Source organism: Pseudoduganella sp. GCM10020061, assembly GCF_042683405.1.
GTDB lineage: Bacteria > Pseudomonadota > Gammaproteobacteria > Burkholderiales > Burkholderiaceae_D > Telluria.
The window spans coordinates 1-44008 of sequence record NZ_JBHUJS010000007.1; the positions used below are offsets into that span (position 1 = coordinate 1).

General features: G+C 64.5%; 39 protein-coding genes and 1 tRNA gene. 23 read left to right on the forward strand and 17 right to left on the reverse strand.

The window, feature by feature from the left end; genetic code table 11:
- Window positions 1-141: 141 nt before the first annotated feature.
- Entirely contained in the window at window positions 142-1080 is a 939-nt protein-coding gene (locus tag ACFSQR_RS12820) for a LysR substrate-binding domain-containing protein (protein ID WP_377730229.1), read from the reverse strand.
- A gap of 105 nt (window positions 1081-1185) precedes the next feature.
- Between ACFSQR_RS12820 and ACFSQR_RS12825 the strand changes: the two genes are divergently transcribed.
- The 4 genes from ACFSQR_RS12825 (at window position 1186) to ACFSQR_RS12840 (ending at window position 4381) form a co-directional block, all read left to right on the forward strand.
- Window positions 1186-2400, forward strand: coding sequence for a urate hydroxylase PuuD (locus ACFSQR_RS12825; RefSeq protein WP_377730230.1), 1215 nt, complete (start codon window positions 1186-1188; stop codon window positions 2398-2400).
- The gene (locus ACFSQR_RS12830) at window positions 2397-3626 is read left to right on the forward strand and encodes an ArgE/DapE family deacylase (RefSeq protein ID WP_377730233.1); all 1230 of its coding nucleotides are present in this window, start codon (window positions 2397-2399) and stop codon (window positions 3624-3626) included. The genes ACFSQR_RS12825 and ACFSQR_RS12830 overlap by 4 nt, the downstream gene beginning before the upstream one ends.
- Before the next feature lie 96 nt (window positions 3627-3722).
- A complete protein-coding gene (locus ACFSQR_RS12835; protein WP_377730235.1) occupies window positions 3723-4166 on the forward strand; it encodes a hypothetical protein in 444 nt (147 codons plus the stop codon).
- Window positions 4166-4381, forward strand: a complete 216-nt coding sequence (locus ACFSQR_RS12840; protein WP_377730236.1) for a helix-turn-helix transcriptional regulator — start codon at window positions 4166-4168, stop codon at window positions 4379-4381. Before ACFSQR_RS12835 ends, ACFSQR_RS12840 begins: the two co-directional genes overlap by 1 nt.
- A gap of 34 nt (window positions 4382-4415) precedes the next feature.
- On the opposite strand, the gene ACFSQR_RS12845 is transcribed toward ACFSQR_RS12840, so the two are convergent.
- The 3 genes from ACFSQR_RS12845 to ACFSQR_RS12855 all read right to left on the reverse strand — a co-directional run bounded on the left by ACFSQR_RS12845 (window position 4416) and on the right by ACFSQR_RS12855 (window position 7964).
- Window positions 4416-4859: an acetyltransferase gene (locus ACFSQR_RS12845; protein ID WP_377730238.1), complete on the reverse strand. Its 444-nt coding sequence runs from the start codon at window positions 4857-4859 to the stop codon at window positions 4416-4418.
- Between the two features lie 72 nt (window positions 4860-4931).
- Window positions 4932-7289, reverse strand: a complete 2358-nt coding sequence (locus tag ACFSQR_RS12850) for a prolyl oligopeptidase family serine peptidase (RefSeq protein WP_377730240.1) — start codon at window positions 7287-7289, stop codon at window positions 4932-4934.
- 114 nt (window positions 7290-7403) lie between these two features.
- On the reverse strand, window positions 7404-7964 hold the full coding sequence (locus ACFSQR_RS12855; protein WP_377730242.1) for a hypothetical protein: 561 nt from the start codon (window positions 7962-7964) through the stop codon (window positions 7404-7406).
- A gap of 80 nt (window positions 7965-8044) precedes the next feature.
- On the opposite strand from ACFSQR_RS12855, the gene ACFSQR_RS12860 reads away from it, so the two are divergent.
- From ACFSQR_RS12860 to ACFSQR_RS12875, 4 genes are all read left to right on the forward strand, one after another.
- Window positions 8045-8401 (forward strand): winged helix-turn-helix domain-containing protein, encoded by a 357-nt coding sequence (locus ACFSQR_RS12860; RefSeq protein ID WP_377730244.1) that lies wholly within the window; start codon window positions 8045-8047, stop codon window positions 8399-8401.
- 263 nt (window positions 8402-8664) lie between these two features.
- The gene (locus tag ACFSQR_RS12865; RefSeq protein WP_377730246.1) at window positions 8665-9366 is read left to right on the forward strand and encodes an RNA polymerase sigma factor; all 702 of its coding nucleotides are present in this window, start codon (window positions 8665-8667) and stop codon (window positions 9364-9366) included.
- A 48-nt stretch (window positions 9367-9414) separates the two neighbouring features.
- Window positions 9415-9927 (forward strand): DUF4142 domain-containing protein, encoded by a 513-nt coding sequence (locus ACFSQR_RS12870; protein WP_377730248.1) that lies wholly within the window; start codon window positions 9415-9417, stop codon window positions 9925-9927.
- An 8-nt stretch (window positions 9928-9935) separates the two neighbouring features.
- The gene (locus ACFSQR_RS12875) at window positions 9936-10247 is read left to right on the forward strand and encodes a cupredoxin family copper-binding protein (RefSeq protein WP_377730249.1); all 312 of its coding nucleotides are present in this window, start codon (window positions 9936-9938) and stop codon (window positions 10245-10247) included.
- A gap of 121 nt (window positions 10248-10368) precedes the next feature.
- Here the strand turns inward: ACFSQR_RS12875 and ACFSQR_RS12880 are convergent, their stop codons facing one another.
- The 3 genes from ACFSQR_RS12880 to ispB all read right to left on the reverse strand — a co-directional run bounded on the left by ACFSQR_RS12880 (window position 10369) and on the right by ispB (window position 14196).
- A complete protein-coding gene (locus tag ACFSQR_RS12880; RefSeq protein WP_377730250.1) occupies window positions 10369-12900 on the reverse strand; it encodes a sulfatase-like hydrolase/transferase in 2532 nt (843 codons plus the stop codon).
- A gap of 191 nt (window positions 12901-13091) precedes the next feature.
- Window positions 13092-13168 (reverse strand) — tRNA-Pro (locus tag ACFSQR_RS12885).
- Window positions 13169-13209: 41 nt separating this feature from the next.
- Entirely contained in the window at window positions 13210-14196 is a 987-nt protein-coding gene (ispB, locus tag ACFSQR_RS12890; protein ID WP_377730252.1) for an octaprenyl diphosphate synthase, read from the reverse strand.
- Between the two features lie 282 nt (window positions 14197-14478).
- On the opposite strand from ispB, the gene rplU reads away from it, so the two are divergent.
- The 5 genes from rplU to proB all read left to right on the forward strand — a co-directional run bounded on the left by rplU (window position 14479) and on the right by proB (window position 17847).
- On the forward strand, window positions 14479-14790 hold the full coding sequence (gene rplU / locus ACFSQR_RS12895; RefSeq protein WP_377730253.1) for a 50S ribosomal protein L21: 312 nt from the start codon (window positions 14479-14481) through the stop codon (window positions 14788-14790).
- Between the two features lie 38 nt (window positions 14791-14828).
- Window positions 14829-15101 (forward strand): 50S ribosomal protein L27, encoded by a 273-nt coding sequence (rpmA, locus tag ACFSQR_RS12900; RefSeq protein WP_377730254.1) that lies wholly within the window; start codon window positions 14829-14831, stop codon window positions 15099-15101.
- Between the two features lie 98 nt (window positions 15102-15199).
- Window positions 15200-16309 (forward strand): GTPase ObgE, encoded by a 1110-nt coding sequence (gene obgE / locus ACFSQR_RS12905; protein ID WP_377730255.1) that lies wholly within the window; start codon window positions 15200-15202, stop codon window positions 16307-16309.
- A 19-nt stretch (window positions 16310-16328) separates the two neighbouring features.
- Window positions 16329-16769 (forward strand): hypothetical protein, encoded by a 441-nt coding sequence (locus ACFSQR_RS12910; protein WP_377730256.1) that lies wholly within the window; start codon window positions 16329-16331, stop codon window positions 16767-16769.
- Window positions 16729-17847 carry a glutamate 5-kinase gene (gene proB / locus ACFSQR_RS12915; RefSeq protein WP_377730257.1) on the forward strand — a complete coding sequence of 373 codons (1119 nt, stop codon included), beginning with the start codon at window positions 16729-16731 and terminating at the stop codon, window positions 17845-17847. Before ACFSQR_RS12910 ends, proB begins: the two co-directional genes overlap by 41 nt.
- 113 nt (window positions 17848-17960) lie before the next feature.
- On the opposite strand, the gene ACFSQR_RS12920 is transcribed toward proB, so the two are convergent.
- The 7 genes from ACFSQR_RS12920 to ACFSQR_RS12950 form a co-directional block, all read right to left on the reverse strand.
- Window positions 17961-18770, reverse strand: a complete 810-nt coding sequence (locus ACFSQR_RS12920; protein WP_377730259.1) for a S1 family peptidase — start codon at window positions 18768-18770, stop codon at window positions 17961-17963.
- 115 nt (window positions 18771-18885) lie between these two features.
- On the reverse strand, window positions 18886-19602 hold the full coding sequence (gene nth / locus ACFSQR_RS12925) for an endonuclease III (RefSeq protein WP_377730261.1): 717 nt from the start codon (window positions 19600-19602) through the stop codon (window positions 18886-18888).
- The gene (gene rsxB, locus ACFSQR_RS12930; RefSeq protein ID WP_377730262.1) at window positions 19599-20306 is read right to left on the reverse strand and encodes an electron transport complex subunit RsxB; all 708 of its coding nucleotides are present in this window, start codon (window positions 20304-20306) and stop codon (window positions 19599-19601) included. Before rsxB ends, nth begins: the two co-directional genes overlap by 4 nt.
- A gap of 139 nt (window positions 20307-20445) precedes the next feature.
- Window positions 20446-21681, reverse strand: a complete 1236-nt coding sequence (locus tag ACFSQR_RS12935; RefSeq protein WP_377730263.1) for a polyhydroxyalkanoate depolymerase — start codon at window positions 21679-21681, stop codon at window positions 20446-20448.
- A 264-nt stretch (window positions 21682-21945) separates the two neighbouring features.
- Window positions 21946-23037, reverse strand: a complete 1092-nt coding sequence (locus ACFSQR_RS12940; RefSeq protein WP_377730264.1) for an NAD(P)/FAD-dependent oxidoreductase — start codon at window positions 23035-23037, stop codon at window positions 21946-21948.
- 101 nt (window positions 23038-23138) lie between these two features.
- Window positions 23139-23462 carry a ferredoxin FdxA gene (gene fdxA, locus ACFSQR_RS12945; protein WP_377730265.1) on the reverse strand — a complete coding sequence of 108 codons (324 nt, stop codon included), beginning with the start codon at window positions 23460-23462 and terminating at the stop codon, window positions 23139-23141.
- 180 nt (window positions 23463-23642) lie between these two features.
- A complete protein-coding gene (locus tag ACFSQR_RS12950; RefSeq protein WP_377730267.1) occupies window positions 23643-25085 on the reverse strand; it encodes a hypothetical protein in 1443 nt (480 codons plus the stop codon).
- 172 nt (window positions 25086-25257) lie between these two features.
- Between ACFSQR_RS12950 and ACFSQR_RS12955 the strand changes: the two genes are divergently transcribed.
- Window positions 25258-25533 (forward strand): polyhydroxyalkanoic acid system family protein, encoded by a 276-nt coding sequence (locus ACFSQR_RS12955; protein ID WP_377730268.1) that lies wholly within the window; start codon window positions 25258-25260, stop codon window positions 25531-25533.
- A gap of 70 nt (window positions 25534-25603) precedes the next feature.
- Here the strand turns inward: ACFSQR_RS12955 and ACFSQR_RS12960 are convergent, their stop codons facing one another.
- The 3 genes from ACFSQR_RS12960 to ACFSQR_RS12970 form a co-directional block, all read right to left on the reverse strand.
- Window positions 25604-25858, reverse strand: a complete 255-nt coding sequence (locus ACFSQR_RS12960; RefSeq protein WP_377730269.1) for an acyl-CoA-binding protein — start codon at window positions 25856-25858, stop codon at window positions 25604-25606.
- A 78-nt stretch (window positions 25859-25936) separates the two neighbouring features.
- Window positions 25937-26143, reverse strand: a complete 207-nt coding sequence (locus tag ACFSQR_RS12965) for a hypothetical protein (protein WP_377730270.1) — start codon at window positions 26141-26143, stop codon at window positions 25937-25939.
- A 4-nt stretch (window positions 26144-26147) separates the two neighbouring features.
- Window positions 26148-26504: an FKBP-type peptidyl-prolyl cis-trans isomerase gene (locus tag ACFSQR_RS12970; protein WP_377730271.1), complete on the reverse strand. Its 357-nt coding sequence runs from the start codon at window positions 26502-26504 to the stop codon at window positions 26148-26150.
- Between the two features lie 231 nt (window positions 26505-26735).
- On the opposite strand from ACFSQR_RS12970, the gene ACFSQR_RS12975 reads away from it, so the two are divergent.
- From ACFSQR_RS12975 to ACFSQR_RS13015, 9 genes are all read left to right on the forward strand, one after another.
- Complete coding sequence (locus ACFSQR_RS12975; protein ID WP_377730272.1) at window positions 26736-27548, forward strand: EI24 domain-containing protein; 813 nt, start codon at window positions 26736-26738, stop codon at window positions 27546-27548.
- Window positions 27549-27980: 432 nt separating this feature from the next.
- A complete protein-coding gene (locus ACFSQR_RS12980) occupies window positions 27981-31064 on the forward strand; it encodes a transglycosylase domain-containing protein (RefSeq protein ID WP_377730285.1) in 3084 nt (1027 codons plus the stop codon).
- Between the two features lie 171 nt (window positions 31065-31235).
- The gene (locus ACFSQR_RS12985) at window positions 31236-32627 is read left to right on the forward strand and encodes a TAXI family TRAP transporter solute-binding subunit (protein ID WP_377730287.1); all 1392 of its coding nucleotides are present in this window, start codon (window positions 31236-31238) and stop codon (window positions 32625-32627) included.
- A 220-nt stretch (window positions 32628-32847) separates the two neighbouring features.
- Entirely contained in the window at window positions 32848-34266 is a 1419-nt protein-coding gene (gene glnA, locus ACFSQR_RS12990; RefSeq protein WP_377730275.1) for a type I glutamate--ammonia ligase, read from the forward strand.
- Window positions 34267-34378: 112 nt separating this feature from the next.
- Window positions 34379-34870, forward strand: coding sequence for a DUF4124 domain-containing protein (locus ACFSQR_RS12995; RefSeq protein ID WP_377730278.1), 492 nt, complete (start codon window positions 34379-34381; stop codon window positions 34868-34870).
- Entirely contained in the window at window positions 34867-35946 is a 1080-nt protein-coding gene (glnL, locus tag ACFSQR_RS13000) for a nitrogen regulation protein NR(II) (RefSeq protein ID WP_377730279.1), read from the forward strand. The genes ACFSQR_RS12995 and glnL overlap by 4 nt, the downstream gene beginning before the upstream one ends.
- A 48-nt stretch (window positions 35947-35994) precedes the next feature.
- On the forward strand, window positions 35995-37410 hold the full coding sequence (gene ntrC, locus ACFSQR_RS13005; RefSeq protein WP_377730281.1) for a nitrogen regulation protein NR(I): 1416 nt from the start codon (window positions 35995-35997) through the stop codon (window positions 37408-37410).
- A 219-nt stretch (window positions 37411-37629) separates the two neighbouring features.
- Complete coding sequence (locus ACFSQR_RS13010) at window positions 37630-40581, forward strand: carboxypeptidase regulatory-like domain-containing protein (RefSeq protein ID WP_377730283.1); 2952 nt, start codon at window positions 37630-37632, stop codon at window positions 40579-40581.
- Window positions 40582-40933: 352 nt separating this feature from the next.
- Window positions 40934-43816: a TonB-dependent receptor plug domain-containing protein gene (locus tag ACFSQR_RS13015; RefSeq protein WP_377730284.1), complete on the forward strand. Its 2883-nt coding sequence runs from the start codon at window positions 40934-40936 to the stop codon at window positions 43814-43816.
- The last annotated feature ends 192 nt before the right edge of the window (window positions 43817-44008 follow it).

Here is a 44008-nt window from a genome sequence, read left to right on the forward strand (position 1 = left end):
CTGACCCACAGGCTCGCAGCCTTAAGCACCATCGGTGTGACTCTGCCCGACCGGAAAAACAGCAGAAGTATCTGCCGAATTGCAGGCGGTATCAATATACGAGGCACCAGGGGGAAGCCGTGCCTGACCCCGAGGGTGGTGTTACGGCTGGGTAAGGGCGGCGGCGGTTGCGCTGACCTGGTCGCGCAGCCATTTGTGCTCGGGCGCGGAATGCACGCGCTCGTGCCACAGCTGGTAGAAGCGCATCGGCGGGAATTTGACCGGCACGGCGAAGGTCTTGAGCGGCAGCGTTTTTTCGTAGGAGCGGATGAACTGGCGGCCGGTCGTCAGCACGAGGTTGGTCTGGGTCAGCATGTGCGGGATCAGGCCGAAGTAGGCCGATTCGACGGCGACGTTGCGGCGCAGCCCCTGGCGCTCGAGGAAGGTGTCGATGACGCCATGGTAGCCCGGCAAAATCTGCGACGGGGCGACGTGCGGCAGCGACAGGTAGTCGGACAGCGTCATGGCGTCGGCTTTGGTGCGCCGCGCGTACGGGCAGTCGGCGCGCATGGTGCAGACGATCGGGTCTTCGAACAGCTTGGAGATGTGCAGGTGCGCCGGCGGCTCGTCCCAGTTGGCGATGACGAGATCGAGTTCGCCGTCCGAGAGCATGCGGTTGTAGTCGACGCCCGGTCCCAGCGAGTGGATGACGATGCGGCTGCGCGGCGATCCGCGCCGTAACGCGGCAACCACGTTGGGCAGGAATTGGCTGTCCAGGTAGTCCGGCGCGGCGATGTGGAAGCTGCGCTCTTCTTCTTCCGGCACAAATGGCGTCTTTTTGACGAACAGCGCTTCGGTCTCGTCGAGGATGCGCTTGGCCGGCTTGAGCAGGCTCTCGCCGTGCTGCGTCGGCACCATGCCGCGCGCGCCGCGCACGAGCAACGGGTCGCCCGTCAGTTCGCGCAGCTTGCGCAGCGAGGCGGAGATGGAGGGCTGTGGCTGGTTCAGCTTGAGCGCGACCCGCGAGACGTTCTTCTCCACCAGCAGCAGGTACAGGATGCGGATCAGGTGCAGGTCGAGGTGCTGGGGCAGGCTGGCCATTCGAAAGATATATGAAATGCGGTATGTCGAATATACGCGATTTTTCATGTTGTGCGTCTGCCAATCGCGCTATCGTCGGAGAATTCGCTAACTCTGCCCACCCCGATGGAATACCTGATCCCCTACGCCCTGGAGTGGCTGAACCTCCTTTTCCGCTGGCTCCACATCATCACGGGCATCGCCTGGATCGGCGCGTCGTTCTATTTCGTGTGGCTCGATAATTCGATCCGCCCGCCGGCGCCCGGCTCGGACCTGGAGCAGAAGGGCGTCTCCGGCGAGCTGTGGGCAGTGCACGGCGGCGGTTTCTATAATCCGCAGAAGTACCTGGTGGCGCCGAGCCGCCTGCCCAAGGAGCTCCACTGGTTCAAGTGGGAGGCCTATTCGACCTGGCTGTCCGGCTTTGCGCTGCTGTTCATCGTCTATTACTTCAATGCGCAGGCGATGATGGTGGACCGCTCGGTCGCCGATCTCACGAGCCTGCAGGCCAACGCGATTGGCCTCGGCAGCCTGCTGGTCGGCTGGACGGTGTACGACCTGCTGTGCCGCTCCCCGCTCGGCAAGCACGACGTGGCGTTCGGCGCCGTGATCTTCGGCTTCCTGCTCGCGAGCGCCTACGTGCTCACGCATTACCTCAGCGGCCGCGCGGCCTTCATCCACGTGGGCGCGATGATCGGCACCATGATGGTCGGGAACGTGCTGATGCTGATCATTCCGGGCCAGCGCAAGATGGTCAATGCGATGATGGCCGGTGCGCAGCCGGATCCGGTACACGGCATCAAGGCCAAGCAGCGCAGCGTGCATAACAACTACTTCACGCTGCCGGTCCTGTTCATCATGATCAGCAATCACTTTGCGATGACCTACCGCCATCCGCATGCGTGGGCGATCCTGGGAACGATCATGCTGGCCGGTGTGCTGATCCGCCACTTCTTCAACCTGCGCCACAAGGGCCGCGTGGAGTGGAAGTACCCGGCGGCCGGCGTGGCGCTGCTGCTTGCGCTGGCCGTGGTGCTGGCGCCGGCCAGGCCGCAGGCAGCACAGGCTGCGAACGACAGCCGCGCGCAGTTCGCACAGGTCCGCCAGATCATCACGCAGCGCTGTGTGTCGTGCCACGCGGACCAGCCCACGCAGCCAGGTTTTGCAGCCGCGCCATCCGGTGTGATGCTGCATACGCCCGATCAGATCGCGCAGAACGCGCAGCGCATTTACCAGCAGACGGTGCAGCTCAAGGCGATGCCGCTGGCGAACCTCACCAACATGACCGATGCCGAGCGCGCACAAGTCGCCGCGTGGTACGAAGCAGGAGCGAAGCAGGAATGACGAACAAGGAACAGCTGGCGCAGTGGATCGACGCGCATTTCGATGAGGAGGTCGCGTTCCTCCAGGACGTGATCCGCATCCCGACCGATACGCCGCCGGGGAACAACGCGCCGCACGCGGAGGCGGTCGCCGGGATGGTCGAGGCCTTCGGCTGGAGCGCGGAGCGGCACGCGGTGCCGCAGCAGGAGGTGCGCGACTACGGCATGGAGAGCATCACGAACCTGATCATCCGCCGGCCCTATGATGCCGGCGGCCCGACCATCGCCCTCAACGCTCACGGCGATGTGGTGCCGCCTGGCGAAGGCTGGACCAGGCCGCCATACGGGGGCGTGGTGGAAGACGGCTACATCTACGGCCGCGCCGCAGCGGTATCCAAGTGCGATTTCGCGACCTATATCTTTGCGGTGCGCGCGCTGGAGGCGCTCGGCGTGCCGCTGCGCGGCGGCGTGGAACTGCACTTCACCTACGATGAGGAATTCGGCGGCCTGCTGGGCCCCGGTTGGCTGCTGTCGCACAAGCTGACGCGGCCCGATTTCGTCATCGCCGCCGGCTTCAGCTACAACATCGTCACCGCGCACAACGCATGCCTGCAACTGGAGATCATGGTGAACGGCAAGTCCGGCCACGGTGCGATGCCGGAGACGGGCCACGACGCGCTGCAGGCGGCCACCAGGATCCTCAACGCGATCTACGACGAGCTGCCCAGGCTGAAGAAGATCAAGTCCGGCGTACCCGGCATCGATTCGCCGACCATGCTGGTGGGGCGCATCGACGGCGGCACCAACACCAATGTGGTCCCGGGCAAAGTGGTCATGAAGATGGACCGCCGCATGATCCCGGAAGAGGATCCGGTGCAGGTGGAGGCGCACGTGCGCGCGCTGATCGAGAACGCGGTCCAGGGCCTGCCCGGTATTTCGGTCGAGATCCGGCGGCTGCTGCTGTCGCATGCGCTGCGGCCCTTGCCGGGACAGGAGCAGCTGGTCGCGCGCCTGCAGCAGAACGGGCGCGATGTGATTGGCGAGGAGATCACGGCGCAAGGCACACCGCTGTATGCGGACGCGCGCCTGTACGGAGAGGCCGGCATCCCTGCGGTGCTGTATGGCGCCGGTCCGCGCACGGTGCCGGAGTCGAACGCGAAGAAGGCCGACGAGAAGCTGGCGCTGGAAGACTTGCGCAAGGCGACCAAGGTGGTCGCGCTGACGCTCTACGATTTCCTCACCGCTTAGCCGGGAAGGGACGGGCTTCTTAATGTAACCGATGGGTTGCATTATGGGTTGCATGTGTTACACTGGGTGCTCATTCAAACCACTCAGGGGTGTGCCATGCAGTCCAGTAAAGCCAACGTATCCGAAGCCCTCGTCAGCTATTCGCATCGCAGCCTGTGGATCGCGCTCACCTTCATCCTGGTGCTCGGCGTGACGGCGGTGGCGCTGGCCATCCACCCTGGATCGAAGATCACCGGGAACGTGGCGGCGCTGCTGCCGCTCGCCATCGTGTTCGCTGCAGTGGGATTGCGCTCGCGCGGCGGCAAGCTGGCGGCGCAGCACCCCGCCGCGATGAAGGCGATCCGCGACGACGAGCTGCGCCAGCACAGCCTCAGCCTCTCGTACCGCAACGGGCTGCTGGCGGTGCTCGTGGTGCAGCCCGTGCTGGCGTTCGCGCTGGCGTCCTTCCCTGCGTCCTATCCGTTGGTGGTGATGGCCGCGGTGAGCGTGACGACCGGCGCGGCCGTGGTGCTTGCCAGCCTGCTGGCCTACGACCGGTGATGGAAGAGCGCCTGTCCACCACGCTGAAGGTCCAGCGTGCGATGCGCGACCTGACCCAGGCCGACCTGGCCGATATGGTGGGCGTGACGCGCAAGTCCATCAATGCGATCGAAGCCGGGCGCATGGTGCCGTCCACGGTACTGGCGCTGAAACTGGCGCAGGTGCTCGGCACCCGCGTCGAAGAGCTGTTCAGGCTCGAACCCGCTGGCGACTAGCCGCGCCGCTCTCCGCGCACGCGAAGGATGACAGTCAGCCGGCGCCCATCGCCATGTGCAGCAGCGGATACGGCCTGCCGTCCCCGTCGAGCGCGGAGCGGCCCGTGTCATGGAATCCCATCTTGCGGTAGAAGCCCACAGCCTGGGCGTTCTGCTCGTTGACGTCCACCGTCAGCGGACCGCACCTTGCGCGCGCATGCGCCAGCAGTGTCTTGCCGATGCCTTTGCCGCGCACATCCGGATCGACGAACAGCGCGTCCACATGGCTGCCGGTCAGGCCCATGAAGCCGACAGGTACGGCCGCGTCATCGCACGCCACCCACAGCGGCGCCTGCGGGATGTACGCCTCGGCCACGATCCGTTCGATCTCCCTGAAATGCTCCGGCGAGAGGAAGTCATGCGTGGCCAGCACCGACCGTCGCCAGATGTCCACCAGCGCTGCCACATCGCCAGCATGCGACGCTCTTACCTGCACCATTGCGAACCCTCCTGAAAACACTGTCCTCATAAAAAAACCGCCCCGGTCAGGGGGCGGTTTCGCTGTCGCTGATTACTGCTTGAGCGTGCGCTCGAACAGCTGGTAGATGCGGCGGTACTGGTCATACCAGCTCTCCGGCTGCGTGAACGCGTGGCGCTCCAGCGGGTAGCTTGCCATTTCCCAGTTGTCCTTCTTCAGCTCGATTAGGCGCTGCGCGATGCGCACCGAGTCCTGGTAGAACACGTTGTCGTCCACCATGCCGTGCGAGATCAGCAGGTGGCCCTTGAGGTTCTGCGCATACTCGATCGGCGAAGACTTCTTGTACGCCTCCGGATCGATGTCCGGGGTGTTGAGGATGTTGGCGGTGTAGCCGTGGTTGTAGGTGGTCCAGTCGGTGACGGGACGCAGCGCAGCGCCGGCCTTGAACATCTCCGGTTCGCGCATCAGCGCCATAAAGGTCAGGAAGCCGCCGTAGCTGCCGCCGTACATGCCGACGTTCTTCGGGTCGCCCTGGTGGTTGGCGACCAGCCACTTGGTGCCATCGACGTAATCTTCCAGCTCAGGATGGCCCATCTGGCGGTAGATGGCGGTACGCCACTTGCTGCCGTAGCCTTTCGAGGCGCGGTAGTCCAGGTCGAGGACGATGTAACCCTTCTGCACCAGCAGGTTGTGGAACATCTGCTCGCGGAAGTAGTTCGGGTAGCGCTTGCTCACGTTCTGCAGGTAGCCGGCGCCGTGCACGAACAGGACGATCGGGTAGGTCTTGCCCGCTTCCATATTGGCTGGCTTGTACAGCTTGCCCCACACGGGGTCGCCGCCGGCCGACGACGGCACCTGGACGTACTGCGGCTGCACCCATTCGCGCGCCTTGTACTCGGCGGTGCGGGTGTCGGTCAGCTGGGTCGCCTTGCCGCCGTGGCTAGGCTGCGTGGCGATCTGCACCGGCATGTACGACGAGGAGAAGGCGACCAGCAGCTTGCGCTCGTCCGGCGACAGGGCGAAGCGCTCGACGCCGCCATTCATCGCGGTCACTTCCCGTACGTTGGCATCCCGGGCGGTGACTTCGCACACCTCGTAGGTGGCCGGGTCCTTGCGGTTGCAGACGAACCAGGCGGACGAGCCGTCGGCGGCCCAGCGCACGCCGGTCGCTTCCCACTTGCCGGAGGTGAGGGCGCGCGCGCGGCCGCTGTTGTGGGTGTAGAGGTGGGAGTAGCCGCTTTCCTCCGACAGGTACCACAGGGTCTGGTTGTCGGGCATCCAGCCGAAGTCGGACTCGCCGCTCCAGTTGACCCACGCGTTGTCGGTGAGGCGGTGTACCGGCTTCAGCGCGCCGGCTGCAGTGTCGACGGTCGCGATCCAGCGGTCCTTGTTGTCCACCGAGCGCACCATGACGGCGACGTTCTCGCCGTTGGCAGCCCAGGTGATGGCGTCGCCGTTGTCTTCGATGCGCACCGCGCGGTTGCCCTTGAGCGGATCCATCTTCTGTGCCTTGCGCAGTTGCGCCAGCGGGTCTTCGCCGATGCCCGGCAGGACGTCGTACGACAGGTCGCGCACTTTGCCGGTTGCCAGTTCCACCAGCTTGATGGTGTGCGGCGCAGGCATGTTGCGGCCGACGCGGGTGCGCTGGTCGTCGAATTCCTCGTAGCCCGATTCGGTCACGTAGCGCGGCATTTTGCCGACGCGGCCCATGTCGCCGGACTTCGGCGCGGTCACCAGCAGCAGCCATTTGCCGTTCGGGGACAGGGAGCTGGCCTGGATCACGACCTTGTCGCCGAGGTAGATCGGGGCCGGCGCGCGCGTCGGGTCGGCCTGGCGCTCCTGCTCGCTGCGCGCGCGCAGGGCGTCGCGCTCGTCCTTCTGGCGCTGGAGGGTCTGGATCAGGCGCAGCTGCATGGCGCGCAGCGCGTCGTCATCCGGCGCTGCGGCCGGGTCCTTGGTCGCGCGCGGCATCGCCAGCGGCGCGGTGATGCGCTCGGCGCGGTCCCAGCTGTACCAGTCGTGGCCCAGGCGGAACTGGATCGCCTTGCCGTCGGCGGAGTATTGGGGCAGCGCGCGCACGGAAGCGCCGCGGGTCAGCTGCACCAGGCGGCCGGTCTTCAGGTCGCGCTCGAACAGGTCGCCGTTGCGCACCATCGCGGCGCGCGTGCGCTCGCGGTTGAAGATGACCAGGTTGCTGTCCATGTCGGCCAGTTCGCTGTCCGAGACCAGGCGCGGCTTGCCGTTGCTGACCACCCAGGTGTCGCGCAGCGGCGAACCGGCGCGCTTCTGCTTGTAATAGATGGCGCGGCTGTCCAGCCCCCACCATGCGTTTTCGACAGGCGCGCCGATCCAGTCCGGGTCGGCCATGGCCTGGTCCAGCGTGATCGGCGTGGAAGCGGCAGCAGGCAGGGCCAGCGCTGCGGCGAGCAGTGCGATTGAGATCTTGTACATATATCCGAGAGTGATATGGCTGGGTGGAGACGAAGCATTCTAGCCGAGTTCTTGGCAGCAATACACCATGGAAAATGTGCTGCGTCGGCGTTTTCCCGACACCGTAATCGCGCGTCAGCGCTTGCGCCTTCCCAGCGTCAGCAGCGCCTTCGCGGCGTACAGGACGATCAGCGTGCCGGCCAGGTCGCCGGCGAACATCGCGCCCAGGCCCTGCAGCAGGTCGACGTCGTCGCCGTGCATGGCAAACCAGAGGTGGTGCAGCAGGGGGCTGGCCAGCGAGTACGCGATCGCGCACAACAGCAGCCGGCGCGGGGTCAGGTTCGCCAGCGACGGCTTGATGCCGAACCAGGCCTGGGCGCCGCGGTAGCACAGGTAGGGCGCGGCCGCGGCGACGATGCCGCCCACGAACGAGCGCAGGTAATCGTCGGGGAACAGCCAGAAGAAGCAGACGATCCAGGATGCGAGCAGGATGCCGACGGCCCCTGCTTCCGCGAACAGCAGGAGGGCGAGCAGGCGTACGCCCGCGGGCAGGTAGATCCAGTTGATGCCGGGGCCGAACTCGAGGGTCGCGAACAGCAGTTCATTCAATGCCAGCGTGCCGATGAAGATCACGACCGTAAACAGCACCATCGCCACTTCAAAGCGGGTCTGGTGCTCAGGCGCTGGCTGGGACATGAATACTTCCTCTAATTTTGGGCACGCACAGCATAGCCGAAAAGCTTCCGGATTAAAAAAATAATGGTATAAAGCTGCCCATGACACGCCGTTCCCGTCCTGCCGATATCTACGTGCGCTTCCTCCAGTTGACCGAAGCGCTGCGCGGCCTGCCCGCATTGCCCGCGCTCGATCCGCTCGAAGAGCGCATCCTCGCGCTGGTCGCCCGGGCCGGCCAGGAGCAGACGCGCCTGTCGGTGCGCGACCTGATGGCGGTGAGCGAATTCGGTGCGCCTGCCACCGTCCATTCGCGCCTGAAGTCGATGCGCGAGAAGGGCTGGGTCACGCTGACCGATACCGACGATGCGCGCCGCAAGCAGGTCGAGCTGACGCCTGCCGCGCTGTCGCACTTCGACCGCCTGTCCACCTGCCTGCTCAAGGCTGCCAACGGCCAGTAGCGCCGGGGACTGTCCCCTGCAGGCCGCTGAGCGGGTAGTACCGTCCCCTGATCCTTTAGTCCGCATCCCTCCCGCCCATGGTCGACCAGGGCATCGTTCACGCGTCTTTTGGCGGAATCCGCCATAAATGTGGCGATTCCGCCAAATCCGGCTGACAAGCCGGGGACCGCCCCTTCTTCGCACGCGCTCAAAGTTTTTTCGCTTTTTTGGGAACGCGCGCATCATTCCGTTCATCCAATGGTTCGATGACACAAGGACAAGCCATGCTTCCAGCCTCCGCCACACCCGCCCAGCCCCTCTCGGACCAGGACCTCGCCGCCGCCGTCTGTGCGCGCATGCCCGGCGCATTCGAGATGCTGATGCGCCGCTACAACCGCGTGCTGTTCCGCGCCGCGCGCAGCATCCTGCGCGACGACACCGAGGCCCAGGACGTGCTGCAGGAGACCTACCTGCAGGCCTACCGCCATCTGCACGCGTTCCGCGGCGATGCCACCCTGCGCACCTGGCTGACCCGCATCGTGGTGAACGAGGCGATCGCGCGCTCGCGCAAGCTGGCGCGCAGGGCGGAAGTGATCGACCTTCACGCCAGCGGCGACGAACAGGACCAGGGAGCCAGCATGCAGGACCAGCCATCGCACGACGGACCGGAACAGCAGGCGCAGCGCGCCCAGTTCCGCCTCCTGCTGGAGCGCCAGATCGACCGGCTGCCGGAATCGTTCCGCACGGTGTTCATGCTGCGCGCCGTCGAAGAGCTGGGCGCGCAGGAAGTCGCGGCCATCCTCGACATTCCGGAGGCGACCGTGCGCACGCGCTTCTTCCGCGCCCGCAGCATGCTGCGCGAGGCGCTCCAGCGCGAGTTCGATTTTGCCGTCGAAGACGCATTCGGCTTCGATGGCGCCCGCTGCGACCGTATCGTGGCCGGCACGCTGGCTGCGCTGGCGCGCGACGGGCAAGGTGACGCGTAAGGGCATGTCGCCCGTGCGCCTTTCAACATGGAGAAGGAGACTTTGATAATGAAACCGGCAATCCTCATTGCAGCGCTGGCACTCGCCCTCGGCGGAACCGCCCATGCACAGGCCCCGAACGACGCCGAGATCGCGGCGATCGTCGTCGCGGCGAACACCGTCGATATCAACGCGGGCCAGCTCGCCAGGAAGAAGGGCTCGACCAAGGCGGTGCGCGACTTCGGCCAGCGCATGGTCACCGACCATACCGGCGTCAACGAACAGGCGGCCGCACTGGTGAAGAAGCTCGGCGTCACGCCGCAGGACAATGCCACCAGCAACTCGCTGACAGACGGCGGCCGCGCCACCATGGACAAGCTGAACAAGCTAAGCGGCGCGCACTTCGACAAGGCCTATGTTGATAACGAGGTCACCTACCACCAGGCGGTGCTGGACACGATCGACAAGACGCTGATCCCGAACGCGAAGAACGCGGAGCTCAAGGCGCTGATCGTGAAGGTGCGTCCTGCCATCGACGCCCACCTGCAGCATGCGAAGCACATGCAGTCGTCCATGAAGTAAGGGCGGTCATGCGCGCGCACTCCCTGCTCCTGCTGGCGCTGATGCATGTGTGCGCGCCGGTCGCCGCCGGCGAGCGGCACATGATCGTCATCGACGCGATGGAGTTCAAGCCCCGCACGTTGTCCGTGCGGGCGGGCGACACCGTGACGTTCACCAACAAGGATCCGTTCCCGCACACGGCAGCCTCGGTCAAGCCGGCGTTCAGTTCACCCGAGATCCGCAGCGGCAAATCGTGGTCGATGGTCGTGCGGGGGAAGGGCGACGTCGACTACATCTGCACCCTGCATCCCACGATGAAGGCCCGCCTCACCATCCGCTAGCACCAAAATGGGGACAGACCCCATTTCCACCACCAAAATGGGGACAGACCCCATTTTCCGCGGCATCCGACGATAACAAAATGGGGTCTGTCCCCATTTTGGAAATGGGGTCTGTCCCCATTTATTCAGAGGCGCCGACGGCAGTCTGGGCGGGGCGCTCGACTACGCCCAGGATCGTCATCGCGTAGCGTTCCGACATGGCGGCCGAGTAGCCGGCCGGCGCTACGTTCCAGGTATTCCACCGGAACGACCTCGCGGCCGTGAGGGCGCCGATCGCTGGCGCTGCCTCGTGATCGAAACCGATGTCGGTGAACAGCTTGCTGCGGCTGGCCGCTTCGAGATCCTCGCGCAGGCCGGCGCAGACCGGGGCGTCGGCAGACTTGCGGTCCGCCGCGACGGCGCGCGCACAAGGCAAGGCGTCCGTGTCGTCCACGCGGTACAGGGTCGCTACGCCCATCCCCACGAGCCTGGCCGAGCAGGCCTTGAGTTCAGGCGCATTCGCATGCGAGCCGGCCGGGAAATCGACGAGGATCGACTTGCCCGGTTTTCCTTCCTGCTCCAGCTGGGTGGCCAGCGTGTCGCACGAGGCGCCGCTGCGCAGCTCCGGCGCGCGGATCCACAAGCCCATGCGGTTCATGCCGATCACCTTCAGCACGTCCTTGAGGCGCACGCCAGTGTCCTTGCCGTCCGCGCTGGTGATCGTCAGCTTGCCGTCGCCGTTCGCTGCCACGGTGATCTCGATGCAGCTTGCCACCATCCGGCTCCTCACCAGCTTGTCGATGGTGTCGACGCCGGGAACGCACACGCGGCTCGCGCCATTGGCTTTGTTCTTTGACGCGGTGTACAGGCGCGTCGCATCGTCGCTGTGATCGACTGCATGTGCGGCGGCCGGTGCGGCGGCGCCGGCCGGGTTGATGTTCACATAGGTCACGCCGGTGGCGGTTTCGCGCACCACGATCGGTGGATGCCGGACATGTTCGCCGATCACCGGCATTTCAATGAGCTTGCCGCGCTGGTCGGGGCGGATCCGGATATCGGCGAGATCCAGCAGGGTGGAGGGCAGCTGCTCGAGGGTGGCGTCGCGGCCCGCTGCCGCAAGCGCGCGGTACTTGCGGTATGCAGCGGGCATGCGCGCACGCGCGGCATCGTTGAAGTAGACCATGAACGGAATGCGCGCCATCTCGTGGATGAACTGCGACGAATCGTGCGCGCGGCCCGTGTACGCGGACTCGCCGTGGTCCGCGAAATAAACGAACACGATCGGCCTGGACTGCTTGCGCACATACTCGATCGACTGCGAGACGGAGTGGTCGATGTAGCGGATGGCCGCATCATACTTCTCCACGCCGTCATGCACTGAGCCCGGCGCGTCCTTGACGGGGCCGGCGCCGAAACCATCGTCCAGGTACTTGTGGAATGCCGGCGGGATGTTCTCGAAATAGCCGCCGTGGCCGGCGTACGAATGCAGGAACGCCACCTGCGTGCGCGAGTCCGGCCCGGCGAACACCGTGTCCATCTTCTGCTGGAAGAATTCGTGGTCCCAGGGCTTGGTCAGCTTCCAGTCGTTGTTGCCGATCGCGCGGGTATTGCTGCTGTAGGTCGAGCGGGCACGCTGGAAGATGATCGACGACGCCATGTTCCATGTGCCGGTCTGCCCCTGGCTGCTGGTGAGCGTGGTAGCGATGCGGTTTTTCACCAGCAGGTCGACGATGGAAAGCCGTTTGCGCTTTTCGATGGGCAGGTAGTACTCGTTGCGGTCGATGCCGAACGACAGCGCTTCCAGCAGCGATGGGCTGGTGTGGCTGTGCGTCGAGAACACGTTGTGGAAGACCAGCAGGTTGCTGTCGGTGTCGCGCAGCTTCTGCAGCTTTGGCGTGGTGTCGCGCGGGTATCCGTAGATGCCCATGTTCATGGCGGCGGTCGACTCGCCAACGTACACCAGCAGGTCCACGCCTTTGTCGCCCGGGACCAGGACCGGCGCCGCGTGCTGGAAGTTCTTCATCGTTCCCGAATACGCCTGGGTGTTCTCCATGAAGAGTTTCACGGCATTGCTGAGGGACTGATAGAGCGCCGTCCCGATCAATACCACGGCCAGCGCAAGTTTGAGGTGGGAGTATAAGCGCGCCGTGATCGGCAGCTGACGCAACAGGTAGCGCAGCGCCAGGTAGCTGGCCACGCCGGCGGCCATGTAATACCCCATGACTTCCCAGTCGAAGCCGGAGGTGATCGTCGCGCCCAGCGTCTCGAGCCAGAAGCGGGCTTCTGCCAGGTCGAAGTGCTGCGCTTCCGACAGCGAGTCGCCGCCCAGGTTGCCGACGAAGTCCATGATCGAACCATGGTAGCTGGCCCACGCCACGCCGGCGCCGAACACCAGGGGCGCCAGCAACCACCTGTTCTGGCGCAGCAGCAGGAGCGACAGGTAAGTCGTTCCGATGAAGAAGAGATATTCGCCGGAGCGCCACATCGCGATGTCTCGCACAGTGGCCGCAGGTTCCCCCAGGTAAGGCGACAGATCGATGGAGCCGGCTGCGACCAGGGCCATCGTAACCAGCATGGACAGGATCGCAATCAGGAGGGATGCCGTGTTGGCGTGACGTGCGGGCTGCGCGGTGCCTCGTCCGCGCCGCACCGGCGATGGTTTGGTCTTGCTCATTCAGAAGGGCTCAAGATTTCTACAGGGAATTACGGCAAACCTGAGATTCTAGTCCCTGCGGTGGCCATGGAGGTTGCCGGAGCGAACAAAATCTCCGGCAGCGTTGGCAGTCCAGCAACTCGGTCCGCGCCGGTTCCGGGTCGCCAAAGCAAAAAGCCCCTGCGATGAGGGGCTTTGCTGTGAGAACATCCTGGTCGGGGTGAGAGGATTCGAACCTCCGGCCTCTACGTCCCGAACGTAGCGCTCTACCGGGCTAAGCTACACCCCGACGGTGTGCTTACGAATCAATAATTCTAATTCTGCAATTTCTCAGTGGTTCCTGTCAACTGCGAACGTGCAGAGTCTTAACATGGATTGCTTATAGACGCTTTCCGGAAGGTCGGCGATAGCGTCCGCGGCACGCTGGGCGGCCACTTCCGCCTCTCGGCGGGTGTAGTCGAGCGCGCCGCTTTGCGTGATGGCGGTCAGCACCGCGTCGAACTGGGCTTCGTCGCCGTTTTCGATGCAGCTGCGCACCAGCTCGCGCTGGGCGGTGGTGCCGTGCTCCATCAGGTAGATCAGGGGCAGGGTAGGTTTGCCTTCGCGCAGGTCGTCGCCGACGTTCTTGCCGATTTCGGACGCATCGCCCGCATAGTCGAGCACGTCGTCGATCAGCTGGAACGCGGTGCCGAGCGATCGCCCGAACTCGCCGGCCGCTTCGATCTGCGCGTCGGTGGCGCCGGAAATCAGCGCGCCCAGCTGGGCGGCCGCTTCGAACAGCTTGGCGGTCTTGGAACGGATGACCTTGAGGTAGCTTTCCTGGGTCACGTCCGGGTCGTGCATGTTCAGCAGCTGCAGCACTTCGCCTTCCGCGATGACGTTGGTGGCGTCCGACAGGATGCGCATGACGCGCATATTGTCCAGCGAGACCATCATCTGGAACGAGCGCGAGTACAGGAAGTCGCCCACCAGCACCGAGGCGGCGTTGCCGAACAGGGCGTTGGCGGTCTGGCGGCCGCGGCGCATCGAGGATTCGTCCACCACGTCGTCGTGCAGCAGGGTGGCGGTGTGGATGAATTCGACCACTGCCGCCAGCTCGTGGTGGGCGGTGCCGCGGTAGCCGTAGGCGTTCGCTACCAGCAGCACCAGCACCGGCCGGATGCGCTTGCCGCCCGCGCTGATGATATATTCAGCGATCTGGTTGACAAGGCTGACCTCGGAATGCAGCCGCTGGCGGATCACCGCGTTGACGGCCTCCATGTCGGCGGCGATCGCGTGGGCAATGTTGTTCTGGGCGGTGGTGTTGGCGGCGGACAAGGCGGGACCTGCGGTATCGTTAAGTGCCGCGATTATACGACAATGGCAATACTTACGGCTAAGCAGGCCTGGTCATTTCCTCGGCGGGAACCATGCCAAGGCCGACGCCTTTGTCCAGCCGAGTGCCGGTTTGGTGCCGGGGCGGCGGGCTGAGTTGTCGACATACCACGAACTCGTGCGGCTTAACAAGCCTTTTGACTCGAAATCCCATCCCATGTATAATCTGCGGTTCCCCGGCGTCAAGCCGTGGGTCTCGATTAACATTTGATGAGGTTTCAAATCATGTACGCGGTCATAAAAACCGGTGGCAAGCAGTATAAAGTTGTCGCTGGCGAAAAACTTAAAGTAGAACAGATACCGGCTGACATTGGTTCCGAACTCACCATCGATCAAGTCCTCGCAGTAGGCGCAGGCGACACCATCAAGTTTGGTGCGCCTTTGGTTGACGGTGCATCGGTACTGGTGAAGGTTGTTTCCCAGGGTCGCCACGACAAGGTCCGCATTTTCAAGATGCGCCGTCGTAAGCACTACCAGAAACGCCAGGGCCATCGCCAGAACTACACCGAAATCCAGGTCGTTTCGATCAACGGCTAATCGCCGCGATCCGACATTCAGCAATCAAGGAGCACTAAATGGCACACAAAAAAGGTGGCGGTACTACCCGCAACGGCCGCGATTCCGAGTCAAAACGCCTTGGCGTTAAGGTCTACGGCGGCCAGTCGATCAACGCTGGCGGCATCATCATCCGTCAACGTGGCACCCCGGTCCGTCCAGGCACTGGCGTGGGCGTCGGCAAGGATCACACCCTGTTCGCGCTGGTTGACGGCACTGTGAAGTTCGTCAAAAAGGGCATCGGTTCCAAGCAGTACGTGACCGTCGTTGCAGCAGAAGCTGTAGCAGCCTGATAGCACGACCTGTTGTATCCTGTAAGGCGCAAGCCTTCCACTGAAAGGCTCTGCCAACGGTAGGGCCTTTTTCGTTTTCTAAAGCGGTAAAAAATACTATGAAGTTCATCGACGAAGCACGCATCGAAGTCATCGGCGGCAATGGCGGCAACGGCTGCGCATCGTTCTGCCGCGAGAAGTTCCGCCCGTTCGGCGGTCCTGACGGCGGCGACGGCGGCAAGGGCGGTTCCATCTGGGCCGTGGCAGACCGCAACATCAACACGCTGGTCGACTTCCGCTACTCCAAGGTGCACCGCGCCAAGGACGGCGAACCGGGCCGCGGCTCGGACTGCTATGGCAAGGGCGCGGACGACATCACGCTGCGCATCCCGGTCGGCACCCTGATCGTCGATGAAACCAACGGCGAGATCATCGCCGACATGACCGAACACGGCCAGACCGAACTGCTCGCCAAGGGCGGCGAGGGCGGCTGGGGCAATATCCACTTCAAGTCCTCGACCAACCGCGCGCCGCGCCAGAAGACCGAGGGCAAGGAAGGCGAACGCCGCGAACTGCGCCTGGAGCTGAAGGTGCTGGCGGACGTGGGCCTGCTGGGCATGCCGAACGCGGGCAAGTCGACCTTTATCACGGCCGTGTCGAACGCCAAGCCGAAGATCGCCGACTATCCGTTCACCACCCTGCATCCGAACCTGGGCGTGGTGCGCGTGTCGCACGAAAAGAGCTTCGTCATCGCGGACATCCCCGGCCTGATCGAAGGCGCGGCGGAAGGCGCGGGACTGGGCCACCAGTTCCTCAAGCACCTGCAGCGCACCAACCTGCTGCTGCACATCGTCGACATGTCGCAGTTCGATGCGAACGTCGATCCGGTCAAGGAAGCCAAGGCGCTGGTCAAGGAGCTGGAAAAGTACGATCCGTCGCTGGCGCAAAAGCCGCGCTGGATGGTGCTGAACAAGCTGGACGTGGTGCCGGAAGACGATCGCAAGAAGGTCGTCAAGGACTTCGTCAAGCGCATGGGATTCAAGGGCCCGGTGTTCGAGATCTCCGCGCTGAGCCACGAAGGCTGCCCGGAGCTGGTGAACGCCATCTACAAGCACCTGGAAGAAAAGCGCGCGCTGGAACACCGCGCCGAAGAGACCACGATTACCGAAGAAGCGCGCGCGATCAGCTCGATCGATGCGGACGATCCGCGCTTCAAGGTTATCGATTAAACTACTTCGTGAAACCGGCATGACGAAAGCGGCGCTGCGCAAGCATGTGCTGCATGCGGTAGCCACTGCGAGTTCGCTCTCGGCGCTTGTTGCGCTGCTCGATCCGGACCGCGTGGCCGCTGTCATGGGGCTGTTTCTCGTGGGCGTGAATGGCTACAGCCAGTTCTACGCCATCTACGTCGGCGTCAGGCTCGCTACCGCGGTGCTGGCGCTGAGCGCGGTGAAGCAGGGCGACCAGCCGCTGCTGACCGACCTGACCGCGATGTTCCTGCTCGCGCAACCTGCCGGCCGCCTGGCCGTGGCAAGCGTGATCGGACTGCCCCAGGGTCCGCTGCTGGTTGTAAGCGTGGTCGAAATCGCGTGCGGCTTGCTGCTGCTGGCGCTGCGGCCCGCGCCGATCAACGCACCGCGCGACGCCAATGACATCCGTCCTCCACAAAGCAAAACGCATCATCGTTAAAGTCGGTTCCTCCCTCGTGACCAACGAGGGCAGAGGACTCGATACTGCCGCCATCGCCAACTGGGCCGCGCAGGTCTCTGCGCTGCGCCGCATGGGCAAGGAAGTGGTGCTGGTGTCGTCCGGCGCCATCGCCGAAGGCATGCTGCGCCTCGGCTTCGACCAGCGTCCCACCGACATCCACGAACTGCAGGCCTGCGCCGCCGTCGGCCAGATGGGCCTCGCGCAGATCTACGAAACCAGCTTCCGTTCGCATGGCATCGGCAGCGCGCAGGTGCTGCTCACGCATGCCGACCTGGCCGACCGCGAGCGCTACCTCAATGCGCGTTCCACGCTGTCCACGCTGCTGCGCATGAAGATCGTCCCCGTCATCAACGAGAACGACACCGTGGTCACGGACGAGATCAAGTTCGGCGACAACGACACCCTCGGCGCGCTGGTGGCCAACCTGATCGAAGCCGATGCGCTGGTGATCCTGACCGACCAGCACGGCCTGTTCAGCGCCGATCCGCGCAAGGATCCATCGGCGCAGCTGGTGCGCGAAGCGAAGGCCGGTGACCCGGCGCTGGAGGCGATGGCCGGTGGCGCAGGAAGCAGCATCGGCAGGGGTGGCATGCTCACCAAGATCCTGGCGGCGAAGCGCGCGGCCAAGTCAGGCGCGCACACCGTCATCGCATGGGGACGCGAGCCGAACGTGCTGACGCGCCTTGCGCAGGGCGAGGCGATCGGCACGCAGCTGCTCGCGCAGACCGGCACGCTGAATGCGCGAAAACAGTGGATGGCGGACCACTTGCAAACCGCCGGCCGCTTCGTGCTGGACGCTGGCGCCATCGAAAAGCTCACGCATGGCGGCAAGTCCCTCCTGCCGGTCGGCGTGGTCGCTGTCGATGGCGAATTTGGCCGCGGCGCGGTCATCACCTGCGTGAGCGAGGGCGGCGTGCCCGTGGCGCGCGGCCTGACCAACTACACCAGCAGTGAAGCGCGCCGCATCATGCGCAGGCCGTCTTCCGAGATCGAATCCATCCTGGGCTTCGTCGAAGGTCCTGAGCTTATCCACCGCGACAACCTCGTCCTGCTCTAGCCGCAAAAATGGCGGAATCGGTCAAAACATGGCCGATTCCGCCAAAAAGCGATCCCTTTGTGCGCGCTCAATGCCGGGAGGTTCTTCCCGAAATCCGGGAGAGCCAATGAAGATTACTTGGACTGGATGGTGCGCTCGATCCAGTCCGCATAGGCGGAGATGCGCACCTGGCGGCCCCGTGATCCATAAAAGCCAGGCTGGCAGTCCGCGATGTCGCCCTCGCAGACCGCGTGTGACGCCAGTCCCGCAAGCCAGCGGCGGCCTTCGGATTCGATCAGCAGCGGACCGCCGCTGTCGCCGCCCCCGGTAAAGGCTTCCAGCGGGAGCGCATCGGGCCCATTGTCGAAGCTGAACTCGAGCCAGTGGCCCACGACCGCGCTGACCTGGTTGGCTCCCATGCGAAGCACGGTGCGGTGCGGCGCATGGGGCGACAGGCCCTTTATGCCGTCGCCGGTGGCCCCTTTGCCGTAGAAGGTCACACGCTTTCCTGCTTCATCGGTGGCGCGGTACAGGGGCAAGGGTTCCACATCGGTCACCGCTTCGTGCAGTTCAATGAGCGCGATATCGTCACGGTCGGTGATGAATTTCATGAACGGAGCGATGTCCCCCTTGGAGGGCACATGCGGCATCGGCTTATACCCGGCGTGGATCACTACACGCTTCACCGACCGCGGTTTTCCGAGCAATACGATCTCGCTGATCGGCTGGTGCTGCCAGGTGATCGCGTGCGCGGCGGTGACCACCCAGCGCGGCGCAATGAGGACACCGTGGCCTTCGCCTGGCATATCGGCCAGCGCGGGGATGGCCGATTCTTTCGCGCGGTATTTGGCCTCGTCCACATCGTGCCGGACGACGACCGCGCTGGCTGGAATGCCGAAGCAAAGCAGTAGGGCGCATGCAGCGAACTTCGGGAGCGAAACCATGTGGGCGGGCCTCCGTATGGACAAAGATGCGTGACGATATCACACCATCTGCCAGCGAAGCTGAACTGGCGGAATCGGCCACGTTATGGGCGATTCCGCCAAAAGTGCGCCGGTGTCAGCGCGTGCTGCGTCTGGACTTCGTTGTCTCGGTATGGGGCCCGGCCTGGGCCGGGACGACGGGCGGGAGCGCGTTGGGCGGGGGCGGAGTCTTGGCTTTGTACTCGCACAGGTCGGCGATCACGCAGTTCCAGCACAGGGGCTTGCGCGCGATGCAGGTGTAGCGGCCGTGCAGGATCAGCCAGTGGTGCGCGTCCATCAGGTATTCCTTCGGGACGAACTTCAACAGCTTCTGTTCGACGATCTCCACCGTTTTGCCCGGCGCGATATTGGTGCGGTTGGAGACGCGGAAGATGTGCGTGTCGACCGCCATCGCGATCTGGCGGAAGGCGGTGTTGAGCACGACGTTGGCGGTCTTGCGGCCGACGCCGGGCAGTTCTACCAGCTCCTCCATCGTTTGCGGCACTTCGCCGTTGTACTTGTCGACCAGGATCTGGCACGTGGCCATCACGTTCTTCGCCTTGGTCTTGTACAGGCCGATGGTCTGGATATAGCTGGTCAGCTCGTCGATGCCCAGGTCGAGGATCTTCTGCGGCGTGTTCGCCACCGGGTAGAGGCGGCGCGTGGCCTTGTTCACGCCGACGTCGGTGGCCTGCGCCGACAGCAGCACGGCGATCAGCAGCTCGAACGGCGTGCTGTATTCGAGCTCGGTCTTCGGCTCGGGATTCGCTTCCTTCAGGCGGCGGAAGATCTCGGCGCGCTTTGCCGGATTCATTGGCCGCCCTTCGCCGCTTCCGCCTTCAGGCGTGCGCGCTCCATGGCGGCGGCGATGATGGCACGCTTGCGCTCCTTCTCGGCCAGCTCTTCTGCGGTGTTGGTGTCTTCCGCATTCACCGCGCGCAGCTTTTCGATGGCCTTGGCGGCCAGGCGCGCGTCGTTCTCTTCGCGCTCGCGCTTCAGGCGCAGGGTGCGGAAGTCGTGGCGTTCGCGCGCCGCGTCGGCATCCTGCTGCGACCAGGCAGCCCAGCCGGTGCGCTCGCCGGTCACAGGCATCATCGTGATGCAATCGACGGGACAGGGGGCGACGCACAGGTCGCAGCCGGTGCACAGCGACGGCAGGATGGTGTGCATCTGCTTGGCCGCTCCCATGATCGCGTCGACCGGGCAGGCCTGGATGCACAGGGTGCAGCCGATGCACAGGGATTCGTCGATGAAGGCGACCGGACGTGGGCGTTCGATTCCGTTGGCCGGATTGATGGGGATGACTTTGCGGCCGAGAAGCGCGGCGAGACGGCCGACGCCTTCGATGCCGCCGGGCGGGCACTGGTTGATGTCGGCTTCGCCGTTAGCGATCGCTTCAGCGTAGGGACGGCAACCGGCGTAGCCGCACTTGGTGCATTGCGTTTGCGGGAGCAGGTCTTCGATCTGGTCGGCGAGCGGTGTGGACACTTGGGGCGCGGCGCGGTGGCAAAGCGACATTATCCGCTAAAACATGCCTGTCATTCCAGCGGACGCGGGAATGGCGGGGCTGCGCCGGGCGAAATGAAAACGCCTCCTGGGAGGAGGCGTTGTCGGTGGACTTGCTAACGATCGGGGGACCCGGGACGGTCCCTTTGCGTTAGCGGTGCTTCTGGATAAAGTCGGTGATCTTCGGGCAGACCATCTCGCGCCATTTGCGGCCCGAGAAGATGCCGTAGTGGCCCGCGCCAGGAGCCACGAAGTCCTGCTGCATGTCGGCCGGGATGCCGCTGCACAGGTCGTGCGCGGCCTGGGTCTGGCCGGCGCCCGAAATGTCATCGAGTTCGCCTTCGACGGTGAACAGCGCGACCGTCTTGATGTCCTGCGGGCGCACCTGCTTGCCGCCCACGTACCATTCGCCGCGCGGCAGGAGGTGTTCCTGGAACACGGTCTTGATGGTGTCGAGGTAGTACTCGGCCGGCATGTCCAGCACCGCGTTGTACTCGTCGTAGAACTGGCGGTGGCTCTCGGCGGAATCGTCGTCGCCGCGCACGAGATGGTTGTAGAACTCGCGGTGGCTCTGCGCGTGGCGGCCCGGGTTCATGGCGATGAAGCCGGCGTGCTGCAGGAAGCCCGGATAGACCTTGCGGCCAAAGCCAGGATAGTTCGCCGGCACCGAGTAGATCACGGTGTTCTCGAACCACGAGAACGGCTTTTCGGTGGCGAGCGTGTTCACCTGCGTCGGCGAGCGGCGCGGGTCGATCGGGCCGCCCATCATGGTCATGGTCTTGGGCAGCAGCGGGTCGTTATCGCTGGCCATCAGCGAGATGGCGGCAAGCACCGGCACGGTCGGCTGGCACACGGAGATCACGTGCAGGTCCGGGCCGAGCTGGCGGATGAAGTCCTGCACGTAGAACACGTAGTCGTCCAGGTGGAACGGGCCGGCCGACATCGGCACCATGCGCGCGTCGGTCCAGTCGGTGATGTAGACGTCGTGCTTCGGCAGCAGGCCGCGCACGGTGTCGCGCAGCAGCGTGGAGTGGTGGCCCGACAGCGGCGCCACCAGCAGCACCTTGGGCTGCCTGAGCGCGGCCATGCGCTTGTCCGAGATGTCTTTTTTAAAGTGCAGCAGCTTGCAGAACGGCTTGACCGCGACTGCGTGTTCGAGGATGCCGACCGGCTCGCCCGCGATCTCGGTCGCGTTGATGCCGAACGCCGGCTTTTCGTAATCCTTCCCGAGGCGGTACATCAGCTCATAGCCGGCAGCGATACGCTGGGCGAACGGGGTGTGCGCGAACGGCGAGACGGGATTCGAGAAAAGCTTGGCAGACGCGTCCGCCCACTGCATCAGCGGGTTCAGGATGGTGCGCTGCATTTCATGAAGTTGGTAAAGCATAAAGGTGTTCCGATCCACTAGTTTTTCCGGCCTGTACTGCAACGGTTTTGATGCGCCAGGTTAATATTTTTTTCCGCAACTCTACTACTAATTCGGGGCTTGCTGGAAATTATTAAGCCCGGGGCCGGAAACGTTGCCGAATGGTTCAGTTGTAGCATGCGCGCCCAATGCCTGTGCGTTAAACGGGGCACACAAAAGCAAACGCCCCGCACAGGCGGGGCGTTGTCTGACAGGGTCATGAGGCGTTGGCTGGCCTCGCGCTGCTTAATCGAAGACCGGGGTCTCGACGCCGAGGATCTTGTGCAGTTTTGGCGACGTGGTCGTGTACTGCATGTGGATCTTCTTGTCCGGGAAGATGTACGGCGCGGCGCCGAATGCTGCCAGCGCTGCCTCGTGGAAACCGGACAGGATCAGCTTCTTCTTGCCCGGGTAGGTGTTGATGTCACCCACGGCAAAGATGCCAGGCACATTGGTCTCGAACTTTTCCGTGTTCATGACCTTGAGCTGCTTGCGCTCGATGTCCAGGCCCCACTCGGCGATCGGGCCGAGCTTTGGCGACAGGCCGAAGAACACCAGCAGCATGTCCAGCGGCACGCGGCGGGTGACGCCATCGGCGCCGGTGACCTTGACTTCGGTCAGCTGGCCGGCTTTCTCGTCGAAGCCGGTGACCTGGCCGATGATCAGCTGCATCTCGTATTCTTCGCACAGCTGCTTCATCTTGGCCACCGATGCCGGCGCGGCGCGGAAGTCCTCGCGGCGGTGCACCAGCACGACCGATTCGGCCTTGCCGACGAAGTTCAGCGCCCAGTCCAGCGCGGAGTCGCCGCCGCCGCAGATGACCAGGTTCTTGCCTTCGAACAGTGCCGGGTCCTTGACGCGGTAGAAGAGCTGGGTCTGGTCGAATTTCTCGATGCCCTCGACCTTGATCGTGCGCGCCTGGAACGAGCCGACGCCGGCAGCGATGAAGATGGTCTTGGTGATGAAGCGGGTACCGGCCGAGGTCTCGACGTTGAAGCGCTGGTCTTCGCGGCGCTGCACATGGGTCACTTCCTGGCCCAGGTGGAAGGTCGGCTCGAACGGCTCGATCTGCTTGAGCAGGTTGTCGGTCAGTTCCTGGCCGGTGCACACCGGCACGGCCGGGATGTCGTAGATCGGCTTGTCCGGATACAGTTCCACGCACTGTCCGCCCACGGCCGCCAGCGAATCGATCACGTGCGCCTTGATCTCCAGCAGGCCGAGTTCGAATACCTGGAACAGGCCGACCGGGCCCGCGCCGATGATGACGGCGTCGGCTTCGATGGCGCCTTCGAAAGTGCTGTTGGCAGCGAGCGTGGCTGCGTCGTGTGGGAGTGTCATGCGATTACATCCTTGATGAGTTTGAGCGAACCGGAGGCGTCCCTGGTGTCGGACGCAAAAGGCAGGGGACAGTCCCAGTAGGACAGTCCCCGGTTCGCGCTTTAGCGGACCAGCTGGTCCAGCTTGTCCTTGACGTCTTTCCATTTCTCCGCGTCGGGCAGCGGAGCCTTGGTCTTCGTGATCGAAGGCCAGTGGCGTGCCAGCTCGACGTTGATCTTGATGAACTGCTGCTGGTCGGACGGCACGTCTTCTTCCGCGTAGATCGCGTTGACCGGGCACTCCGCCACGCACACGGCGCAGTCGATGCACTCGTCCGGATCAATGGCGAGGAAATTCGGGCCTTCCCGGAAACAATCGACCGGGCATACATCGACGCAATCGGTGTAGCGACATGCGATGCACGATTCGGTGACAACGTGGGTCATAACAGTCCTATCTTGATATTTTTGGGGTGCTGGCACGGCTGGGCGGCGCAGGGGGTGGGCCGACCGTAGCAAAGCACTGTATTTTAAGGCAATTCGCCGCTTCTCACAAATCGCGCTTATACACAATCCAAATAAACAAATGCGGCGCTGGCAGCCGTCAAGGGGACTGTCCCTTCGGTATTACACAGGTTCCGGCCACTCCGGCGGGGGCTCGGGCGGGGCTGGCGGCGTGCGCCGGTTCGCGGCGCACCAGCGCTGCAAGGCGCGCAGTTCCTCGTCCAGCACATTGTCGAGCTGATAATACTCGGCCAGGTTCATGGTCCCGCAGCAGGCGCGCCGGTCCTGCACGGCGCCGGGCGCGTCCTGCACGCCAGGCGCCAGGGCGGCGCCCGGATCGGCGTCCGGGGCCGGTTCGGCCAGCACGCCGCGCACCACGAAGCGCTGGCGGATGAAGCCCAGGTAGTCCTCCGCCTTGCCGTCCTCGCGCGCCAGCTGCAGCATCGCGTTGGCCACGTCGGCGAAGGTCGCGTGCTCGTCCGGCGCCTGCATCAGGGCGCGCAGCACCAGTCCCTTGAGGTATTCGCCCACCCGGTGCAGCACCGCGGCGTCGTCGTGCCGGTCCGGCTCGCGCTCCTGGTGGAAGGCGTCGGCCAGGATGTCGTAGACGGCGCCGGTGAACACTTGCGACAGGCCGTGCACCTCGGTGCCCGCTTCTTCCATCGTGATGTCGTTGTCGGCGTTGCGCAGGCCGTTCGGGCGGCCCAGCGCCAGGCCGAACTGCTCCGCGATATCGGCCAGGAAGGTCTTGTCGTGCATGCGTGCCTTGGTCTGCGCGATCACCGCCTCGCACTGGTCGAGCTGGGACAGGGTGAGGAAGATCGCCGTCAGGTCGCCGAACGCTTCGTGCAGGGCGCCCGTCTGCGGCGGCTGGTCGGCCAGCAGCCAGTTGGGCTTGAGGCCGTCGAGCACCGCATGCGCGGTCTCGTGCGCGACGATGTCGAACGAGCGGCAGGTGTACACGCGCGACTTGCTGCCGGTCGGGACGAAGTCGCCGAACTTGAGGCAGTTCTCGTGCCGGCTGTAGTACGCGTTCATCACGTTCGACAGGCCGTACGGGTAGATCTGCAGCGGGTCGGTGTTCTCCTCCGAGTTCCAGTACCACGGGATGGGCGAGTCGCTGCCGGTCGCGGCGAGCGCGCGCTGGTACATGGTGAGCGTCTGGCGCACCACCGCGAAGGTGTGCACCGCATCGAACTGGGGCGTGCCCGGCGTCATCACGAAGTCGCCGAATGCGTTCGGACTGACCGGCGCGATGCCCGGCGCGCCGGACGCAATGCGGGCGTCGCGCGGGCCCTCCAGCACGATCCCGTGCAGGAAGGCCTTGCGGGTGCCGATCTCTTCGACCGAGGGGTCCTGCTTCCAGATCAGCACGCGCGCGCCGAACGCGTAGGGCAGGGGGACCGGCGGCTGCTCGACATTGGTGGGGCGGCCCGGTTCGACCGTCAGCTTGACCGCTTTGCGGTGCTGGCGGTACGTGGCGGTCGGGGTCGGCACGAAGCTGACCGGGGTGGGAGGCGCTTCGACCGTCACGGTCTCCAGCGGTACAAGGACGCGGGTATCCATAGAACCTCCTGTGGTAGCGAGATTGCATCGTCGCGCCTTGGCGAAGGAAAGACTTGCGCCGGCGCAAGCGCCGTAACTGACATCAACTTTTACAAAGTCGCGGGCCGCGGCGCTGGCATCCGGGAGGCGATGGTGGCATCATGTCGCCCTTAAGAGACAGGAAGGGAAGCACATGTCGCACATTAACATCGTTCATCCTCACAAACTGGCGCCCTCGCAGGCGCGCGAAGCGGCGCAACGCGTGGCCGACAAGCTCAAGGCCGAGTACGATCTGGCATGCCAGTGGAACGGCGATGTCCTGCACTTCCAGCGCAGCGGCGTCACCGGCACGCTGGCGCTGACGGCCGAACAGGTCGAGATGAAGCTCAAGCTGGGAATGTTCATGAGCGCGTTTTCTGGTCCGATTGAACAGAAGATCCGCGACAATATGGACAAGGTATTCGGCTAAAGAAAGCCGGGTGCGCTCCCTCTCGGGGGACAGCCACAAACAACAACGGACCGCTTGCGGTCCGTTTGTTTTAGCCCTTGAGCTCTTCGATCAGGTCGATGTACTGCTGCATCGCATCCTCCTGCGAGGTGCCCTTCAGCGCATCCCAGGCGTCGTACTTGGCGCGCGCCACGAAGTCGGTCATGCCCGGGCGCTCGCCCTGCACGTCGCCGCTCGAACCCTGCTTGAACAGTGCGTAGATCTTCAGCAGCGTCATGTTGTCCGGACGTTCCGGCAGGTTCTTCGATTCGGCCTGCGCCTGTTCAAACTGTTCTTGCAAAGTCATGGAGCCCCCGTGGTCTGAATGGTGAATTCCCCATCTTATCCTAATAACAAGCCAGGAATGTAGAGGCCATCCACTACCTCAGTCGTCGTCCTTTTCCTCGTCGTCATCGGGGATGACGGCCTGGGTGGCGCCGACGACGCCTTTGCCCACCAGGACCGTGCCCTTGACGGCGGTGCTGGCCACGGCGACGCCCGCGCCGACAACGGTCGCGCCGACGACGACGGCGGTGCAGCCGCCCAGCATGGCCGTCGCGGCCAGCAGGAGCGCGAGCGCCGCCGCCTTCACGGTCTTAAACGCCCAGCAGTTCGACGTCGAAGATCAGCGTGGCGTTCGGCGGAATCACGCCGCCGGCGCCGCGCGCGCCGTAGCCCAGGCTCGCAGGGATGATCAGGCGGCGCTGGCCGCCGACCTTCATGCCTTCGACGCCTTCGTCCCAGCCGCGGATCACATGGCCTGCGCCCAGCTTGAACTGGAACGGGTCGTTGCGGTCGCGGCTCGAGTCGAACTTGCTGCCCTGGCTGCCGTCGTCATTGCGCAGCCAGCCGGTGTAGTGGACGGTGACGTTCTGGCCAGCCTTGGCCTGGTCGCCGCTGCCTTCGACGGTGTCTTCGTACTGCAGGCCGGATGCGGTGGTGGTCGTGGACATGTGCTTTTCCTTTATAAATCAGCGTGATGGACGATTGTAGACGAAGCGACATCAAAGCGCCATGCGGGGCCGTGCAGTCCCGTGCCGCTGCCATTAGAATGGCGCTTTCATCTCACCGGCCATGCGAATGCACCTTCATCGACACGACGCGCTATCCGCCAGCATGGGCACTGTCCCTGCCGGACGGTCCCCGGACCTGACCGGCTGCCCGGCGCAAAGGAAGCGGAGCTGATGCGTGCGGTCGGCGTGGCCTACGGCCGGGCGCTCGCGGCGCAGTTCCATCCGCGCATGCTGTTCCTGTCGGCGGTGCCGTTCCTGCTGTCCCTGGTGCTGTGGGGCGTGGTGCTGTATTTCGGACTGCAGCCGGCCATCGACGCGCTGCAGGCACTGTTCACCGAATACGGCTGGTTCCGCACCGCGGGCGACACGCTCGCCGGCATCGGCCTGGGCACGCTGAAAGCGGTGCTGGTGCCGCTGCTGGCGATGATGCTCCTGCTGCCGCTGATGATCCTCACCGCCCTGGTGTTCATGGGCGTGGCCGCGATGCCGGCCATCGTCCACCATGTCGGCACCCGCCAGTACCCCCAGTTGGTGCGCAAGAAGGGCGGCTCACTGGCCGGCGGCGCGCTGATCGCGCTCGCGACCTTCGCCGTGTTCGTGCTGCTATTCGTGGCCACGCTGCCGCTGTACGCGGTGCCGCCGCTGGCGGTGGCGGTGCATGTGATCCTGTGGGGCTGGCTGACCTACCGCGTAGTGACCTACGACGCACTGGCCGACCACGCCAGCGACGAGGAACGAAAGACCATCATGCAGCTGCACAAGCGGCCGCTGCTCGCCATCGGCATGATCTCCGGCGCGGCCGGCGCGATCCCGGGCCTGGTGTGGGTCGGCGGGGCGGTGCTGTCGTTCGTGCTGTTCCCGTTCCTGGCGGCCGCCTCGATCTGGCTGTACGTGGTGGTGTTCATTTTTACCGGACTGTGGTTCGAGTATTACTGTTTGCAGGCGTTGGCCGAGCTGCGCGCTGCGCGCGGGGAGCAGGCCTGAACAGCCGGGGACGGTACTACCGGTGTGACGCGCGTAGGCACTGTCCTACGAAGCCGTGCGAAAGCACTAACAACTCGTTGTTTTTTTGCGATACCAATCGATCCATCGTGCAATTTTTTGCGCTGCGGATCGTGCCTTCCTTTTGCTTGTGGTGGAATGGTAGGCAAGCGCAGTACATATACAGGCACCCATTTTTTTAACCAATTACAGCAGTAGCACCGATGGCAAAAGCTTGAATCCTCGGATTGCACTCGAACGCTTGGTAACCTAGCCATCATGGAAAGTAACCGCCGCTTCCGCCGGCCCCGCATCGTTGTCCGCACCATGCGCAAATTGCGCGCCCGTGCCGCGTCGCTCAATTATGGACAGCGCAACCCCGATTCCCCGACCGACTCGCCCGCGCGCCCGCGCCACCTGAAGCTGGTGACGGATATGCCGCCTCCACCGCCGCCGCCAACGGGCGACGAGCCGCCGGCCAAGCCGCGCCGTTCGCGCCATGCCCGCAATTTGCTGCTGGTGCTGGTGTCGGCGCTGTCGATCCTGGTGACCTGGTGGGTGATCAACGAAGCGCGCACCTCGTCGGTGCAGGCGCGCTATTTCGCCAACCTGGCCACCCAGCTTACCTACCGCGTGGCGAAAGGGCCGAGCGATTCGATCCGCTATCCGATCAACAGCCCGTACGACACGCGCCTCGGCTACGCCAACCTGCCGTCCTACCTGCAGCGCCTGAACGACCGCAATTTCGAGGTCACCGCGCAGGCCCGCTTCTCGCCCAAGATGGTGGAGCTGGCCGACAAGGGCTTCAATCCGCCGTACGTGGAAAAGATGCGCGCCGGCCTGTCGATCCTGGATTGCCGCGCGCAGCCGCTGTTCGCATCGAGCTTCCCGGAGCGCTACTACCCGGCCTTCGAACAGGCGCCGCCGCTGCTGGTCAAGAGCCTGCTGTTCATCGAGAACCGCGAGCTGCTGGACCAAAAGAACCCCAAGCGTAATCCCGCAGTCGAGTGGGACCGCTTCAGCAAGGCCGTGTTCGACAAGTCGATCAATACGGTGACGTTCCAGGAAAAGCGCGTCGCGGGCGGGTCCACGCTGGCCACGCAGATCGAAAAATACCGCCATTCGCCGGAAGGGCGCACCAGCTCGACCAGCGAGAAGATCCAGCAGATGGTCTCGGCCACGCTGCGCGCCTACAAGGGCGGCGAAGACACCACCGAAGTGCGGCGCCGCATCCTGGTGGATTACCTCAACACCGTGCCGCTGTCGGCCAAGGTCGGCTACGGCGAAGTCAACGGCATCGGCGACGGCATGTGGGTCTGGTACGGCCGCGATTTCGCGCAGGTGAACAAGGCCCTGACGGGCCCGCTCGACACGCCTGAAGACGTATTGATTTTCAAGGAGGCGCTCAGCCTGATGATCGCGCAGCGCCGCCCGAGCCACTACCTTGGAGCGGGCGAAGCCGACCTGGAAGAGCTGACCAACAGCCACCTGCGCGTGCTGGCCGACGCCGGGGTGATCACGCCCAAGCTGCGCGACGCCGCGCTCAAGGTACGCCTGCATCCTGCGCTCGGCAGCGGTGTCGCGCCGCCGGCTCCGAACACCTTCGTCTCGCGCAAGGCCGCCAACGCGGTGCGCGCGCACCTGGCCGGACTGCTGGGCGAATCGCGCCTGTACAACGTGGACCGCCTCGACCTGACGGTGGCCAGCACTCTCGACGCGCAGGCGCAGCAGGCCGTCACCAGTGTGCTGCGTTCGCTGAACACGCAGGAGGCGGCGCAGGCTGCCGGCCTGACCGGCCGCCACATGCTGGGCAACGGCGACCCGGCCAAGGTGGTGTACAGCTTCACGCTGCTGGAGCGCGGCCGCGACGCCAACTACCTGCGCGTCCAGACCGATAATTTCGACCAGCCTCTCGACATCAACGAAGGGGCCAAGCTCGACCTGGGTTCCACCGCCAAGCTGCGCACGCTGGTGACCTACCTCGACATCATCGACCAGCTGCACAAGCGCTACGCGGCGCGTCCGGCGGCCGAGCTGCGCGGCATCGAAGTGGACCGCCACGACCACCTGTCGCGCTGGGCGCTGGACTACCTCGGCGCGATCGAGGACCCGTCGAAGCGCGACCTCAAGGCGATGCTGGAAGCGGCGCTGGAGCGCAAGTACTCGGCCAGCCCGGGCGAGGCGTTCTTCACCGGCGGCGGCCTGCACACCTTCGGTAACTTCAACAAGGATGACAACCGCAAGATCATGACCGTGCGCGAAGCGCTGCGCCAGTCCACCAACCTGGTGTTCGTGCGCCTGATGCGCGACGTGGTGTACTTCTACATGTTCGAGACGCCGGGCTCCACCGCCTCGCTGCTGGAAGCGTCGAACGACCCGCGCCGCAAGGAGTACCTGGCACGCTTCGCCGACAAGGAAGGCAAGGAGTTCCTGACCCGCTTCTACCAGAAATACAAGGGCAAGCCGGCGGCCGAGATCGAGAAGACGCTGCTGGCCAGCTTCCGTCCGACGCCGTCGCGCCTGGCCGCGGTGCACCGCACGGTGTGGCCGGAAGCGACGCTGGCGCAGTTCGGCGCCTTCCTGAACGAGAACGTGGCGACCAACGAGCTGCCTGCCGACCGCATCGAGCGCATGTACACGCAGTACTCGGTGCAGGAGATGTCGCTGGCGGACCGCGGCTACGTGGCCTCGATCCACCCGCTGGAACTGTGGCTGGTGCGCTACCTGCGCGCCCACCAGGGCGCCAAGCTGTCGGAGGTGTTCGCCGCCAGCACCAGGGAGCGCCAGGAAGTCTACGCCTGGCTGTTCAAGACCAGCCGCAAGCACGCGCAGGACCGCCGCATCAAGGGTCTGCTGGAAATGGAAGGCTTCCTGAAGATCCACCGCCAGTGGAAGAAGATGGGCTATCCGTTCGACTCGCTGACGCCGTCGTACGCGACCGCGCTGGGCGCCTCGGCGGACCGCCCGATCGCGCTGGCCGAGCTGATGGGCATCATCGTCAACGAAGGCGTGAAGAAGCCGGTGCGCCGCCTGCAGTCGCTGCACTTCGCCAAGGGCACGCCTTACGAGACCATGGTGCGCAACCGCGAAGGCGCCAAGGGCCAGCAGGTGCTGTCGCCGGCGGTGGCGCGCGTGGTGGCGGACGCCATCCGCGAGGTCGTCTCGGACGGCACCGCGCGCCGCGCCAAGTCCTCGTTCACGCTGGCCGACGGCACCGTCATCGCGCTGGGCGGCAAGACCGGCACCGGCGACCAGCGCTTCGACGTGTACGCGCCGGGCGGGCGCCTGATCGAGTCGCGCTTCGTCAACCGGTCGGCGACCTTCGTCTTCAACATCGGCGAGCGCTTCTTCGGCAGCATGACCGCGTACGTGGCCGGCCCGAGCGCGGCCGACTACGACTTCACCAGCACGCTGCCGGTGCAGCTGCTCACCACGCTGGCGCCGTCGCTGATGCCGATGATCGAAACGCCGCCGCCGGCCGCCCCCGGCCAGCCGCGCCTGGCCCAGTGCGCGAGGTAAGCCACCCCGTCGTCCCCGCGCAGGCGGGGACCCATCCCGGGCCTGCGGGCCGCTAGCGCTCCCCGCTTCGGAACCTGGGCATGGGTCCCCGCCTGCGCGGGGACGACCGCACGCTTGCGCTGGCGGGTTTTTATTGGCATGGTGTCAAGCATGAAAAAACTGCGCCGCACGATGACCAAGATCCGCAAATTCACCCAGTTCTCCCTGCGCGACCTGCTCGCCACCTCCGCGCCGATGCTGGCGCTGGTGGCCGTGCTGTGCTACCTCGCCTACCTGCTGGTCGATCCGACCCCGCCGCGCACCGTCACGCTGTCCACGGGCCAGTTCAACAGCGCCTACGAGGAATTCGCCAGGAAGTACGCCGCCGAACTGGCGCGCGACGGCATCAAGGTCACGCTGCGCCCTTCGCTCGGCTCGGCCGAGAACCTGCAGCGCCTCCTGGACGGCAAGACCGACATCGCCTTCGTGCAAAGCGGTTCGGCGACCGGCAACGAGAAGGCGAAGGAACAGCTGATCTCGATCGGCAGCCTGTTTACCGAACCGGTGTGGCTGTTCCTGCGCGACTCGGCCAAGGTGGACCAGCTCACCGACCTGCGCGGCCTGAAGATCAACCTGGGGCCGGAGGGCACCGGCGTGCCCAAGCTGTTCCGCGAAATCCTCGACAGTAACGGCGTCGAGCCCGGACAGCTCACCATCGGCGCGCTGGAAAACACCCCCGCCACCGTGGAGCTGCTGGAAGGGCGCATCGACGGCCTGGTGTTCTCGTCGGCGCCGGAGTCTCCGCTGATCCAGATGCTGCTGCAAACGCCCGGCATCCGCCTGTTTAATTTTTCCCAGGCCGAGGCGTACACGCGCCGCCTGCCGCACCTGACGCACGTGCTGCTGCCGCGCGGGATCGTCGACCTGGGCCGCGACCTGCCGGCCCAGGACTACCACCTGATCGCGCCGACCGCCACGCTGGTCGCGCGGCGCGACCTGCATCCGGCGCTGGTGCAGCTGTTCGTGCAGGCCGCCAGCGGCATCCACGGCGGCACCGGCTGGTTCCAGCGGCAGGGCGAATTCCCGTCCGAGAAGTTCACCGAAATCCCGGTGGCGCGCGCGGCGTCCAAGTTCTACAAGGACGGGCCGCCGTTCCTGCAGCGCTACATGAGCTTCTGGCTGGCCAACCTGCTCGACCGGATGTGGGTGGTCGTGGTGGCGCTGGCGGCGCTCTGGATTCCGCTGTCGCGCGTGCTGCCGCCGTTGTATGTGTGGCGGGTGCGCTCGCGCGTGTTCCGCTGGTACGGGCAGCTGCGCAAGGTCGAGCAGCAGCTCGACGCGGCGGGGCCAGACGCCGACCGCGCCGAGCTGGCGCGCATCCTGCTGCAGCGCCTGGACCAGATCGAGGAGGGCGCCAACCGGGTCAGCCTGCCGCTGGCGTTTGCCGATGTCCTGTACGGGCTGCGCAGCCACATCAACCTGGTCCGCCAGCGCATCCGCGCCACCGTGCTGCGCAAGGAACACGCCGTTCCCGCGAGCGAGGGGCTCCCCGCCGAACCCAAAGCAGTGCCTGACGCACCGTAGTTCACCTCTGCGGGGATGATCGATGCGCCCCCGAATGGTGCTTGTTTGGTAAAATGCACCGTTTTGGTGCGCGGAAATGAATAAGCTCTGCCGTTTGCGCCCCGCAGGCAAGCATTGTTTGCACCGGAAGCCCGGCAGGCACAGGCTGTTTGCAGAGCTGGCACGGATCCTGCATATTGTTCGGTCATCGTAGGCACCCATTTTTACCAGGAGATATCCAATGGCAGCAAGGACACCCGCAGACGTTCTGCAAATGGTCAAGGACAACGAAGTCAAGTTCGTCGATTTTCGTTTCGCGGACTTCCGCGGCAAAGAGCAGCACGTGACCGTGCCGGTTTCGCACTTCGACCTCGACAAGTTCGAGTCGGGCCATGCCTTCGACGGCTCGTCGATGGCCGGCTGGAAGGGCATCGAAGCGTCCGACATGCTGCTGGTTCCTGATCCGAACACCGCCCAGATCGACCCGTTCATGGAAGAGACCACGCTGTTCATGCAGTGCGACGTGGTGGAGCCGGCCGACGGCAAGGGCTACGACCGCGACCCGCGCTCGATCGCCAAGCGCGCCGAAGCCTACCTCAAGTCCTCCGGACTGGGCGACACCGCCTTCTTCGGCCCTGAGCCCGAGTTCTTCATCTTCGACTCCGTGCGCTGGAAGATCGACATGTCCGGCTGCTTCGTGAAGATCGATTCCGACGAAGCGTCCTGGTCCACCGACAAGGTCATGGAAGGCGGCAATCCCGGCCACCGTCCGACCGTCAAGGGCGGCTACTTCCCGGTCCCGCCGGTCGATTCGTTCCAGGACATGCGCTCGGAAATGTGCCTGATCCTCGAATCGCTGGGCATCCCGGTCGAAGTGCACCACCACGAAGTGGCGGGCGCCGGCCAGAACGAAATCGGCACCAGGTTCTCGACCCTGGTCGAGCGCGCCGACTGGACCCAGAACATGAAGTACGTGATCTGGAACGTCGCGCACAGCTACGGCAAGACCGCCACCTTCATGCCGAAGCCGGTCGTGGGCGACAACGGTTCGGGCATGCACGTGCACCAGTCGATCTGGAAGGACGGCAAGAACCTGTTCGCCGGCGACGGCTACGCGGGCCTGTCCGACACCGCGCTGTTCTACATCGGCGGCATCATCAAGCACGCCAAGGCGCTGAACGCGATCACCAACCCGGGCACCAACTCATACAAGCGCCTGGTGCCTGGCTACGAAGCGCCGGTCAAGCTGGCCTACTCGGCACGCAACCGCTCCGCGTCGATCCGCATCCCGCACGTGGCGAACCCGAAGGGCCGCCGCATCGAGACGCGCTTCCCGGACCCGCTGGCCAACGTGTACCTGTGCTTCGCCGCGCTGCTGATGGCCGGCCTGGACGGCATCCAGAACAAGATCCACCCGGGCGAGGCGGCATCGAAGGACCTGTACCACCTGCCGCCTGAGGAAGACGCGCTGATCCCGACCGTCTGCTCCTCGCTGGAAGAGGCGCTGGACAACCTGAACCGCGACCGCGAGTTCCTGACCCGCGGCGGCGTGTTCACCGACACCATGATCGACGCCTACATCGAGCTGAAGATGCAGGAAGTGCAGCGCATGCGCATGACCACGCACCCGGTCGAATTCGACATGTACTACTCGCTGTAATTGCAACCGGATGTAAAAGGCGCGGGCAGGCGGTAAGCTTGCTCGCGCTTTTTTTCATCCCTGTTGTATAGTCGGGAATTGGTTCATTTTGATGCCCGAAGCAAACATGCGAATGACAAGCAGACAATCGATTGCAGCACTGGCACTGTTCGCCGCAGCGGGCAGCGCATCGGCGAGCCCGATCTACCTGTGCGTGGACGCGCAGGGCCGCAAGGAGCTGACCGATACCAACCGGCGCGGCTGCAAGGCGCTCGACCTGCCCGACTCGATCCCGGCCCCGGCACGCGCGCAGGAGCCGGCGCCGGCACGCACGCGCACCCAGGCCGCGCCGGCGCCGTCGCCGGCCGACTTCCCGCGCGTGGACACCAGCGAGCAGCGCGCCCGCGACGACGACCGCCGCGGCATCCTGAACGAAGAGCTGCGCCTGGAACAGCAGAAGCTCAACGAGCTCAAGGCCGAATACAAGAACGGCGAGCCGGACCGCCTGGGCAACGAGCGCAACTACGCCAAGTACCAGGAGCGCGTGGCCAACCTGCGCGACGCGATCGGCCGCTCGGAGCGCAATATCGAAGCGCTCAAGCGCGAGATCTCCAACATTCGATGACCACCCCGGCCTCCAGCGCGCCGACCAAGCCGGAGGCCGCCACCATCCTCGACCTGCTGGCCACCGGCGTGCTGCTGGTGGATGCAGAGGGCCGGGTCGCCTACGCCAACCCGGCCGCCGAGAACCTGCTCGAGACCTCCAGCCGGGCGCTGCTGCGCCAGCCCCTGTGGTCGCTGTTTACCGATGCCGCCGGCCTGCGCAGGCTGTGCGCGCAGGCGCTCGAGCAGCAGCCCACCGACTTCCGCCAGGACCTCACGCTCGCCCGCCCGGGCCGCGAGCCGCTGCACGTGCACGCGGCGGTCAGCGCGCAAGGCAGCCAGGTGGTGCTGGAACTGCGCGAGAACGTGCACCAGCTCAAGCTCGACCGCGAGGAGCGGCTGCTGGAGCAGGGCCAGGCCAACAAGGAACTGGTGCGCAACCTGGCCCATGAAATCAAGAACCCGCTGGGCGGCATCCGCGGCGCCGCGCAGCTGCTGGAACGCGAGCTGCCCGCGGCAGCCGGCCTGTCCGAATACACCCAGGTGATCATCAAGGAGGCGGACCGGCTGCAAACGCTGGTGGACCGCCTGCTGCTGCCGCACCGCCAGCCGCACATCGTCGGCGACGTCAACATCCACGAAGTGCTGGAGCGGGTGCGCAGCCTGGTGCAGGCCGAGTTCCCGGCGGGCCTCGACGTGGTGCGCGACTACGACGCCTCGCTGCCCGAGTTCAGGGGCGACAAGGCGCAGCTGATCCAGGCGGTGCTGAACATCGTGCGCAATGCCGCGCAGGCGCTGGCGGCGCAAATCGCCGGCGGCGGCGCGCGCATCGTGCTGCGCACCCGCGTGGCGCGCCAGGTCACGCTGGCCAAGGTCCGCTATCCGCTGGCATTAGACTTGCATATCATTGATAACGGACCGGGCATTCCGGACGCGCTGCTGGACCATATCTTCTTCCCGCTGGTGTCGGGCAGGGAAGGGGGCAGCGGGCTGGGCCTGACGCTGGCCCAGACCTTCGTGCACCAGCACCAGGGCGTGATCGAATGCGAGAGCCGGCCGGGCTGCACGGATTTCCGCATCCTGCTGCCGTTACCGTAATGCCGTCATCCCAGCCTTTGCCGGGACGACGGGTGACTGAGCGAACCTATGAAACCAATCTGGATCGTCGACGACGACGCCTCAATCCGCTGGGTGCTGGAAAAAGCGCTGGCCCGCGAAAACTTCCCCACCCGTAGTTTCGGCAACGTGCGCGACGCGCTGGCCGCGCTCGAACAGGAAGCCCCGCAGGTGCTGGTGTCGGACATCCGCATGCCTGGCGAATCGGGCCTGGAACTGCTGCAGGCCGTGAAGGCGCGCCACCCCGGCCTGCCGGTCATCATCATGACCGCCTACTCGGACCTCGATTCGGCCGTGGGCGCCTTCCAGGGCGGCGCCTTCGACTACCTCGCCAAGCCCTTCGACATCGACCAGGCGGTCGGCCTGATCCGGCGCGCGCAGGCCGAGAGCGAGCGCGAGGCCGCGGTCGACAGCGGTCCCGCCGCCGCTCCGGAGATCCTCGGCCAGGCCAAGGCGATGCAGGAAGTGTTCCGCGCCATCGGGCGCCTGTCGCAGTCGAGCGCCACGGTCCTGATCACGGGCGAGTCTGGCACCGGCAAGGAACTGGTGGCGCGCGCCCTGCACAAGCACAGCCCGCGCGCGCAGCAGCCCTTCGTGGCGATCAACACGGCCGCGATCCCGTCCGAACTGCTCGAATCCGAGCTGTTCGGCCACGAGCGCGGTGCCTTCACCGGGGCGCAGGCCATGCGGCGCGGCCGCTTCGAGCAGGCCGAGGGCGGCACCCTGTTCCTCGACGAGATCGGCGACATGCCGCTCGAGCTGCAGACCCGCCTGCTGCGCGTGCTGTCGGACGGCCACTTCTACCGCGTCGGCGGCCACCAGCCGATCCGCGCCGACGTGCGCGTCATCACCGCCACCCACCAGGACCTGGAAGCGCGCGTGCGCGACGGCCGCTTCCGCGAAGATTTATACCACCGCCTGAACGTGATCCGCCTGCGTTTGCCCAGCCTGCGCGAGCGCCGCGAGGACATTCCGCTGCTTGTTCGTCACTTTTTGGCGCGCAGCGCGCAACAGCTCGGCGTGGAGGCCAAGCAGACCAGTCCCGCCGCGCTCGCCTTCCTGCAAGGCTGCGACTTTCCCGGCAACGTGCGCCAGCTGGAAAACCTGTGCAACTGGCTGACCGTGATGGCGCCCGGGCAGGTGGTCGATGTCGGCGACATGCCGCCCGAACTGCTGAAATCGGCCGCGGGCCCCGCCGCGGCAGGCGCGCAGGCGGGCGGCGGCGACTGGGCCGCCCTGCTGGAGCGGGAAGTGGTCTGCATGCTGGACGCCGGCAGGGAAGGGCTGATGGAAGAACTGGCGCGGCGTTTCGAGTCGACCCTGATCCGCGCCGCACTCAAACACACGCATGGCCGGCGCCTGGAAGCGGCGGCGAAACTCGGCATGGGACGTAATACCATTTCCCGCAAAATTTCCGAACTTGGAATTGATGGTTACAGCGACTAAAGGTCATCAATACAACATACTTATGTTCGGTTAAAAATAGCATGTTCCTTCTAGGCTGTTGTTTAACTGCGTATTGATCTATGCGCATTTGACACAAATCTAGTCGATATGTTCCTATGATGAATGGCTGCCCCGGGGGTGGCCAGCACGGCTCACCACGGGCACCTGCCCGGCGGCGCCTGCCTCCCTCCAGGGAGGCTTTTTATTTATAGGAATCACATGTTGAAAAAAACTGTACTTGTACACGCGTTGTCCCTCGCATTCAGCGCGGGCCTCGCCACGGTGGCCGTTTCGACCACCGCGTACGCCCAATCGCAAACGACCGGTGCGGTCAGCGGCCAGGCAGTAGCAGGCTCGGTGATCACGGTAGAAAACAAATCGATCGGCCTGTCGCGTAAAGTGACGGCCGGCGCGGACGGCACCTTCAGCCTGACCCAGCTGCCACCAGGCAGCTACCTGCTGAAGACCACCTACGCCGACGGCAGCAGCGAAGAGCTGGCCGTGACGGTTGTGGCCGGTGAAGGTTCGAGCGCGGCATTCGCCGGCCCGTCCGCCGGCAACAAGGTGGTCGTGACAGGCCGCGCATCGCGCATCGACGTCAAGTCGCCGGAATCCTCGCTGGTCCTCAACAAGGAAGCGATCGACCGCGTGCCTGTGACCCGCGACGTGACCGCCGTGGCGCTGCTGGCGCCAGGCGCGACGCAGGGCGACAGCCGCATCGGCCAGACCAGCCTGCGCGGCGGCAACGTGCCTTCGCTGGGCGGCGCATCGCCAGCGGAAAACGTGTACTACATCAACGGTTTCAACGTCACCAACTCCGTCAACGGCGTGGCGTTCAACCAGGTTCCTTTCGACGCCATCGGCTCGCAGCAGGTCAAGACCGGCGGCTACGGCCCCGAGTATGGCCGTTCGCTGGGCGGCGTGCTGTCGGTAACGACCAAGCGCGGCACCAACGAGTGGAAGGGCGGCGTCAACGTCATTTACCAGCCTGAGTCCCTGACCGGCTCGTCCGTCTATGGCGAGAAGTCGGTCAACGACGGCAAGTGGCACCTGCACAACCGTCCAGGCGGCACCGACGACCTGAAGTCGAACCTCTGGCTCGGCGGCCCGGTCATCGAAGACAAGCTGTTCATCTTCGGCCTGGTGCAGGCGGCAAACGTCAAGAGCAAGACCTACGGCGTGACCGAGCAGACCGAAATCAAGTCGACCTCGCCGCAGTACCTGATCAAGGCTGACTGGAACATCGACGACTCCAACACCCTGGAATTCACCGCGTTCTCGGACAAGACCGAAGACACGCTGGTCACCTGGAAGTCGCCAGTGGCGTACAGCACCGCACGCGGCGAAAAAGTCGGCACCGACGAATTCACCTCCGGCGGCGAAAACCTGATCGGCAAGTACACCACCTGGATCAACGACGACCTGACCGTGTCGGCCATGTACGGCGTGGGCAAGTACAACCGCCAGTCGGCCATCGAAACCGCGCTGACCTGCCCGTACGTCGTGAACCGCCTCGGTTCGCCGGCACGCAAGGTCGGTTGCGCGACCACCTCGCTGATCACCGATCCGAACGCGAACGACAAGCGTACCGCCTTCCGCCTGGACGCCGAGTGGAACCTGGGCGCCCACGGCCTGCGCTTCGGCATGGACAACGAGAAGTATGAAGTGGTGGACGGTTCGTCCTACTCGGGCGGCGCTGTGATGCAGGTGTACAACCTGGCAGCCGGCTCGAAGATCGCCAACGGCTATGTGAACAACAGCGGCGCGCCGATGCAGTACGTGGCCGTGCGCAAGTTCGAAAACGGCGGCGTGTTCACCACCAAGAACTCGGCCTTCTACATCGAAGACAACTGGCAAGTCACCAAGAACGTGGTTGCCAACCTGGGCCTGCGTTCGGAATCGTTCGAGAACTTCAACGCCGAAGGCACTCCGTTCATCAAGGTGGACAACACCTTCGCTCCACGCCTGGGCCTGGTCTGGGACGTGAAGGGTGACCAGACCACCAAGCTGTTCGCCAACGCTGGCCGTTACTACATCCCTGTGATGTCGAACACCAACGTGCGTCTGGCTGGCGTCGAGACCGACTACACCGACTACTACCGCTTCGGCGGCACGTTCTCGGCCGACCGCTACTCGCTGCCAGCACTGGGCGAGCAACTGGGCGAGCGCACCGTGAACGGCGACGGCACCGCAGCCGACCCGCGCACCGTGGTCGATCCGGACATCAAGCCGATGTACCAGGACGAGTTCATCCTGGGCGCGCAGCAGTCGCTGGGCAACCGCTGGACCGTGTCGGCCAAGCTGACCCACCGCAACCTGAAGTCGGTCATGGACGACGTCTGCAACGGCGAAGGCGCCGCGAACTGGGCAACTGACCAGGGCTACGACGCCGACGAGATCGATGCGATCGCCGGTACCGTCGACCACTGCTTCCTGTACAACCCGGGCGGCGACCTGAAGGCGAACGTCGACCTCGCGGGCGACGGCAACCTGACCGAAGTCGTGATCCCTGCTTCGTACCTGAAGTTCCCTAAGCCAAAGCGTACCTACAACGCACTGGAGCTGGGCTTCGAGCGCGCATGGGACGGCAAGTGGAGCGTCCAGGGTTCGTACGTGCTGGGCTTCAACAAGGGCAACACCGAAGGCTACGTGAAGTCGGACATCGGCCAGGACGACGCCGGCATCTCGCAGGACTGGGATTACCCGGGCCTGGCGGAAGGTTCCTACGGCTACCTGCCGAACGACCGCCGCCACACCCTCAAGGTGTTCGGTTCGTACCAGGTGCTGCCGGAACTGCGCATTGGCGCGAACGTGCTGGTGCAGTCGGGCCGTCCACGTAACTGCCTCGGCTACTACGCCGGTAACATCGACTCCGTGTCGATCCTGTACCGTTCCGCTTCGTTCTGGTGCAATGGCAAGCTGAACGAGCGTGGCACCATCGGCCGTACCGACTGGATGCGTGAACTGTCGCTGCAGGCTACCTACGAGCCGAAGTGGATGAAGGGCCTGACCTTCCAGGTCGACGCCCTGAACGTGTTCAACGAGCGCACTGTCCGCTCCGTGGAAGAAGCTGCTGAAACCGGTATCGGTTCCTGGAGCCCGACCTACGAGCAGCCGATCGGCATCCAGAACCCACGTCGCTTCCGCTTCACCGCGCAGTACGAGTTCTAAGCCGCCAGGCCTGGTTCCGGCCTTGCGCCGGACCCTGATCTGCAGGAAAAGCCGCCCCTCGGGGCGGCTTTTTTTATTTGTTCCCCGGAAGTTGTCGGAAAAGTGTAACTGTTGCGTTCGTACCAAAAATGGGAGTTTGCAGTTTGACATTGCTCATATGACTATGGTTCCATCTGTGACTTAACAATCCACCACAATGAGGTTTGGATAGTTAGTTGGTTTCTGGCAGGTTTTGGAGACGCCAGGGACGTTGATTCATCAGGGTTTTTCATCAAAAGGAAATACAATGCTAAGAAAAACTGTATTGGTACACGCGTTGTCGGTCGCGTTTACTGCCGGTCTCGCGACTGCAGTGATCGCTCCACCAGCCTACGCGCAGGCCCAGGCCGGTTCCATTTCGGGCCAGGCGACTGCCGGTTCGGTCATCACCGTCGAAAACAAGGCGATCGGTTTCTCGCGCCGCGTGACGGTCGGTGCCGATGGTTCGTTCAACGTGACCCAGCTGCCGCCAGGTAGCTATGTACTGAAGACCACCTATGCCGACGGCACCAGCGAAGAGCTGGCCGTCACCGTGAGCCCAGGCGTGGCAACCGGCGCAATGTTCGCTGGTCCATCGGCTGGCCAGAAAGTGGTCGTGACCGGCCGCGCTTCGCGCATCGACGTGAAGTCGCCGGAATCCTCGATGGTCCTGAACAAGGAAGCGATCGACCGCATCCCTGTGACCCGTGACGTGACCGCAGTTGCACTGCTGGCCCCGGGCGCAGTGCCGGGCGACTCGCGTATCGGCCAGAGCGGTTCGCGCGCCGGTAACGTTCCATCGCTGGGCGGCGCATCGCCAGCGGAAAACGTGTACTACATCAACGGCTTCAACGTCACCAACAACCTGAACGGCGTGGCATTCAACCAGGTGCCATTCGACGCGATCGCAGCGCAGGACGTCAAGACCGGCGGCTACGGTCCTGAATACGGCCGTTCGCTGGGCGGCGTGCTGTCCGTGACCACCAAGCGTGGTACCAACGAGTGGAAGGGTGGCGTCAACGTCATCTGGCAAGCGGGCGACCTGGAAGGTTCCTCCGTGTACACCGAGAAGTCGACGTCCGACGGCCGCTGGCACCTGCACAAGCGTCCAGGCCAGACCGACGACCTGAAGTCCAACCTGTGGCTCGGCGGTCCTGTCATCCAGGACAAGCTGTTCGTATTCGGCCTGGTTCAGGGTTCGAACTACAAGCGCAAGATCTTCGCCAATACGACCCAGGAAGAGATGGAGTCGAATTCGCCACAGGGCCTCGTCAAGGTTGACTGGAACATCAACGACAGCAACACGTTCGAGATCACCGGCTTCAGCGACAAGACCGAAGACGAAATCACCACCTGGCGCCAGGTCACTCCGTACCACACCGCCAAAGGCGAGCGTATCGGTACCGACACCTTCACCAACGGCGGCACCAACGTCATCGCCAAGTACACCTCGTGGCTGACCGATGACCTGACCATGTCGGCAATGTACGGCGTCGGCAAGTACAACCGCAAGTCGGACATCGAAACCGCATCGTGCATGTGGATCGACGACGTGCGTACCACCCCGACCCAGCACAAGGGTTGCGCAACCGTGGTCAACATCACCGACCCGAACGCGAACGACAAGCGCGAAGCGTATCGCCTCGACGCTGAATGGTCGCTGGGCGCGCACACCCTGCGTGCTGGTCTCGACCACGAGCAGTACGACGTGGTGGACGGCACCGTGGCATCGGGCGGCTTCCAGGTCTCCGTGCAGCCGCTGGCTGCCGGCGGTGAGCTGAACAACGGCTACGTCAACAACAGCGGCGCGCCGATGGACGTGGTGGCAATGCGCCACTTCGAAAACGGCGGTATCTTCACCACCAAGAACTCGGCATGGTACGTGCAGGACAGCTGGCAGGTCACCAAGAACCTGGTCGCTGACCTCGGTATCCGTAACGAGTCGTTCAAGAACCTGAACGCCAACGGCGTCTCGTTCATCGACGTGAAGAACACCTGGGCGCCTCGCCTGGGCCTGGTGTGGGACGTGAAGGGTGACCAGCAGACCAAGGTGTACGCAAACCTGGGCCGCTACTACATCCCTGTCATGTCGAACACCAACGTCCGTCTGGCTGGCGCCGAGAGCGACTACACCGACTACTACGCCTTCACCGGCGCCTTCGGTCCTGCTCCACAGCAGAACCCTGGCCTGGGCGCGCAACTGGGCCCACGCCTGGTGACCTCGAACGGCGAAGCTGGCGATCCACGCTCGGTGGTCGATCCTGACATCAAGCCGATGTACCAGGACGAGTTCATCCTGGGCGCACAGCAGGCACTGGCAAACCGCTGGACCGTGGGCCTGAAGTTCACCCACCGCCGCCTGCAGTCCGTGATGGACGACGTGTGTAACGACGAAGGCGCAATCGATTGGGCACTGGCCAACGGCTACACCCAGGACCAGGCAGATGCAATCGGTGGCGCAATCGGCCACTGCTTCCTGTACAACCCGGGCGGCGACCTGAAGGCGAACATCGACATCGACGGCAACGGCACCCTGAAGCTGATCACGATCCCTGCAGCGGCGCTGAAGTTCCCGAAACCAGAGCGTAAGTTCAACGCCCTGGAGTTCAGCTTCGAGCGCGCTTGGGATGGCGTCTGGACCGTTCAAGGTTCGTACGTGCTGAGCTTCAGCAAGGGTAATACCGAAGGCTACGTGAAGTCGGACATCGGCCAGGACGACGCAGGCATCTCGCAGGACTGGGACTACCCAGGCCTGGCTGAAGGTTCCTACGGCTACCTGCCGAACGACCGTCGCCACGCGCTGAAGCTGTGGGGCTCCTACCAGGTCCTGCCGGAACTGCGTATCGGCGCCAACCTGCTGCTGCAATCGGGTCGTCCGCTGAACTGCTTCGGCTACTACACCGGTAACCTCGACCACGTGTCCGTGTACTACGGCGCATCGTCGTTCTACTGCGGCAGCAAGCTGAACCCACGCGGTTCGCGCGGCCGTCTGCCATGGACCCGTGACCTGTCGCTGCAGGCTGTGTACGAGCCGAAGTGGCAGAAGGGCCTGTCGTTCCAGATCGATGTGCTGAACATCTTCAACGAACGTGGCGTCACTTCCGTGCAGGAACGCGGCGAAATCTCGGCTGCAAACACCCCACGCCCAGCGTACCTGCAGCCACTGTCGCTGCAGAACCCACGCCGCGTGCGCCTGACCGCAGCCTACGAGTTCTAATACTCGCGTTGGACAAGCCCGGCGCAAGCCGGGCAGCTTCGACAACCAATGCCGCCCTTCGGGGCGGCATTTTTTTTGGCTATGTCCACGTTAAGTGTGGAACCTGAAAGCAAGCATCCGGTCAAACCAAGTAGCTCTTCTGGAGGACTTGGCCATGCGGAAGCAAGAATTCGAGGTTTGGTTGTGCGGGTT

Coding starts and splice junctions, on each gene's coding strand:
- ACFSQR_RS12820 (WP_377730229.1), bottom strand. CDS start 1,080: ATGGCCAGCCTGCCCCAGCACCTCGACCTGCACCTGATCCGCATCCTG.
- ACFSQR_RS12825 (WP_377730230.1), top strand. CDS start 1,186: ATGGAATACCTGATCCCCTACGCCCTGGAGTGGCTGAACCTCCTTTTC.
- ACFSQR_RS12830 (WP_377730233.1), top strand. CDS start 2,397: ATGACGAACAAGGAACAGCTGGCGCAGTGGATCGACGCGCATTTCGAT.
- ACFSQR_RS12835 (WP_377730235.1), top strand. CDS start 3,723: ATGCAGTCCAGTAAAGCCAACGTATCCGAAGCCCTCGTCAGCTATTCG.
- ACFSQR_RS12840 (WP_377730236.1), top strand. CDS start 4,166: ATGGAAGAGCGCCTGTCCACCACGCTGAAGGTCCAGCGTGCGATGCGC.
- ACFSQR_RS12845 (WP_377730238.1), bottom strand. CDS start 4,859: ATGGTGCAGGTAAGAGCGTCGCATGCTGGCGATGTGGCAGCGCTGGTG.
- ACFSQR_RS12850 (WP_377730240.1), bottom strand. CDS start 7,289: ATGTACAAGATCTCAATCGCACTGCTCGCCGCAGCGCTGGCCCTGCCT.
- ACFSQR_RS12855 (WP_377730242.1), bottom strand. CDS start 7,964: ATGTCCCAGCCAGCGCCTGAGCACCAGACCCGCTTTGAAGTGGCGATG.
- ACFSQR_RS12860 (WP_377730244.1), top strand. CDS start 8,045: ATGACACGCCGTTCCCGTCCTGCCGATATCTACGTGCGCTTCCTCCAG.
- ACFSQR_RS12865 (WP_377730246.1), top strand. CDS start 8,665: ATGCTTCCAGCCTCCGCCACACCCGCCCAGCCCCTCTCGGACCAGGAC.
- ACFSQR_RS12870 (WP_377730248.1), top strand. CDS start 9,415: ATGAAACCGGCAATCCTCATTGCAGCGCTGGCACTCGCCCTCGGCGGA.
- ACFSQR_RS12875 (WP_377730249.1), top strand. CDS start 9,936: ATGCGCGCGCACTCCCTGCTCCTGCTGGCGCTGATGCATGTGTGCGCG.
- ACFSQR_RS12880 (WP_377730250.1), bottom strand. CDS start 12,900: ATGAGCAAGACCAAACCATCGCCGGTGCGGCGCGGACGAGGCACCGCG.
- rplU (WP_377730253.1), top strand. CDS start 14,479: ATGTACGCGGTCATAAAAACCGGTGGCAAGCAGTATAAAGTTGTCGCT.
- rpmA (WP_377730254.1), top strand. CDS start 14,829: ATGGCACACAAAAAAGGTGGCGGTACTACCCGCAACGGCCGCGATTCC.
- obgE (WP_377730255.1), top strand. CDS start 15,200: ATGAAGTTCATCGACGAAGCACGCATCGAAGTCATCGGCGGCAATGGC.
- ACFSQR_RS12910 (WP_377730256.1), top strand. CDS start 16,329: ATGACGAAAGCGGCGCTGCGCAAGCATGTGCTGCATGCGGTAGCCACT.
- proB (WP_377730257.1), top strand. CDS start 16,729: ATGACATCCGTCCTCCACAAAGCAAAACGCATCATCGTTAAAGTCGGT.
- ACFSQR_RS12920 (WP_377730259.1), bottom strand. CDS start 18,770: ATGGTTTCGCTCCCGAAGTTCGCTGCATGCGCCCTACTGCTTTGCTTC.
- nth (WP_377730261.1), bottom strand. CDS start 19,602: ATGAATCCGGCAAAGCGCGCCGAGATCTTCCGCCGCCTGAAGGAAGCG.
- rsxB (WP_377730262.1), bottom strand. CDS start 20,306: ATGTCGCTTTGCCACCGCGCCGCGCCCCAAGTGTCCACACCGCTCGCC.
- ACFSQR_RS12935 (WP_377730263.1), bottom strand. CDS start 21,681: ATGCTTTACCAACTTCATGAAATGCAGCGCACCATCCTGAACCCGCTG.
- ACFSQR_RS12940 (WP_377730264.1), bottom strand. CDS start 23,037: ATGACACTCCCACACGACGCAGCCACGCTCGCTGCCAACAGCACTTTC.
- fdxA (WP_377730265.1), bottom strand. CDS start 23,462: ATGACCCACGTTGTCACCGAATCGTGCATCGCATGTCGCTACACCGAT.
- ACFSQR_RS12950 (WP_377730267.1), bottom strand. CDS start 25,085: ATGGATACCCGCGTCCTTGTACCGCTGGAGACCGTGACGGTCGAAGCG.
- ACFSQR_RS12955 (WP_377730268.1), top strand. CDS start 25,258: ATGTCGCACATTAACATCGTTCATCCTCACAAACTGGCGCCCTCGCAG.
- ACFSQR_RS12960 (WP_377730269.1), bottom strand. CDS start 25,858: ATGACTTTGCAAGAACAGTTTGAACAGGCGCAGGCCGAATCGAAGAAC.
- ACFSQR_RS12970 (WP_377730271.1), bottom strand. CDS start 26,504: ATGTCCACGACCACCACCGCATCCGGCCTGCAGTACGAAGACACCGTC.
- ACFSQR_RS12975 (WP_377730272.1), top strand. CDS start 26,736: ATGCGTGCGGTCGGCGTGGCCTACGGCCGGGCGCTCGCGGCGCAGTTC.
- ACFSQR_RS12980 (WP_377730285.1), top strand. CDS start 27,981: ATGCCGCCTCCACCGCCGCCGCCAACGGGCGACGAGCCGCCGGCCAAG.
- ACFSQR_RS12985 (WP_377730287.1), top strand. CDS start 31,236: ATGACCAAGATCCGCAAATTCACCCAGTTCTCCCTGCGCGACCTGCTC.
- glnA (WP_377730275.1), top strand. CDS start 32,848: ATGGCAGCAAGGACACCCGCAGACGTTCTGCAAATGGTCAAGGACAAC.
- ACFSQR_RS12995 (WP_377730278.1), top strand. CDS start 34,379: ATGACAAGCAGACAATCGATTGCAGCACTGGCACTGTTCGCCGCAGCG.
- glnL (WP_377730279.1), top strand. CDS start 34,867: ATGACCACCCCGGCCTCCAGCGCGCCGACCAAGCCGGAGGCCGCCACC.
- ntrC (WP_377730281.1), top strand. CDS start 35,995: ATGAAACCAATCTGGATCGTCGACGACGACGCCTCAATCCGCTGGGTG.
- ACFSQR_RS13010 (WP_377730283.1), top strand. CDS start 37,630: ATGTTGAAAAAAACTGTACTTGTACACGCGTTGTCCCTCGCATTCAGC.